This window comes from Shewanella oncorhynchi (genome assembly GCF_030848765.1).
Lineage (GTDB): Bacteria > Pseudomonadota > Gammaproteobacteria > Enterobacterales > Shewanellaceae > Shewanella > Shewanella oncorhynchi.
The window spans coordinates 1,614,798-1,672,468 of the sequence record NZ_CP132914.1 but is presented as its reverse complement, the minus strand read 5'-3'; the positions used below and the strand labels follow the sequence as shown (position 1 = coordinate 1,672,468).

General features: G+C 42.1%; 55 protein-coding genes and 3 pseudogenes (2 of these 58 cut by a window edge). 7 read left to right on the top strand and 51 right to left on the bottom strand.

Annotation, left to right across the window (positions count from 1 at the left end; translation table 11 throughout):
- From RA178_RS07625 to RA178_RS07605, 5 genes and pseudogenes are all read right to left on the bottom strand, one after another.
- Positions 1–511, bottom strand: the beginning of a protein-coding gene (locus RA178_RS07625) for an NADH:flavin oxidoreductase/NADH oxidase (protein ID WP_263139274.1). The gene continues 584 nt to the left of window position 1, outside the view; 511 of the gene's 1,095 nt are visible here — the first part of the coding sequence; it begins with the start codon at positions 509–511; its stop codon lies off the left edge, out of view.
- A gap of 33 nt (positions 512–544) precedes the next feature.
- Positions 545–1,084, bottom strand: a complete 540-nt coding sequence (gene rfbC, locus RA178_RS07620) for a dTDP-4-dehydrorhamnose 3,5-epimerase (protein WP_263222247.1) — start codon at positions 1,082–1,084, stop codon at positions 545–547.
- Positions 1,085–1,128: 44 nt separating this feature from the next.
- A pseudogene (locus RA178_RS07615) lies at positions 1,129–1,296 on the bottom strand (sugar phosphate nucleotidyltransferase); the annotation flags it as partial.
- Positions 1,297–1,513: 217 nt separating this feature from the next.
- Positions 1,514–2,884: a GAF domain-containing sensor histidine kinase gene (locus RA178_RS07610; protein WP_306685061.1), complete on the bottom strand. Its 1,371-nt coding sequence runs from the start codon at positions 2,882–2,884 to the stop codon at positions 1,514–1,516.
- Positions 2,881–4,422, bottom strand: coding sequence for a DUF3369 domain-containing protein (locus RA178_RS07605; protein WP_306685060.1), 1,542 nt, complete (start codon positions 4,420–4,422; stop codon positions 2,881–2,883). Before RA178_RS07605 ends, RA178_RS07610 begins: the two co-directional genes overlap by 4 nt.
- A 149-nt stretch (positions 4,423–4,571) precedes the next feature.
- Between RA178_RS07605 and RA178_RS07600 the strand changes: the two genes are divergently transcribed.
- The 3 genes from RA178_RS07600 to RA178_RS07590 all read left to right on the top strand — a co-directional run bounded on the left by RA178_RS07600 (position 4,572) and on the right by RA178_RS07590 (position 6,922).
- Entirely contained in the window at positions 4,572–5,330 is a 759-nt protein-coding gene (locus tag RA178_RS07600; protein ID WP_011071076.1) for an IS5-like element ISSod6 family transposase, read from the top strand.
- A gap of 233 nt (positions 5,331–5,563) precedes the next feature.
- Positions 5,564–6,016, top strand: coding sequence for a copper resistance protein NlpE (locus RA178_RS07595; RefSeq protein WP_306685059.1), 453 nt, complete (start codon positions 5,564–5,566; stop codon positions 6,014–6,016).
- 198 nt (positions 6,017–6,214) lie between these two features.
- On the top strand, positions 6,215–6,922 hold the full coding sequence (locus RA178_RS07590) for a HutD/Ves family protein (protein WP_306685058.1): 708 nt from the start codon (positions 6,215–6,217) through the stop codon (positions 6,920–6,922).
- 26 nt (positions 6,923–6,948) lie between these two features.
- Here RA178_RS07590 and RA178_RS07585 read toward each other — a convergent pair.
- From RA178_RS07585 to rfaH, 19 genes and pseudogenes are all read right to left on the bottom strand, one after another.
- A pseudogene (locus tag RA178_RS07585) lies at positions 6,949–7,104 on the bottom strand (GDP-mannose 4,6-dehydratase); the annotation flags it as partial.
- Between the two features lie 175 nt (positions 7,105–7,279).
- Entirely contained in the window at positions 7,280–8,233 is a 954-nt protein-coding gene (locus RA178_RS07580; RefSeq protein WP_306685057.1) for an NAD-dependent epimerase/dehydratase family protein, read from the bottom strand.
- Between the two features lie 91 nt (positions 8,234–8,324).
- The gene (locus RA178_RS07575) at positions 8,325–9,491 is read right to left on the bottom strand and encodes a nucleotide sugar dehydrogenase (protein ID WP_306685056.1); all 1,167 of its coding nucleotides are present in this window, start codon (positions 9,489–9,491) and stop codon (positions 8,325–8,327) included.
- 261 nt (positions 9,492–9,752) lie between these two features.
- Entirely contained in the window at positions 9,753–10,760 is a 1,008-nt protein-coding gene (locus tag RA178_RS07570) for an NAD-dependent epimerase (protein WP_306685055.1), read from the bottom strand.
- A 1-nt stretch (position 10,761) separates the two neighbouring features.
- Positions 10,762–11,883, bottom strand: coding sequence for a glycosyltransferase family 4 protein (locus RA178_RS07565; protein ID WP_306685054.1), 1,122 nt, complete (start codon positions 11,881–11,883; stop codon positions 10,762–10,764).
- Positions 11,884–11,923: 40 nt separating this feature from the next.
- Complete coding sequence (locus tag RA178_RS07560; RefSeq protein WP_306685053.1) at positions 11,924–13,012, bottom strand: glycosyltransferase; 1,089 nt, start codon at positions 13,010–13,012, stop codon at positions 11,924–11,926.
- A complete protein-coding gene (locus tag RA178_RS07555) occupies positions 13,009–13,782 on the bottom strand; it encodes a glycosyltransferase family 25 protein (RefSeq protein WP_306685052.1) in 774 nt (257 codons plus the stop codon). Before RA178_RS07555 ends, RA178_RS07560 begins: the two co-directional genes overlap by 4 nt.
- On the bottom strand, positions 13,782–14,741 hold the full coding sequence (locus RA178_RS07550; protein ID WP_306685051.1) for an EpsG family protein: 960 nt from the start codon (positions 14,739–14,741) through the stop codon (positions 13,782–13,784). The genes RA178_RS07555 and RA178_RS07550 overlap by 1 nt, the downstream gene beginning before the upstream one ends.
- Positions 14,742–14,812: 71 nt before the next feature.
- A complete protein-coding gene (locus tag RA178_RS07545) occupies positions 14,813–15,859 on the bottom strand; it encodes a hypothetical protein (RefSeq protein WP_306685050.1) in 1,047 nt (348 codons plus the stop codon).
- Between the two features lie 553 nt (positions 15,860–16,412).
- Complete coding sequence (locus RA178_RS07540) at positions 16,413–17,663, bottom strand: O-antigen translocase (RefSeq protein ID WP_306685049.1); 1,251 nt, start codon at positions 17,661–17,663, stop codon at positions 16,413–16,415.
- Complete coding sequence (locus RA178_RS07535; RefSeq protein WP_306685048.1) at positions 17,660–18,763, bottom strand: DegT/DnrJ/EryC1/StrS family aminotransferase; 1,104 nt, start codon at positions 18,761–18,763, stop codon at positions 17,660–17,662. The genes RA178_RS07540 and RA178_RS07535 overlap by 4 nt, the downstream gene beginning before the upstream one ends.
- Before the next feature lies 1 nt (position 18,764).
- Entirely contained in the window at positions 18,765–19,226 is a 462-nt protein-coding gene (locus RA178_RS07530; RefSeq protein WP_306685047.1) for an acyltransferase, read from the bottom strand.
- Complete coding sequence (locus tag RA178_RS07525; RefSeq protein ID WP_306685046.1) at positions 19,204–19,626, bottom strand: sugar 3,4-ketoisomerase; 423 nt, start codon at positions 19,624–19,626, stop codon at positions 19,204–19,206. Before RA178_RS07525 ends, RA178_RS07530 begins: the two co-directional genes overlap by 23 nt.
- Position 19,627: 1 nt before the next feature.
- Entirely contained in the window at positions 19,628–20,503 is an 876-nt protein-coding gene (rfbA, locus tag RA178_RS07520) for a glucose-1-phosphate thymidylyltransferase RfbA (RefSeq protein WP_306685045.1), read from the bottom strand.
- Between the two features lie 76 nt (positions 20,504–20,579).
- Positions 20,580–21,659, bottom strand: a complete 1,080-nt coding sequence (rfbB, locus tag RA178_RS07515; protein WP_306685044.1) for a dTDP-glucose 4,6-dehydratase — start codon at positions 21,657–21,659, stop codon at positions 20,580–20,582.
- A gap of 27 nt (positions 21,660–21,686) precedes the next feature.
- Positions 21,687–22,676, bottom strand: a complete 990-nt coding sequence (locus RA178_RS07510; protein WP_263184953.1) for an exopolysaccharide biosynthesis polyprenyl glycosylphosphotransferase — start codon at positions 22,674–22,676, stop codon at positions 21,687–21,689.
- Between the two features lie 97 nt (positions 22,677–22,773).
- Positions 22,774–23,748, bottom strand: a complete 975-nt coding sequence (locus RA178_RS07505; protein WP_306685043.1) for a Wzz/FepE/Etk N-terminal domain-containing protein — start codon at positions 23,746–23,748, stop codon at positions 22,774–22,776.
- A gap of 103 nt (positions 23,749–23,851) precedes the next feature.
- Entirely contained in the window at positions 23,852–26,338 is a 2,487-nt protein-coding gene (locus RA178_RS07500) for an SLBB domain-containing protein (RefSeq protein ID WP_306685042.1), read from the bottom strand.
- 1,011 nt (positions 26,339–27,349) lie between these two features.
- The gene (gene rfaH, locus RA178_RS07495; protein ID WP_306685041.1) at positions 27,350–27,856 is read right to left on the bottom strand and encodes a transcription/translation regulatory transformer protein RfaH; all 507 of its coding nucleotides are present in this window, start codon (positions 27,854–27,856) and stop codon (positions 27,350–27,352) included.
- Between the two features lie 472 nt (positions 27,857–28,328).
- Here rfaH and RA178_RS07490 point away from each other — a divergent pair, with 472 nt between their 5' ends.
- Positions 28,329–29,834: a peptide MFS transporter gene (locus tag RA178_RS07490; RefSeq protein ID WP_028761163.1), complete on the top strand. Its 1,506-nt coding sequence runs from the start codon at positions 28,329–28,331 to the stop codon at positions 29,832–29,834.
- Between the two features lie 117 nt (positions 29,835–29,951).
- Here RA178_RS07490 and RA178_RS07485 read toward each other — a convergent pair whose 3' ends face one another.
- Both RA178_RS07485 and RA178_RS07480 read right to left on the bottom strand, forming a co-directional pair.
- Positions 29,952–31,055, bottom strand: coding sequence for a response regulator (locus RA178_RS07485; protein WP_306685040.1), 1,104 nt, complete (start codon positions 31,053–31,055; stop codon positions 29,952–29,954).
- Between the two features lie 121 nt (positions 31,056–31,176).
- The gene (locus RA178_RS07480; RefSeq protein WP_306685039.1) at positions 31,177–31,962 is read right to left on the bottom strand and encodes an MlaA family lipoprotein; all 786 of its coding nucleotides are present in this window, start codon (positions 31,960–31,962) and stop codon (positions 31,177–31,179) included.
- Positions 31,963–32,181: 219 nt separating this feature from the next.
- Between RA178_RS07480 and RA178_RS07475 the strand changes: the two genes are divergently transcribed.
- Together RA178_RS07475 and RA178_RS07470 are read left to right on the top strand one after the other, a co-directional pair.
- Complete coding sequence (locus tag RA178_RS07475) at positions 32,182–34,089, top strand: hypothetical protein (RefSeq protein WP_306685038.1); 1,908 nt, start codon at positions 32,182–32,184, stop codon at positions 34,087–34,089.
- A 61-nt stretch (positions 34,090–34,150) separates the two neighbouring features.
- The gene (locus RA178_RS07470) at positions 34,151–34,459 is read left to right on the top strand and encodes an EscU/YscU/HrcU family type III secretion system export apparatus switch protein (RefSeq protein ID WP_105251949.1); all 309 of its coding nucleotides are present in this window, start codon (positions 34,151–34,153) and stop codon (positions 34,457–34,459) included.
- A 53-nt stretch (positions 34,460–34,512) separates the two neighbouring features.
- Here the strand turns inward: RA178_RS07470 and RA178_RS07465 are convergent, their stop codons facing one another.
- From RA178_RS07465 to RA178_RS22145, 22 genes and pseudogenes are all read right to left on the bottom strand, one after another.
- Positions 34,513–34,911 carry a DUF2802 domain-containing protein gene (locus RA178_RS07465; RefSeq protein ID WP_028761168.1) on the bottom strand — a complete coding sequence of 133 codons (399 nt, stop codon included), beginning with the start codon at positions 34,909–34,911 and terminating at the stop codon, positions 34,513–34,515.
- Positions 34,912–35,141: 230 nt separating this feature from the next.
- A complete protein-coding gene (locus RA178_RS07460) occupies positions 35,142–35,636 on the bottom strand; it encodes a chemotaxis protein CheW (RefSeq protein WP_006082380.1) in 495 nt (164 codons plus the stop codon).
- A 7-nt stretch (positions 35,637–35,643) separates the two neighbouring features.
- Positions 35,644–36,639 (bottom strand): chemotaxis protein CheW, encoded by a 996-nt coding sequence (locus RA178_RS07455; RefSeq protein WP_168824448.1) that lies wholly within the window; start codon positions 36,637–36,639, stop codon positions 35,644–35,646.
- Positions 36,623–37,414, bottom strand: a complete 792-nt coding sequence (locus tag RA178_RS07450; protein ID WP_028761170.1) for a ParA family protein — start codon at positions 37,412–37,414, stop codon at positions 36,623–36,625. The genes RA178_RS07455 and RA178_RS07450 overlap by 17 nt, the downstream gene beginning before the upstream one ends.
- Before the next feature lie 70 nt (positions 37,415–37,484).
- Positions 37,485–38,006, bottom strand: a complete 522-nt coding sequence (locus RA178_RS07445) for a membrane anchored protein in chemotaxis locus (protein WP_105253086.1) — start codon at positions 38,004–38,006, stop codon at positions 37,485–37,487.
- 13 nt (positions 38,007–38,019) lie between these two features.
- Positions 38,020–39,147: a protein-glutamate methylesterase/protein-glutamine glutaminase gene (locus RA178_RS07440; protein ID WP_212600925.1), complete on the bottom strand. Its 1,128-nt coding sequence runs from the start codon at positions 39,145–39,147 to the stop codon at positions 38,020–38,022.
- Positions 39,148–39,167: 20 nt separating this feature from the next.
- On the bottom strand, positions 39,168–41,417 hold the full coding sequence (locus RA178_RS07435; protein ID WP_306685037.1) for a chemotaxis protein CheA: 2,250 nt from the start codon (positions 41,415–41,417) through the stop codon (positions 39,168–39,170).
- A gap of 15 nt (positions 41,418–41,432) precedes the next feature.
- On the bottom strand, positions 41,433–42,170 hold the full coding sequence (locus tag RA178_RS07430) for a protein phosphatase CheZ (protein WP_028761174.1): 738 nt from the start codon (positions 42,168–42,170) through the stop codon (positions 41,433–41,435).
- A 13-nt stretch (positions 42,171–42,183) separates the two neighbouring features.
- On the bottom strand, positions 42,184–42,567 hold the full coding sequence (cheY, locus tag RA178_RS07425; protein WP_007649667.1) for a chemotaxis response regulator CheY: 384 nt from the start codon (positions 42,565–42,567) through the stop codon (positions 42,184–42,186).
- A 47-nt stretch (positions 42,568–42,614) separates the two neighbouring features.
- Complete coding sequence (locus RA178_RS07420; protein WP_028761175.1) at positions 42,615–43,328, bottom strand: RNA polymerase sigma factor FliA; 714 nt, start codon at positions 43,326–43,328, stop codon at positions 42,615–42,617.
- Entirely contained in the window at positions 43,321–44,202 is an 882-nt protein-coding gene (locus tag RA178_RS07415) for a MinD/ParA family protein (RefSeq protein WP_006082389.1), read from the bottom strand. The genes RA178_RS07420 and RA178_RS07415 overlap by 8 nt, the downstream gene beginning before the upstream one ends.
- A 4-nt stretch (positions 44,203–44,206) precedes the next feature.
- Positions 44,207–45,589: a flagellar biosynthesis GTPase FlhF gene (flhF, locus tag RA178_RS07410; protein ID WP_263139352.1), complete on the bottom strand. Its 1,383-nt coding sequence runs from the start codon at positions 45,587–45,589 to the stop codon at positions 44,207–44,209.
- A gap of 11 nt (positions 45,590–45,600) precedes the next feature.
- The gene (gene flhA / locus RA178_RS07405; RefSeq protein ID WP_263191064.1) at positions 45,601–47,700 is read right to left on the bottom strand and encodes a flagellar biosynthesis protein FlhA; all 2,100 of its coding nucleotides are present in this window, start codon (positions 47,698–47,700) and stop codon (positions 45,601–45,603) included.
- A gap of 182 nt (positions 47,701–47,882) precedes the next feature.
- Positions 47,883–49,013: a flagellar biosynthesis protein FlhB gene (gene flhB, locus RA178_RS07400; RefSeq protein ID WP_028761178.1), complete on the bottom strand. Its 1,131-nt coding sequence runs from the start codon at positions 49,011–49,013 to the stop codon at positions 47,883–47,885.
- A gap of 18 nt (positions 49,014–49,031) precedes the next feature.
- Entirely contained in the window at positions 49,032–49,829 is a 798-nt protein-coding gene (gene fliR, locus RA178_RS07395) for a flagellar biosynthetic protein FliR (protein WP_028761179.1), read from the bottom strand.
- Between the two features lie 4 nt (positions 49,830–49,833).
- Complete coding sequence (gene fliQ / locus RA178_RS07390) at positions 49,834–50,103, bottom strand: flagellar biosynthesis protein FliQ (protein ID WP_012587225.1); 270 nt, start codon at positions 50,101–50,103, stop codon at positions 49,834–49,836.
- A gap of 18 nt (positions 50,104–50,121) precedes the next feature.
- On the bottom strand, positions 50,122–50,868 hold the full coding sequence (gene fliP / locus RA178_RS07385) for a flagellar type III secretion system pore protein FliP (protein ID WP_028761180.1): 747 nt from the start codon (positions 50,866–50,868) through the stop codon (positions 50,122–50,124).
- Positions 50,865–51,293 (bottom strand): flagellar biosynthetic protein FliO, encoded by a 429-nt coding sequence (fliO, locus tag RA178_RS07380; RefSeq protein ID WP_105251944.1) that lies wholly within the window; start codon positions 51,291–51,293, stop codon positions 50,865–50,867. The genes fliP and fliO overlap by 4 nt, the downstream gene beginning before the upstream one ends.
- Before the next feature lie 30 nt (positions 51,294–51,323).
- Positions 51,324–51,704, bottom strand: coding sequence for a flagellar motor switch protein FliN (gene fliN / locus RA178_RS07375; RefSeq protein ID WP_028761182.1), 381 nt, complete (start codon positions 51,702–51,704; stop codon positions 51,324–51,326).
- Between the two features lie 11 nt (positions 51,705–51,715).
- Positions 51,716–52,744 carry a flagellar motor switch protein FliM gene (fliM, locus tag RA178_RS07370; protein ID WP_105251943.1) on the bottom strand — a complete coding sequence of 343 codons (1,029 nt, stop codon included), beginning with the start codon at positions 52,742–52,744 and terminating at the stop codon, positions 51,716–51,718.
- 39 nt (positions 52,745–52,783) lie between these two features.
- Complete coding sequence (fliL, locus tag RA178_RS07365; protein ID WP_263168842.1) at positions 52,784–53,311, bottom strand: flagellar basal body-associated protein FliL; 528 nt, start codon at positions 53,309–53,311, stop codon at positions 52,784–52,786.
- A gap of 84 nt (positions 53,312–53,395) precedes the next feature.
- A pseudogene (locus RA178_RS22145) lies at positions 53,396–53,881 on the bottom strand (flagellar hook-length control protein FliK); the annotation flags it as partial.
- Between the two features lie 535 nt (positions 53,882–54,416).
- Here RA178_RS22145 and RA178_RS07355 point away from each other — a divergent pair.
- Positions 54,417–55,325, top strand: coding sequence for a hypothetical protein (locus tag RA178_RS07355; protein WP_306685036.1), 909 nt, complete (start codon positions 54,417–54,419; stop codon positions 55,323–55,325).
- Positions 55,326–55,520: 195 nt separating this feature from the next.
- Here the strand turns inward: RA178_RS07355 and fliJ are convergent, their stop codons facing one another.
- The 3 genes in view from fliJ to fliH are tightly spaced (at most 29 nt apart) and all read right to left on the bottom strand, a layout consistent with a single transcriptional unit that may run on beyond the window.
- Entirely contained in the window at positions 55,521–55,967 is a 447-nt protein-coding gene (fliJ, locus tag RA178_RS07350; RefSeq protein ID WP_306685035.1) for a flagellar export protein FliJ, read from the bottom strand.
- Between the two features lie 29 nt (positions 55,968–55,996).
- Positions 55,997–57,334 carry a flagellar protein export ATPase FliI gene (gene fliI, locus RA178_RS07345; protein ID WP_306685034.1) on the bottom strand — a complete coding sequence of 446 codons (1,338 nt, stop codon included), beginning with the start codon at positions 57,332–57,334 and terminating at the stop codon, positions 55,997–55,999.
- Positions 57,303–57,671, bottom strand: partial view of a flagellar assembly protein FliH gene (gene fliH / locus RA178_RS07340; protein WP_198572625.1) — the 3' portion only. It continues 627 nt past the right edge of the window; 369 of the gene's 996 nt are visible here — the last part of the coding sequence; the start codon falls outside the window, past its right edge; its stop codon occupies positions 57,303–57,305. Before fliH ends, fliI begins: the two co-directional genes overlap by 32 nt.

The window sequence follows — 57,671 nt, the reverse complement described above, 5'->3', positions numbered from 1 at the left end:
CTAATCGTTCGGCACGTTGCGCCGAACTGACAAATGCCAATATAAGCTCATCAATTTCATCCAATGTCATCGCACTCGGTAATGCTGTGCCTTCGTTAAAAGCCTGCGCGGAAGGCGCTATCGTCTGCCAACCATTATGTTCATCGGGTGCAATAGTACCGCCACCTTCCCAAGGTTTTCGAGTTGATGCTTTACGCCCCGCATGGGCGAGTTGTATCGCCATTGGCATACTTGAATACTTGCGAATAGATTTGAGGGTTTTATCTAAAGCAGCCTCCGTTTTGTCATCCCATAGGCCTAAATCTGCATAGGAAATTCGGCCATTGGGCAGAACAGCGGTAGCCTCTAAAATGAGCATTCCCGCACCCGATAACGCCATGCTCCCTAAATGAATCGTATGCCAATCGGTTGCTTGGCCGTTTTCTGCCGAATACTGACACATAGGCGCGATGATAATGCGGTTAGCTAACTCGAGTTGACCTAAGGTTAAAGGCGAAAATAATAAACTCATTGTCATTCCTTTTAATACAAGCAGTGATTGGCTTTATGAGGGTGTACTGGCGATGCTATCTCTGGTGGATAAAATCGGTGCGGCAATTAATGGCCAATCAATGGCAAACTCAGCACAGTTCCAAGCTAAAACGCTTTCATCTTCAGGATCATAATATTGGGTACATTGATAAATAACATCAGCATAATCACTGAGAACATAAAAACCGTGAGCAAAGCCCGGCGGGATCCACATTTGCAGATGATTCTCTGCCGATAGCACTCGCCCAACCCATTTTCCATAGGTGGCCGAGTCAGCCCGAATATCGACGGCAACATCAAAAATGCTCCCTGCACAGACCCGCACCAATTTACCCTGCGGTTTTCGCCGTTGAAAATGCAAGCCTCGCAGAACATTGTGTTGCGAACGACTCTGGTTTTCCTGCACAAATACGGGAGGCTCAAGTCCTCTTGCAGTAAAACAAGCATCAAAATAGGATTGCCTGAACGTTTCCTTAAAAAAACCACGCTCATCACCAAATACTTGAGGTTCAAACACCAATACTTCGGCTAATTCTGTTTCGCTATATTTCATCCAATACCTGCTTATAGAGTCATTCGCGAAACAGCGAAATAGTAGGGTATAAAAAGGATCAATATATCCCGAATCTCAGCTTGCATAAGAGTGACCAAAGGGTAATAAATCATTGGTTTATCATAAATGGGCAGTAATTGCTTACAGACAACCTGCGTCATAGGATAAAGACGCGAGCCAGTACCGCCCGCCAGTAAAATGCCTTTTCTCATTGAAATATCTAGGATTGATAAGCCATGTTGAAGTGCCAAGATTGTAGCATACAAAATGTCGCGAGCAGGAAGAATGGATAACAGGGCTGTTGGCTGTTAATGCAAGAAAAACAACACTACAGAATATTAAACCGCAAAAGCTAAATACCATTTTGGCTCAGTAAGATTTAAATTCGTCTTTTACTTTATGTAACATATAAGAAGACACTAACCTATCTCAACCCTTACTACTTTCAGGGATCAGCATCTCAATACGTAACCCCTGATTAGGCGCTGAGAAGAGTGACACATTACCGTTCAGCTTTTGTGTGATCAGATTATAAATAATCGACATCCCCAAACCTGTTCCACCACTCTGCCTTGCGGTGGTAAAAAAGGGCTCGAATGCTTTGGCTTTCACTTCATCGGACATGCCTACGCCATTATCTTCATAAATCATCTTGATCTGCGAAGCCATTTTTTCAACTACTATCACAATTTGCTTATCACCGACAAAATCATCGGGAAAAGCATGGCGAAAACTGTTCGCGACTAAGTTAGTGAAAATTTGTGCGATCGCACCGGGGTAAGAATCAATAAAAATATTATCGTCAAGTTCGACTTTTAAAGTGATATTTTTCTTACGCATCAAGGGTTTTAATGAACTAAATATTTGAAAAATATAATTCTTCAGATTAAAGCGCTCGCGTTCCAGTATCGATTGGTCTGCTGCAGTGCGCTTAAAGTTATGCACCAGTTCTGCAGCGCGGGAAAGGTTACGCTCAATTAAGCATAAACCATCCTGCATTGTATTGATAAAGCTGACAAATTTATCCTCATCAAGCTCGTTTTTCTCAAAGAGTCCTTTCAATAGGGATAACTCATCCAAACAATGGGTCACGGATGTGACAGCTATGCCAAGGGGGGTGTTCACTTCATGGGCAACACCGGCGACTAAGCTGCCTAAGGCCGCCATTTTTTCATTTTCAATTAAGTGCTTTTGGGTTGATTTTAAAGTCGATAATGCCGTTTCAAGCTCTGCGGTACGCAGCTCAACTTTATGCTCAAGATCGGTATTAATGAGCTTAAGCTGTTGCTGATATTCAATGATCTCTTTAGCACTCATGGCTCGACCAAAAAGGTCGGCCAGTGCAGATGCAAAGGCCTTCTCATCCCGAGTCCATTCCCTCGCCTCGCCCTGATGTTCAGAACAAATAATCCCCACCATTTTTCCGTGGTGACGAATAGGACTATCCAACAAAGAGCTAATCTGATTCGGTTTCAGATAGGTTTCGACAAATTCTTTAGTGGCGGGATCCGTTTGCGCCTTATTGGCGACAATTGTGCGCTCATTGTCGAGCAGGCTAAAGTAATGGGGAAACTGCGCGCGACTGAGCACTAACGCTTCTTGTGGCTGCTGATTGTCGAGTGAATAATAACAAGTGATGCTCTGATTATCCGGACTCAACAACCAAATACCCGCCCGAGAGATCTGTAATCCCTTACAAATTGAGCTCACGATAAGTTGTGATGCTTGAATGAGATCACCCTCATCAATAACCTGAGACTTACTGACATCAAATAAAATTCGATCAAGCATTCGGGTCATAGCGGCTCGTCCGGAATATGAATATGTAGGGAGGCAAACACATCTAACAAATCAAGGCTGGCTTCACATAAGACGGGATCAAACTGTTTACCCGATTGCGCTAAGATGTACTCGCGCACCGCCTCAACTGACCAAGCCTCTTTGTAACTTCGTTTGGAAAGCAAAGCATCAATGACATCAACAATCGCCATGAGGCGGCCTTCAATAGGAATGTCTTCCTGCGATAGCCCACGGGGATAACCTTGCCCGTCCCAACGTTCATGGTGAGTATAAGCAATTCTAGCGCCCATTTTGGCAATGATACGATTTGAACCAACCAACAGGTTATAACCCTTCTCTGCGTGGGTTTGCATAATCGCCCATTCCTCGGCATCGAGTTTACCGGGCTTATGCAAAATACTCTCAGGGATACCGATTTTGCCTACATCATGAAGAGGCGCCGCATAACGAATAGTTTCGATAAAGTCTGCCTTCATACCAATGGCAATCGCGAGCATTTCTGTCATGCGCGCTACGCGGCGCACATGGGCTCCCGTCTCCTTACTGCGCTGCTCAATAGCATCTCCAATGATTAAAATTAGCTCCCTTTGCGTCTGCTGCACATTTTCGCGGCCCGATAAGTTCTCAAAGGTTAAGCTCACATTTGCCGCAAATAGCTCAAGAATGCTGACTTGAAAATCCGTTAACTTAGTGTTGTGTTGTAAATAGAGAATACTGGTAACATGACCACTAAGCTCATAAAATCCAACATAAATATTGTCACGGATCAGCGACGTTTTTAGCGCTATCGCTTCAATAATATGTTCACGCACATCCCCTGGCAGAGTCTCAACGCTGCCACCTTCAAAGTAACTGATCATATCTCCCGTGGCGGCCAGCAGATTCATTTGAGTATCGAGGTAAAGGTCTTGATGATAACTCGTGAGATAAAGAGCCGAGCTTTCAAGATTGAGCAGCTGCAAGGTCTGTTCGAGCACTGCACTACCAAAGTTATGCAATGTATGGCTCTTAAGTACAGAGGTGGAAGCTGCAATCACTTTCTCCATCCCCTTTTGGCTTTGCTCGATAATTTTTATATCGCGATAGGAACGCAATGAGGTGTACACACAAGACTTAAGCCGAGCCGCGGTGAGCTCTGTTTTAGCTTTATAATCGTTAATGTCAAAATCCCGAATGACTTGCTCTTCAGGTGCTTGCCCCGGCTGACCCGTACGCAAAATAATGCGGGTACTGTGGTTATTTAATTCAGTGCGAATTTTTTGTACTAGCTCTAAACCTGCATGATCGGTTTCCATGACGACATCAATAAAGGCCAAAGCGATATCTGTTTCGGTTTGAAGTAACACTAAGCCTTCCGCAGCGCTATAACAGGAATAGAACTGCAAGACTCGATTATCTAGGGTCAGATTTTTTAACGCAAATCGAGTGACATCATGGATCCCAGGTTCATCATCAATAATGGCCACCTTCCAAATGCCTTGTTTAGGCTTATGGGATGTATCTTCGATAACATCAGCACTTTTCTTAAATAACGCCACAAAACCACCGTTTACGATGAATAGTTACGTTTTAGTATAGATTCAATCTTGAAAGTGACTAGGGTCTGTTGATCTTTCGAGAGTAATTTTTAGACAGCATGGCAAGACGTTATAATTTGCTTCGCCAAAAGTAACCATAACCTCAAGCCATGCCAAGACTTATGCTAACCGATGCACGCTGGGAAAAGCTATTTCATTTAATGAAAAGCACAGGCCGTGTTTATGACAAACCTGAACATAGACAAACATTCGAAGGTATTCTTTACCGCCTTAGAACAGGTATCCCTTGGCGAGATTTACCTAAAGAGTTCGGTCATTGGAGCACGGTCTTTAGACGGTTTCATTTATGGTCTAAGAAAGGCGTTCTAGCACATTTATTCAAGGCCTTAGCCAACCTTGCTGATATAGAATGGGTCTTTATTGATGGCTCGATAGTGCGGGCTCACCAGCACAGTGCAGGTGCAGCGACGCTAAGTAATGAGAGTATTGGTAAAAGTCGAGGCGGTAATTCAACCAAAATTCACTTAGCCGTCGACAGCGGAGGATTACCGATTTATTTCGAATTATCAGAAGGCCAAAAACACGATATTACACACGCCCCCAGCTTAATTGAGCACCTGAAGCAGGTTGATACCGTCATTGCAGATAAAGGTTATGACAGCGATGCTTTTCGTGAACTTATCGCAAATAAAGGCGGGAAATCTGTTATTCCAAGGCGCCGCTATAAGAATACACCTCAAGAAAGAGTCGATTGGTGCTTATATCGGTATCGACATTTAGTGGAGAATGCTTTTGGAAGAATTAAGCACTATCGAGCAATATCAACAAGATATGACAAGCTAGCAAGAAATTACGCCAGTATGGTGTCACTGGCGTTTATGTTAATGTGGCTGCCGATGTATTGCTGAACAACATTTGTACAGCAAAGATCAACAGACCCTAGTTTCAAAGGATAAATTATCATCCCGTTGATTACCGCTTAGGACTAACAACTAACATACTGGCCACTTAAAATCCACACAAAAACAACTTAAGTTATTGTTATAAAAATAGAAATAGCAAAAGTTAGCCTAACCTAGTCTTGGCGGGTATGATGAGTGCACTTAATGCATAATTCCCAAAATTTCTTATTGGAGCTACTATGAAAAAATCACTATGTTACATCGCACTACTGGCTTTATTCACCACGGCTTGCTCAGAAGCCCCAAAAGAAGAAACGGCAGTCAATACAGCCCAAGCTCAAACAGAAGCGGCAAAATCCGTCCCAGTAGGTGATACCAGCCAGAACTCGCTCGATTGGGCAGGTAGTTATGAAGGCGTATTGCCTTGCGCCAGTTGTGAAGGAATGCAAACCCTAATCACTTTGCAAGCTGATAATAGCTTTGTTCAAGAAACGATTTATTTAGGTAAAGATGAAAAGATTTTAAAACTGATGGGTAAAGTGACATGGGACGAACTGGGCCAGAAAATCACTCTAGAAGATGGTACACAATATTTGGTCGGTGAAAATCAGTTGATCATGTTAGACACTGAAGGCAAACGGATCACCGGCGAACTTGCTGCAAATTATGTGTTGAAAAAGAAAGGTCTATAAAAGCAGAGCTGGCAGCTAGCACTCAGCTGCGGTATTAGATTATGAATAACGGCGGCTTTGTACTTAACGTAAGAGCAAAGCCTCCGTACCGTTATCCATAAGTCACACAGAAATGTTCTGCAATCGCAAAGCCATGCTTTAGAAGTTGTGAAGCTAAGAAAGGCGAATCAAACCTTCTTAACCAATAAAGAGGTGATTTTGAATAACAGCATACAACTGATCCGCTATCAAGATTGCCCATCAACGCCATGGAAAAATGGTGGTGGAAGCACAAAACAGCTACTCATTTCCCCCATCAATGCCGAACTTACTGAATTTGATTATCGGATCAGCATTGCAAGTATTAGCAGCAACGGACCTTTTTCATCATTTATTGGCATAGACAGGCAACTGGTCATTCTGGAAGGTGATGGTGTTGAACTCAGCATCAATAGTCATGAAGGGACAAAACAGATAAATGGCCTTGGAGCAGAAGAAAAGATATCAGGAAATACAGATACAACTGAATATAAGCGACTCACACCCACAGATAGCCCATTCTGCTTTGCTGGTGAAACCTCAATAACAAGCCAATTATTAGGCAGTGATGTTATTGATTTCAATGTCATGACCAAACGCGGCGCATTTAAAGCGCATACGCAAATGCTTAGCTTTGATGACACATTTATCGAAGAACAGATTGCAAACTCAAACAACTATCCAAATGAACTGCAAAAAACTGAAGCTTACGTCCCTATCATCCAAATACTTTGCTGCTTAGATACCATGACATGGGAGCACAATGGAAAGCTTATCAAGATCATGCCCTATGATATTCTCGTTTTCCAACATGGCGATGGTATAAGGTTAAAAACAACAAAACCAAGTCGACTACTTAAAGTATCTATTACTGCCAGTCCCCTATAACAGTATTTACAGGTTAATCTCCAATATTACTCAATTGGCGCGTTAGAATACCTAGCCACTATCCACTCGACAGTTTTTCTGAGCCCAGAATCGAAGGACTCTAATGGTTGCCAACCAAGTTCTCGCTGGATTTTACTCGCATCAATAGCATAACGCACATCATGCCCAGGTCTGTCTGTAACGTCGTTTGCCCAATCAGCATAAGGACCAAGGCAGAACCAATAAAGCTGGCTCCACCGATAATGAGTATTAGCTTATCGCTAACCCAAAAAAGTAAAAGGTTAGCAAAACAAAAAGCCGAATCTAAAAAATTCGGCTATCATAAAAACGTGTACATCTATATTAGCTCTAACAAAGTTAACTCACTTTGTAGTAAGTACGATACCAATCAACGACACTCTGAACGCCTTCTCGAACGCTAACTTTAGCTTTATAGCCAGTTGCAATGAACAGGTCCGCCGTATCAGCATAGGTTTTATAAACATCACCGGCCTGCATTTCCCTAAAATTTTTAATAGCTTCCCTACCTAATGCCCTTTCAATCTCTTGGATAAAATCTATCAAATTAATCGGGCTTCCATGGCCGATATTATACACTTTATAAGGGGCAGAGCTGCCAGCGGGCGTGCAAGTTTCAACCTTCCAATGTTCATTACGCCTAGGTATCACATCCGCGATACGCATAACCCCTTCAACAATATCATCAACATGGCTAAAATCACGCCACATATCACCGTTATTATTCATATCAATTGGTTGACCTTCTAGTATTTTCTTAGTGAAAATAAAGGGTGCCATATCAGGTCGCCCCCAAGGACCATACACAGTAAAAAATCGCAAGCCAGTGGTAGGCATATTGTATAAGTGCGAATAACTATGTGCCATCAACTCATTAGACTTTTTAGTCGCCGCATATAAGGATACAGGATGATCAACAGAATCAGAGGTTGAAAATGGCGTTTTTTCATTTAGGCCGTAAACAGAGCTGGATGAAGCATAAATCAAATGCTGTACTTTTGTATGTCGGCACCCTTCTAAAATATTAAGATGGCCCACTAAGTTACTATCAGCATAGGCCATTGGATTTTCAATTGAATAACGAACACCAGCCTGCGCCGCTAAATGTATAACCCGATCAAAACGCTCATTAATAAATAAACGCGAAACAAGGTCACGGTCCGCTATATCCAACTTAATAAATGTAAATGAAGTATCACTCACGATAAGTGCTAACCGAGCTAATTTCAAAGACACATCATAATAGTCATTTAAATTATCAACACCAGTAACAGTATGACCACAAGCCAACAACCTTTAACAAACCTTCGCTCCAATAAAGCCTGCCGCACCTGTTACTAAATATTTCATTTTGCATCCTAAATTCAGCACTTACCCAATAAAATCAATCGCTACCGAATAGATCCCGGGTATAAACCTTGTCAATAACATCGGAGAGCTCTGCTGCCATGCGATTCGACACAATCACATCAGCCTTGACTTTAAATTCAGCGAGATCTGTCACCACACGGGAGTGGTAAAATTCAGCCTCTTTTAATACAGGTTCATAAACAATAACCTCAATGCCCTTAGCCTTTAAGCGCTTCATAATCCCTTGAATACTCGAAGCACGGAAATTATCAGAACCCGACTTCATGATAAGACGGTAAATACCCACTACTTTAGGATCGCGACTTAAAATGGAGTCAGCGATAAAGTCTTTACGTGTCGTATTAGAATCAACAATCGCCCCGATAATACTATTAGGTACATCCGCATAATTAGCACGTAATTGTTTTGTATCTTTAGGTAGACAATAGCCACCATAACCAAAAGAAGGATTATTGTAATGGTCGCCGATACGCGGATCCAAACACACTCCCTCAATAATTTGCTTCGAATTTAAGCCATGAGTCTCTGAATAAGTATCAAGTTCATTAAAATAGGCAACTCGCATAGCAAGGTAGGTATTTGAGAATAATTTTACCGCTTCAGCTTCAGTCGAATATGTAAATAATACCTGAATATCTTTTTTTATCGCTCCTTGCACTAATAAATTAGCAAAGACTTCTGCACGTTCGCTACGCTCCCCCACAATAATCCGTGATGGATGCAAGTTGTCATAGAGTGCCTTGCCTTCGCGCAAAAATTCTGGTGAGAATAAAATATTATCACAATTATATTTTTCTTTAACCTTGGCAGTAAAACCCACCGGTACAGTTGATTTAATCACCATTACCGCACTAGGATTAATAGCCAATACATCTTGAATAACGGCTTCAACAGAAGATGTATTAAAATAATTGGTTTTAGGATCGTAATCGGTTGGCGTAGCAATAATGACAAATTCAGCGTTTTGATAAGCTAAGGTTTTATCTAAGGTAGCGATTAAATCGAGTTTATGATGAGCTAAAAAATATTCAATTTCAGTATCCAGAATTGGCGACTGTTTACTATTAATCAATTCAACTTTTTCAGGAATCACATCAACAGCAACAACTTGGTGGTTCTGGGCTAATAAAATGGCATTAGAAAGACCAACATAGCCAGTACCAGCAATAGCGATTTTCATTACTTATGTCCTAATATGTGTAAGCAATATCTAATCTGCTCACGAAAAATATCACTCAATATGTCGTCATTCCTGCGCAGGCTGAAATCTATGACAAATAGCTAAGAGTTATAATCATGCAGAGAAAATACAAACCATCTGGCGAATTACTACCATCACGAATGGAGGCAAAACAAGACATTCTACATACGCAAAGCGCGTTATAAGTTTCGTCTTGCAATTTAAATGGTTTAAATAATTAAAATGACATTTTTAACAAACTTAAATCCGGTGATAATTGCGATACCATGCAACAAACTCAGCCACGCCTTCTTTTACGCCAACTTTAGGTTGATATCCTGTAACAGCAAATAAGTCTTGGGTATCCGCATAAGTTTGATAAACATCACCAGGCTGCATCTCGCGAAAGTTCTTTTTCGCTACAATACCTAATTCATCTTCAATAGCTTTAACAAAGTCCATTAAATTAATTGGCGAACCATGGCCGATGTTATAAACCGCATAAGGTGCGGAGCTACTTGCTGGTGTTCCCGTTTCTACAGTCCAGACATCATTTCGTGTGGGAATAACATCAGCAATACGAATCACCCCTTCAACAATATCGTCTACATGGGTAAAATCGCGCCACATATCACCATTGTTATTAATATCAATGGTTTCACCCTCTAAAATCTTTTTAGTAAAGATAAATGGCGCCATATCGGGGCGGCCCCAACTACCATATACAGTAAAAAAACGCAGGCCGGTGGTTGGCATATCGTAAAGGTGCGAATAGCTATGTGCCATCAACTCATTGGCTTTTTTGGTCGCAGCGTAAAGTGATACAGGATGGTCAACTGTGTCACTGGTAGCAAATGGCGTTTTACTATTCAAACCATAGACAGAACTAGAAGATGCGTAGATTAAATGTTTGACTTTGGTCTGACGACATCCCTCAAGAATATTGAGATGTCCTACTAAATTAGAATCTGCATATGCGTGAGGGTTTTCAATTGAATAACGTACGCCAGCTTGGGCGGCTAAGTGAATCACCCGATCGAACTGCTCCGCTTTAAATAATTCAGTAATGGCATCGCGGTCGGACAAATCGAGTTGTTTAAAGCTAAATAGCTTTTGAGCGGCCAATTGGGCGAGACGCGCGTGTTTAAGGCTTACATCATAATAGTCATTAAGGTTATCAAGGCCGACTACTTGGTGGCCTTGGTTACATAAACGTTTAGCAACGGCGCTGCCAATAAAACCGGCGGCGCCGGTGACCAAATATTTCATATTACTGCTCCGATAAGACTTGCTGATATTGTTGTAACACCAAACTTTCGCTGAAGTTGTTGACCATATAATCGCGGCTGGCCAATCCCATGGAATTACGTTGTTCAATGCTTAACTCAACCATACTCTTCATTGCGATAAAGAGTGCATGGCTGTCGCGCGGTGCAATTAAATAGCCGTTTTGACCATGAATCACAGTTTCGCGGCAACCCACCGAATCAGTGGTGATCAAAGGCAAACCGCAGCTACCTGCCTCTAATAATGAGCGCGGCACGCCTTCGCGATAATAGCTTGGCAAAACAAAAAAATCGGCGTTATGCAGTACTGCTACCACGTTATCAGTGGTACCTAAATACTTGATAGTGCCATTTTGGTAAGCTTCGTCAAGTTCGGCTTTAGGCAATTCGGCCGCAGAGCCACTATGTTTGCCAAGCACTTGAAAGGTACAGTGTGGATAAATAGTTTTTAATTGACTAGCTGCGCTAATGTATTCACGAATGCCCTTTTCGAGCAGCAAGCGAGCGGAGAATAAAAACACAAATTGGGTTGAGTCCGCGCTACTGTGATCCACTAACTTGTCAACTTTGCAAGTGAAGCGCTTGGTGTTAACTCCAGAGCCCGGTAAAACACTGTGAGTTGCTTTTTTAAGCAAACCATTTTCCACAAATAATATTTGATCATCTCTGTTTTGAAAAAACACATGTTTACTATGGCGTAAACCGACACGATACAGCAGTTGCATTAAGCTTTGCAGTAAACCTGAACTGGAAAAGGTGCGACCAAGACCAGCAATATTGTTAATGACTTTACAACCAAGTAGACCTGCAATAAAACCACCATAGATATTCGGTTTGGCAGTAAAACCTAAATAGTAATCGGGTTTGATTTTTTTCAGCAGTTTACAATACGCCAACAGAGTAGCGATATCTTGCAATGGCGCAATGGAGCTAGGAGCCATATTGATATCGTGCACAACAAAACCTAACTCTCGCAGCTTATCACTGTATTGGTCTTTGGGCGCAATGATTTCCACCTGATAGCTTTTAGCTAAGAAACGAACTAACTCAAGACGGAAATTAAATATACTCCAACTAGTGTTAGAGGAAATAACAATTTTTTTCAAAGTAAACTCTTAAAATCTGACGTTATAAATATTATACATGTTACGCATTATATAATTGCAGCCATTTGTCCGTGGCCACCTCTAATGAATACTTCTGTACAACCCGTTCTCGTGCTAATTGACCTTGTATTTTTGCAGCCTCAGGGGTTACCGTAAGACCTTGTACCAAACCTCTCGACAGAGCGGTACTATCTTTAGTCGGTACCAAGATACCGCAATCACCCAGTACCTCCTTTACACCACCACAATCAGTAGCCACCACAAGCCGCTCGCAGGCCATGGCCTCAGCAACCACTAAACCGAAACCTTCCCAAGCAGATGACAACACAAACAGGTCCGCGGCGCTCATCCACTCATTGACATTGCGTTGCAGCCCTAAAAAATGTACCCGTTCAGTTAAGCCTAATTGCGCGACTAGTTCTAAAATGCTGGTTTGCGCCTCACCGGTGCCAATGATCGCCAATTTCGTGTGGCTTAACTCACTGGGCAGTTGGCTAAAAGCAGTTAATAAGTTGGGATAGTCCTTGGCCTCTGTAAAGCGCCCTACTGCCAAGATGAGAGGGGTGTTATCAGCCAGTTGTAATTGCGCCCGCAAGAAAGTACGGCTGGCTGAATTAAAGGTAAAGCGCACGATATCAATGCCGTTGTGCATTGCAATAATACGACTCGCAGGCGCGGCGCCACGCTTTACCGAAATATCCACAGCCTCGTGGCTGACGTTAGTGCTGAGATCACACAATGCATCAGTTATGCGGTACGCCAGCATACGGCCACCACTACCCTCGTTAGAACTGTGAGCAGTACAAATTAGTTTTGGTATATTGGTGCTTAAACGCAGCAAGCGGGCAAAAAGGTTAGCATGCACCATATGGCTGTGCACCACTTCGGGTTTAAATTGGTTAATTAACCGCCGAGCCTGCCAATAGGCTTTAATAAATCCCATGGGAGTTTTGGCCATATAGAGTTCGGCAATCTCAATATTGGCTGATTGCGGGCTATTAACCGCCTCGCCAGTCATGGACATTAATAATACCTGATGGCCTTTATCGGCAAATTGATCGGCCAAGTCACACACTTGCCGCTCCGCCCCACCCATGCCAAGGCCGGTGATGATTAAGGTTATGTTCATGGCATAAGTCTCATCAATAACATGCGAAGATAACCTCTTAATACTCTTACGGGATCTAAAAAATCAATTCTTCTTTTTGAAACCTGCGCTCGATCTGATTCTAAAGCACTTTGAAAGTTCAAAAAATCTTCAAACACAAGTAATGGCCGATAATGTGCGATATTAAGTCCAACTTTTTCTTCGAAAAAACGCCAATCATCTGCTACAGTAACGACTTTTCTATCCGCAAAGAAATCGAGCATTTTTTTTGCACCAGCTTGACTAATCAAATAAGAAACTGTCCCACAAGTCCAATTTTTCCATGGTTTACCTAAAGCAAAATTACTTCCATTAGCTATGTTCTTCAATGGCTCAAAAAGATAGAACAATGATTCGTCATCTTTTGCAAGTTTTGAATGCCCTAATATAATCACATCGACATTTATCTCCTCAACCAAAGATATTATATTTTCTATGCTATCAGGTTTTAATCTTCCTAGGTCAGCATCATCTTCAATGATCCAAGCCCAGTTAGCATCATCAGCTAATAATTTTTGATAGCATTTAAAATGACTTAAGGCGCAACCAACCTCACCCTTGGTGAGAACCCTTTTAATTGTTCCTTGTTGTGTTGATGACGTGAAATTTACCAAATCATCGGTATCAATATACCTAAAATCAACTGCATCTATATATTCAAACTCAAAACCACTGCTTTTCGCCTGATTATTAAAATTAGCCCTTCTTGCAATTTCATCAGCAAGAGATACTACATAGATAGTATTTTTCATTAAAATTTGACTCTATTTTTTTTAAAACAAAAAGAAAAAAGGATTAAAACTAATGGTATACAAAAATAAAATGCGAAAAATCCAAATCTATTTGCAGCGACGACATTATGACTTAGAGTAAGCAGCAATAGCGATTGAATTAAAGCAAGAAGAAACAATGAATTATCAGTCTTACTTTTAACCAGTAAAAAAATACTTAAAAAGGCAACGATAAATGACAACACTATAAATGGATATCTAACAGAGGCAGCGTCCATACTTTCATTGGATATATAAAATAATAACTTTCTTTCTACCTCTGTAACACCTAGCACATTAGAGAGTTCAACAAAGCTATTTACTAGCATTGATAAAACATCGACTTGCATTGCAAAAATAAGGAAAGAAATAAATGTAATTGAAAAAATAACTATTGGCTTAGTACAATACAACTTTACTTTTTTATTAAAGAAAATAAACCACATAACAGCTGAAATATGAGACCCAATTGAAAGAATAATAAATAAAAGTGAAATTAATTTAGAATTTTTTTTATTATAGTAATAGACAAAAATCAAAAAAAACAAAGCTGCATTGAATTGCCTGATAAGAAAAAGAACATTACCCATAAAAAGTGGCAAAAGAAAAAAAAGACAAGCAAAAAATAAAAAAACATTTTTTTTTGCAGAGAACGCTAAGTAAAAAACTACTGGACTCCACATTAATAGACAAATAAACAAAAAAAATCTGAAATCGCCTCCAATTGAATGAATTAACCACATAATGCAAGATGTGACAAACTCCCTCCCCCATGGGAAGGGATTTGATATTATTTTATTAAAAGCATAAAAATACTCTTGAGTATCACCTTTAAATTCAAAGTTGAGAGCATAATAATAACTAACAAGAATAAATAAAGAACAAAACATATATGCTAAAAGTATAAAAAACAAATCATTTTCGAAATTGTTTTTGCACACAAGACATGACCTATATTTTAAAAAAGCCTAAGAGCTAAACAATGCTTAATATTGTATAAATATTTAGCAGCTTATGGATTAATTTTTTTTATCAAATTTTTACAAACAATTTCAGGCTTATGATATCTAACAGCATAATCTACCGTTTCTTTTTTGAGTTTATCCAAATACTCAGCAGATAAAATTAATTTTTTCAATTTTTGATAAATATCTTCTTCATCATTACTGATAGAAACAACAGGCAATGTGGTAATGTTAATAGATGCACAATGCTTTTCATCCGCTGGAGCTAATACAACATGCCCGTGCAACATAGCATAAATTGCATTCATGCCATAGCTGTGACATTTGCACTGATCAATTGAAATATCAACCTCGGCAAATAATTTAAGGTATTCTGGTTGGCTTAATTTTTCTGGAGTAAAAATCTCCACGTTAGAAAATTCATTCTCAATACGTTTTAATGCAGCTAGGATAACATCGGTGCCTTTAACATCACGACGGTTAATACCGTGCATGATTTTAATTGCTGTTATATTTGTATGTTTAATTTTTGGTGTATTTTGCACATAACAAGCTAATGGGACTACTTCCGTTAGTTTATGATTAAAACGACTGGCACGCCAAGGTGCTTGATAATCATACATAGTCGGGATTATTTTATCTGCGGTCTTAGCACATAAATAATTTATAATTTTTTCTGGTATTGTTTTAAAATACTTAATTGTAGGATAATCAACCCCAGCAAAAACAAATTTACTGATAATACCAGACTCCCCCGCCTTAATGTACTCGACATCATCGCCACAACATAATAAGAATAACTTAATACCTTTAACTTTAAACAGCAGTAACATCAAAGGCCCTAATAGTTTGAAGCTTAAGAAACTAGGGTTCATGATATAAGCAGCGTCAAACTTTAAAAATACAGGGATAAGTTTAAAAAGCTCTCTTAATTTTCCTAACTTGGTTTTGGCTGAAAAACTATAATCTGAGCTAAGTTTTTTCCAACCATCACCATCCGGAGAGAATACCGCAGCCTCATGGCCTAGTTCGCGAAACCCCATCGCTAAGGATTTACCATAACCACTAAATTCGCCATAGATTAATATTTTCATATCGTTAACTTTAAATCTCATTTAAAATGAAAAATGCCAACACGTGCACTAATATCAAAATCACAGAAATATCATGACTAGTCACTGCGCCTGAGTCTATATCGCTACCCCCCCCTAATAGTACACCCTTGTAACATTATAAAATGCAATATTTATGCTAGTATATACATTGCTGCCAAATTTAACGAATTTGCAATAGTGCCCACTAGTTAATCGCCTTTAAAATTCAAGCAAGTGAGGGGGGTATCAAAGTAAATAGAATTAAACCAATCAAGGTATCATTCTCAATATAAATAGAGGTTTCGTCAGCGATTGTGATTGCATTTTTAATCAAGAATCGCTTGAAAAAATTATCTGTACACTACATTTTTAGCTTCTAGATATAACTCACCTAAATAAAATTGAAAAAAACTTACAACACTACTACCATTTAATACAAAATTTCCTTGCAGCAGATATTGAATGGATATAGATTCTGCATTTATTCATAGAAAAATACGTTTAGGAACATCGGAATTTTATATTAACTTAAAAAATCGATATTCTTCAGCAATTAACTGGTAAATCTTTTTACATTTGATGAGATAATTAAAAAATATACTGAATAATTGACCAAATAAGCAACAGTCGCACCTTGCAATCCCATATTTAATATAAATAGATAACTCAAGACTACAAATGAAAGCGAGAATAATATTTCAGTAACCATAAACCATTTAGTAGCACCACGAGATAACATAGGATAAGCGTACAACCAGCTAGCGATTTTAATCACATCTCCGGTTAATTGAACCGCAAATAATTCACGAGCACTACGAAATTCTTCAGTGAATAGCAGTGATATAGCAACATCACGCAGCAAATAAACACCCAAAGCCATAGTAGCTACAATAGGGATAATCACCCGTGCGGTTTTATGAATTTCACTAATGATGGCATCAACACAGGTTAATGATGCCAAGCGCGGCAGATAATAGGTGCCCAGTGCCATGGTAATCACCCCTAAATAGACTTCAGAGATTTTATATACCGCTTGCCATTGGCCGGTTGCATCCCAGCCAACTTGGTCAATTAAAATATTGCGCACCAGGATTAACGATATAGGCAAAGTTAACGCAGTGGTGATCGCCATCAACATATAACCACCAATTTGTTTGCGCACCTTAGGCTCCACCGCGCCCCACCAATAGCGCAGCTTAAACCAAGGCTGACGCAGGTTGGCAATTAACATCACCAGACCGATCAAGGCCGCTTGTACCGCAGCCGCTAATAGTGCGCCCTCAATATTGTACAGAACAATCATCGCCAGCATTACGCCACCAGAAATTAGCGCTGAGACCATGCCAAGGCCAACATAACGGCGATATAGCTGTTGACCGTTGATCACCGAATTACACAAGGTGCCTATCGCAGCAAAGGGCAGCACGCACACGGTAGCCGCCACCACCCAAGCTAAGCTCACATCTTTAAATAAGCTACTGGCAATCGGCTTGGCTAATAATACCCCAACAGGAATAGCAATAGCCGAGATTATCAGCACCCATTGCGTTGCTGCGCGCCACCAAGGTGCGCAAGCGTCAAACCCTTGTTCTCTATTTTCTGCTGTATAACGCACCACACCGCTTCCTGCTGGCGCATTAATAATACCGTTTAAACTGCCCACCAAGCTTTGCACTTGTCCAAGCATCGCCAAACCAGTTGGACCAGTATAAATAGCCACCACTTTTGCAATCACAAACCCCATCGCCATTTTTAACAAGGTTAGTAGCCCTGTCATGGCGGTGACTTTAAGTAAACGCTTCATCCAGCAAACTCATTCATCGCTTCAATAACTTTAGCAATGGCTTCATCGCTCATGGTTGGATCTAGCGGAATAGAAAGCACCTGCTGATGGATTAACTCAGTCAGCGGCAACTGTATATCAGCATAATGACTATAAGCCTGCTGCTTATGAGGGGGAATAGGATAATGAATTAAGGTTTGAATACCTTTGGCAACTAAATGCTGTTGCAAGGCTTCACGTAATTCACAGCGAACAACAAATAAGTGCCAAACATGTGTGAGCTCTTCATCCACTTGCGGCAGCGTAATTAGTGGGTTACTGATGTGAGCGCGATAAGTTTGGGCAATATCCTGACGACGAGCGGTTTCAGCCTCTAAATGGCGCAACTTCACCCGCAACATTGCTGCTTGAATTTCATCAAGGCGGCTATTTACGCCCTGATAGAGGTTCTCATACTTTTTATGTGAACCATAATTACGAATTGCCTTAAGAGTTTGTGCTAGATCATCGTCATTGGTAGTAATAGCACCGGCATCCCCCAGTGCCCCCAAATTTTTACCGGGGTAAAAGCTAAATCCTGCCGCATTCCCCCAGTTTCCGGCGCGTTTACCGTTAACTTCAGCACCGTGTGATTGGGCGCAATCTTCCAGTACTAATAGGTCATACTCTTCTGCAAGTGTCATAATTTCAGGCATAGGTGAAATTTGACCATATAAATGCACAGGTAAAATGGCTTTTGTTTTAGATGTAATCGCTGCTCGTACAGTAGAAAAGTCTAAATTAAACGTGGCTGAATTAGGTTCAACCAATACAGGAACCAAATCATTCTCAGTAATAGCAAGTACAGATGCGATATAAGTATTGGCTTGAACTATGACTTCATCACCAGCTTTGAGTTTGCCTAATTCTTTCCAAGCACGTAAAGTGATAATTAATGCATCTAAACCATTGGCAACACCTATTGCATGTTTAGTTCCGCAATACGCCGCAAATTCGGCTTCAAATTGGGTGAGCTCGTTGCCCATAATATACCAGCCAGAATCGATAACCCGAGCACAAGCTTCTTTCAGTTCTTGCTGGTATTGGTTGTTGATAGCTTTTAAATCAAGAAAGTTAATCATATTACTGCTCTATATATTTAATAATTTTGGCTGGATTACCAACTACCACAGCATAAGCAGGCACATCTTTAGTTACCACAGAACCCGCACCAACCATTGCATGTTTGCCAATCGTTATGCCGGGTAATAAGGTGGCATTTGCACCAATAGAGGCATGGTCTTCTATAGTTATTCTAGAAAATGTATCAGGGTAAACTTTAGAACGGGGCATTTTATCATTGGTAAAGGTCGCACAAGGGCCTATAAAGACATTATTTCCAATGTTCGTACCATCCCAAATATAGACGCCAGATTTGACTGTTACGTTATCCCCTAGCACGACATCGTTTTCAATCATTGTATGGGCACAAATATTACAATCTCGTCCAATTGTGGCCTCTTTTAGCACAACGGCAAACTGCCACACGCGAGTACCTTCGCCTATTTTGCTGCTCTGTACATCACTTAGCGGATGAATAAACATGAGTATTTACCGCCTCAATAAATATTGAATATTCGCGAATATAATCCGACTCATCATAAACCTGGTCTGCAAGCACCATCAACAGGCAATCTTCTGAAAAATCGTGCATTTCATGCCATTGCATCGCATCGATTAACAAGCCTTTATCTGGAGTTGCCAAGATCACGTCTTGCTTATTTTTCCCGTCATCCATTACAAAACGGCAGGACCCTTTCAAACATATAGCGACTTGCTTAAGCGCTTTATGAGCATGAAATCCACGGGCTACACCTTGTGCAGTACCATAAATGTAATAAACCCGCTTAATATCAAATGGAATGTGGCGATTTGCTTCTAGCGCGACTAAAGCGCCACGATCATCCCCTAGCACTGGAAAATCAAATAGATTAATCAAACTCATGCTATTCCTTTTTTTTATCTAATAAATCAAACAAGTATTGTCCATAGCTATTCTTGGCCATCTGATTTGCTGCTGCGATTATCTGTTCATTAGTCAGCCATTTATTACGCCATGCTATTTCTTCTAGACAGGCTATTTTATAACCTTGACGTTTTTCAATTGTTTCAACAAATGAAGCTGCTTCTAATAAACTTTCATACGTCCCCGTATCTAACCAAGCAAAACCACGACCGAGTAGTTCTACATTTAATTCACCCATTTCAAGATAGGCTTGATTAATACTGGTGATTTCTAACTCACCACGTTCTGAAGGTTTGACATTTTTGGCGATATTAACAACTCGGTTATCGTAAAAATAAAGGCCTGTAACAGCAAAATTAGATTTAGGTTCTAGGGGTTTTTCTTCGATTGAAATAGCTTTTTGATCTTGATCGAATTCAACCACACCAAAACGCTCGGGATCTTTAACTTGATAACCAAATACTGTTGCACCAGTTGGTCTTGCGGCGGCTTTTTTTAGTATTGGTGAAAAACCTTGGCCCCAAAAGATATTATCTCCAAGTGCTAAACACACATTATCAATGCCGATAAACTCTTCGCCAACTATAAATGCTTGTGCTAGCCCATCAGGTGTTGCTTGAACTGCATACTGCAAACTGATACCAAATTCGCTGCCGTCACCAAGAAGGCGTTGAAAAGAAGATTGATCCTCTGGCGTAGTAATAATTAAAATATCACGAATACCTGCCAGCATAAGCACTGAAATAGGATAGTAAATCATTGGCTTATCATAGACAGGCAATAATTGTTTTGATACGCCTTTAGTAATAGGATAAAGGCGCGTGCCAGAACCTCCAGCGAGAATAATTCCTTTCATAGTAAAATCAGTTCCTAGATAAAGAGATCCTAGGTTTAAAGAAAAACTAGGACATAAAACAAAATAATAAAAGAGATTAAATGCCTAAACGCTCTCGTTGATAAGTGCCATCTTGAACATGTTGACACCACTCTTGATTCGCTAAATACCACTTAACCGTTTTATGTAGGCCTGTTTCAAAAGTTTCTTGTGGTTTCCAATTTAGCTCACGGCTCATTTTAGAAGAATCAATAGCATAGCGGCGGTCATGACCTAGCCTGTCGGTCACATAGATGATTTGATCGGCGTAAGGAGTTTCTTTTGGAACCAGAGTATCTAAAATATTACAAATAGCTTGTACCACTTCAAGATTTTGTTTTTCGTTATGACCACCGATATTATAGGTTTCGCCAATCTTCCCCTCTGTGACTACTTTATATAGCGCACGGGCATGATCTTCTACGAAAAGCCAATCGCGGATCTGATCACCTTTACCGTAAATAGGCAATGGCTTGCCTTCGAGTGCATTAAGGATCACTAGCGGGATCAGCTTTTCAGGGAAGTGATAAGGACCATAATTGTTGGAGCAATTAGTCACTATGGTAGGTAAGCCATAGGTACGTAACCATGCACGCACTAGATGGTCACTAGAAGCTTTAGATGCAGAATAGGGGCTACTTGGCGCATAGGAAGTCGATTCAGTAAATAAAGGTAGCTCTTGATTTACTGCTTGTCCTTCTTGCTCATCGGGATGAGGTAAATCGCCATACACTTCATCAGTTGAAATATGGTGAAAGCGAAATGCTGATTTACGCTCAGCATCGAGTTGCATCCAATAATGGCGTGCAGCTTCTAATAAAGTGTAAGTTCCAAAAATATTGGTCTGAATAAAATCTGAAGGACCAGTAATTGAGCGGTCAACATGAGACTCTGCAGCTAGATGCATAACAGCATCTGGCTGATACAGTACAAAAGTCCTATCGAGTTCAGCTCTGTCACAAATATCGACTTTTTCAAATGTGTAGCGAGCATTGTCAGCAACGCTGGTCAGTGACTCTAAATTGCCTGCATAGGTCAGTTTGTCTACGTTAATAACACTATCATTGGTATTTTCGATGATGTTTCTTACCACTGCAGAACCAATAAAACCTGCACCACCAGTAACTAAAATCTTCATTTAATAAAACCTAAAATATAAAGAGGGTTACCTACCCATACCAAACAAAACGACTTTAACAGTCTTTAGCAGAATTTTAATATCTAACAAGGTACTGTGATGTTTAATATAGTAAATATCATATTTATGTTTCCAAATCGCATCCTCAACTGAGGCGCCATAGGGATAACTGACTTGTGCTAATCCTGTAACTCCCGGTTTAACCGCATGGCGAAAGCGATAATAAGGAATTTCTTTTTCTAACTCGGCGATAAAGACTTCACGCTCGGGTCTAGGGCCGACTATTGACATTTCGCCTTTTAGAATATTAATAATTTGCGGTAACTCATCGATTCGAGTCTTGCGGATAAAATTACCCACTTTAGTTACTCGAACATCATTTTGTGCTGCCCATTGTGCTCCGGCTTTTTCAGCATCACTGCGCATAGAACGGAATTTTATAACTTCAAATTCATCATTATATTGTCCAGTACGTCGTTGCTTATAAAACACGGGCCCTGGACTTTCTAATTTGATTGCTAAGGCAGTTATCAAGCCAATAGGTATAGCAATAGAGCAAAGCAAAAAGGCTGCAAATAAGTCTATAACACGTTTAGCTAATTGAGTACGTTTGGTTGATAAAATAGAGAATGCTTTTTGGTGTAAAAAGTAACCGCTATGAAGCAAACGAACCTCAGTATAACCTAGCCGTTCATCAAGATAACTCACTAACGGCTCAACCCAAGCGCCCAACTCAGTAGCTTTAACCAAAAATTGCCGTTGTTCTTTAGTTAAACGCGCACTTTCAAAGTGGCAAATTACTTTGCAACTTAGGTCTGTAATGCTGTAGTCATTAACGACCATATCGAATGAGTAATCATCGACAATCTCACCTATCTCTAACTCCCTATCTTTAGGGCAATAGACATAAATAACCTCCTGAGTTAGCACCTGTCGTTTTGACTTAAAACGTTTAATTACTGTTTTAATTGGTTGAAACTCTTCGGTATCTACTATTTCATTGACTCGTAAATTCATACAAAGACCTAATTTGTTAACCATTAGGATGGACTATGGTATGCAGAGCACAGCTATATGACTTTAAAATCAAATGCGGAAACCCTACGTTGATATTCTATACACTCTGTTTACGGGCAAAGTGCCTTATTAAAACAAACATCACACCTAACATACCGCCAAGCATAGTGCCTAATACGCAAATTAATGCGCGTTTGGGTTTTGCCTTTTCTTCAGGTACCAATGCTGGATCTATAGTTTTAAATACGTATTCATCTCGTACTTCAGCGAACATAATGGTTTTAGCTTGTTCTTCCACCAACTTATAAAGAATCGTTTTAATATCGGCGACATTAGTTAGGGCAATTTGTCTATTTAAAAACTCACTGCTGCGATTAGCTTCTGCTACATCGCGATCCTTCATCACTTTATTAATATCTTCGATTAACCAAGTAACCCATTGTTTTGCAAAGCTTGGGGATACATGCTCAACAGCTAGAGTAACCATTCCAGTTTCTTTATCCGTATTAATAGCTAATATTTTGCTGAAAACTTTATAGGCTTCCTGCATTGAAGGTTCTGGTTTGAGTGGAGGGTCAACTTCGCGTACCCAATGATTTGATTTATCATCATAAAGATCCGCATCGTATACGATTACATCTAAATCTCGATCCCACTTTTTTGCTGCCATTAAATCAGCAAGAATATTATGCTTTTGAATGAAATCACTGGTAAATTGACGGGATTTTAATACCTCAATGGCAAGCTGGGTTTTATCTGTACCACCCTTAGCACCTAAATTAACACCAGCAAGACTGGCTAAGCCGCCAAATTGAGAGGCTAAGGCACTTAACCCACCACCTTGCTCTTCTGCTGCAGGGGCCAGTAATGCCTCAGACTTATAGATATTGGGTTGCATTATCGCAAACACCACAGAACCAATCGCGAATACAGCCGTAATGGCAATGATTAACCATTTGCCTTGCCATATAACCGAAAAAAGTTCACGAAGATCAATTTCGTCATCTTGCACTTGAGGAAATCTTGCGTCGGATTGGTATGTATTTGGATTTTGAGTAATTTGTGTGTTCATTAGTTCTTCAGATTCTAGATTCTAGTACGCGGCGAGAGCGCTGCACTTCTATAAGGGCAAAGGCTAAAAGCAGAGCCGGCTACGCTCTGCTAGATTCTAGCGCCTAGAGCCCTGAGATTACAGACACTGCAACAGCAGTATTGTAGATAATGCCAGTGACTTGGCTCCAAAGCGTTAAGTTGTCTTTATATTCAGTATCTAATGGCACAACTATGGTATCGCCAGGTTCTATAGCACTGCCACCATTAAACCAGAAGGATGTGGTTGGCATTTCGACCGAGCCATCAGCCCTTAAAATATATGAGCGGGATTCATCGGCACGTTTACGTGCGCCACCAGATAATGCTAAATATTGGTCGAATGTTAAACCTTGTTTATATCTATGTGTGCTTGGGTGCTGTACTTGGCCCATGACTGACACAGTTTGATTAGTCGCAGGAATATACAACGCATCCTCATCTTCAAGCGTAAGGTTAGCACTATCGATACCCAGTTGGATTGCATTGATATCAACAACTAATCGACCGACAGTTTTAACATTTTCAAGCTGATTTAACATCAGCTGCGCATCGTTATAGCCAATGGTTGGTGTATCTTTTGTCAACGCTTTAGCGGCAATTTCACGGCGTAATTCATCAGCAAGTTTTGATAACTCAAGCTGCTCTTTATCTTTTACTGACTTACGTAAAAATACAGCACTGCGAGGAGCTGCATCGCTCGTCAAACCACCTGCGCGAGATATCACATCTTTCAAGCTTTCGCTACGCTGAATACTGTAAGTACCAGGAAACTTAACTTCACCCTTGATAGTCACCCAGCGAGTCTCCTGCCAATCAGGAAGCGTGCGAACAGTTAGGGTGTCACGGCTTTGAAGTATAACATTTGCAGTTGGTACATTTTGCATAACCTGATCTAAGCTTAACTGCATATGTTCAACCGATACACCGTTTTGCTCAGAAACATTTTGACGAGTCAATTCAGCCGAAAGTGTGTAGGCACCTTCTTCTAAACCACCAGCCGCAATGAGTAATTCTTTAACATCGCCATTAATAGTAATGGGGTATTGCCCAGGAAAACGCACATTTCCATTGATGCTGACTAACTTAGCGGCATCGCCGAAACGACTCTGCTCTCTCAGTTTTTTAACTATAGGTTTTAATAACTCTTCACGGTCTGCGTAATCAAAAACAATGATTGAATCACGCGGATTTAGCTTAGGATTATAATGTGATTTAGGTTCTGCTATCGCTCGCCCAAGCGCAATACGTTCCACTTGAATATCACCGCGTTGATTTATTTCACGGACAAGTAAGGAATAATCCAAATCAGCGGATATGGTTAGATCCCCCCAAACTGAAGGGAGTAAATCGGCAACAGTTAAACCTTTAGTCCATTGATATTTGCCTGGACGAACAACAGCACCAGCCAAAGTAATCGCATTATCAATACGGCTAGAGGCTGACCTGACGTTTAGTAGGTCGCCATTTTTAACTAAGGTGTTTAAACCACCATTTTCTGTTAAATCAACACTTACTACAGTTTTAACTGATTCGTTACTATAACGTTCGACTGTGCTGGCTTTTGGATAAGCGCCCGGATTTAAACCACTGGCCATGCGAATAACATCAGCCATGGTTTCATTATTTTTAAGTTCATATATAGCAGGACGACGAACTTCACCAATCACGCTAACTGAACCACCTGATGATGGAATAAAAACCACATCACCTGATTGCAAGCGAATATCACCTGATGCATCACCACGCAGAAGTAAATCATAGAGATCTAGGCGACCTACTGTTTTACCTGCTCGTTTAATTTGTATGTCACGCAAGCTACCAATTTGATTCACACCACCGGAAATAAATAATGCTTGAGTGATCGTCGATAAACTAGAAACAGTGTAGGAGCCTGGTTGAAAAGCATCACCAGCAACAAAGATACGAATTGACCGTAATTCGCCCATTGTTATATTTGACTCTATGCCAATCATACTTTGGCTAATTTTTTGCTGTAACAATTCGCGTACTTCAGAAAAACTCAAACCAACAAGCGATATTGGCCCTAAACCCGGAAATTGAATTGCTCCATCACGACCAACGGTTAGCGTGTATTGGTTATTCTCTTTACCAAACAACTGAACATTTAAGCTATCACCGGGACCAATCATGTACTCAGCAGGCACTGGCACATCGCTAACTGGTGCAAAAGTGCTTGGCGAACCCGCAAAGAGATCGTAACCAAAACGCTTTAATTGATTTTCTTTTTTGTCTTCAATAGCTTCAACCTTGTCCGCCGATTTAGTGGCCTGATTTAGCTGGTCATTATCAGACTGGTCAACTACATCATTATTGGCAGCACGTGGGGTCACCACAGTTGGATTTTCAACTACTGGTTGAGCAGCTGAACCACCAGTAATCATTGAAGGGTCAACGCCATATTGACGTGCTAGCCTTTCTTGTTCTGACTTAGGTAAAGCTTTGAACTGCTCGATCATCTGTGGAGATGGCGTAATGGCATTAGCCTGCGCGCCCATCAAAATCGCGGCACTTATGCCTAGTATGATGAATTTTTTGACTTGTCGTAGCACCAGATATCTCCGTTTATAAAAATGAGTCAAAGCTTATTATTGGATTTTTAGAGGTAAAACCTGAGTTTCACATTCAAACACTCGGCAATCAAACGCCATTTAGAGTGTACAAAAAACTAACGATTATTTGGGGTAAATGTTGGATTGTTTACATCATCAAGCAGCTACGGTTAATCATATCATGGCTGAATAAAGGTAAAATTGGGCATATTAATAGCTATTGAGGCTCCCTGCATTACCCATTTAATAAAGTAAATGAAGAAACTGTTTTTCGATAAATATCCCTATATACCTGCCCGTTCCGTATCCATACCTCTCGTTCGAGGGATCAACCTGCGGTTTCTCACCTTTCAGACACGCTACCGATCCGCGTGGCGGCCCGAGGCCTTCGGCGTCCGCTTAACGAATGAAACTTTTCATTCGATGCCTTTCAGACACGCTACCGCCCATAGATTGCGGCTTCTATATTGCCCTTCGCGACGCGAAAACTCATATTTTTCATGTAATAAAACCTCATCATTCTTTATAAAAAGAATTACAAGGCTCCAATCCATTTGAATTTCTAGCGAGTGATATCACCACTCTTGTGGGAAAAACACGCCAAATTATTAATTAGAACAAGACTATCGCAGCCTAAACCCAATAGTCACCTAAACGTTAATGCAGGCCTTAAGCAGCTAAGTTTGCGCATCAACTAAAGATTCATTTTTAACAACATACCAATGACGTTAAGAAGGATAAACGACAATCTTAAAGTCTGGTTACATAAGTTTACTTCAAACCCGAAAGCTTGACTGGTTAATTAACAAGCAATTGCAAGTCAATGTTTCAAATTTTAGAGATAAATTAAAATCTTAATGATTTGAATTTTGTAAAAATCCATAAAAACCTTATTATTTAATAACTTAACAAAACGTTATCCATCTCTGGCAAAAAGCCTTAATAATAAGAATAGTCAATTTCCTACAAATATTTCATCTTAATTCTTACAATGAAACTTGTGTCAATTAGTTAACTACAAACTCTTTCAACCGTTTGCTCAGGTACAGTAACCGTCTTTATCTGCCCCATAATGTTAAAAAGAACATGGCAACGTTTATTTGGGCATTTTTCTTGAAAAATGCCTTCGAGATCAACAAAGGGCCCATCTGTAAAACGAATTTTTTCCCCCGTTTTTAGCTCTAATTCTTCGTCTAATACTGTTTGGGAAGGCGTTAGTTCTTTCATGCGAATGGCATGGATAATTCTGTCGTCAATGGGCGTCATTTTCTCTTGACAATTAACGATTCGATTCACACCACGAGTAGAATGGACCTGCCTGACACTTGTCTGGCTTGGGTCAAAATTGATGAATAAATAATTTGGAAATAGTGGTACACGACAAACTTGTTTGCGCCCGCGCTGAGATTTCTCTTCAGAGACCATAGGCAAATACGTCTCTAAATTTTGAAGTGCTAAGTTTTGTTGTGCTCTCGCTTCACTACGAGGTTTACAATACAAAAGGTACCATGCCTTCATAAGCTAATCTCACTACCCTATAAATAAGTGATGTCCATTCACGGGTCGCAATCATAGCAAAGATGCTCAAGTCGGTGGAAGTAATTTTTCGACTATTCCAGTCTCTCGCTCGGTATGCATACAATGACGCTCACATTAACTAATTCATAATTAAAATCACAACACTATACTGCTGATAATGTCACCACTTAGCTTACCAAAATTGACTTTGGTTGCTTTTAAGGGGTATATAAGGTGGGATTTTAGCGAAAATACTCATTTTACTGCTAAACACATTACTTTTATTATAAGAACGTAACAATAACCCATACGTAACTAGCGGTTAATCAACAATTAATGAATGCTATAGCGGAAATTAATGGTTGATTAAACCTGCAGGCGATATTGGGACGAGCAACAACCATTTTTCTGTGGTGACATCATCCTGTTTCAGGGGCCCACAGGCAATCACGAGCTTAAGGTGGAAGACTTCATGAGCGTAGCAAAACCACAAGGAACGATGCTTGGGCATCCCAAGGGATTGTTCTTGCTGTTTACAACAGAACTTTGGGAACGATTTAGTTATTATGCAATGCGTGCCATTTTGGTGCTGTATTTAGTTGATCAGGTGGGTAAACAAGGCGGTGGCGGCTTAGGATTTAGCCAAGCTGACGCTTTATCCTTATATGGTACTTTTACTGCGTTAGTGTATTTAACGCCGCTGATTGGTGGTTGGTTAGCTGATAATTTTCTGGGTCAGCGCAAAGCCATTTATTTTGGTGGTGCGTTAATGGCGGCTGGCCAATTTATGCTAGCTGCGCCTCATGCTTGGTTTCCTGGTATTGAAACGACCATTTTTTATATCGGTCTAGGTACACTCATTCTGGGTAATGGTTTGTTTAAGCCGAACATTTCCACAATGGTGGGCGATCTCTACGAGGAAGGTGATCACCGTCGCGATGGTGCATTTACTATTTTCTATATGGGAATCAATTTAGGTGCGGCATTATCCGGCTTTATTGTTGCTTGGGCTTATACTAGCTTTGGCCACACTGAAATGGTTAATGGCCAAGAGGTTTTTGTTAATAACTGGCAGGCAGGTTTCTTCTGTGCTGGTATTGGTATGCTGCTGTCGCTGGTGATTCAATTTTTATTTGCTCAAAAACTGTTAGGTAACATTGGTACCGTGCCAGCGGCCAAGCTAGAACGTGAACGCCAGGCTAAGCTAGGCAATACCCGTAAAGAACCACTTACTAAAATTGAGCGTGATCGTCTCAAGGTAATTATGGTGCTGGGTTTGTTCACTATTATTTTCTGGGCGGGGTTTGAACAAGCGGGCGGGTTAATGAACTTATTTACCAATGAGTTTACTGACCGTTACATAGGAACTTGGGAAGTGCCCACGACTTATTTCCAATCGCTAAACGCTATTTTTATTGTGTTATTTGCCCCTGTAATTGCTTCAATATGGATCCGTTTAGGTAAAAATGAACCTAACTCGCCAGTGAAATTTGCCTTAGGTTTGTTCTTATTGGCGATTGGCTTCTTGTTCATGATTGGCGCTGTGGTTGAGATGGGTAGCGATCCTACTGCTAAATCAAGCATGTGGTGGTTAGTGGGTGCTTATTTCTTCCATACTATGGGTGAATTATGTTTGTCACCTATTGGCTTGTCTATGGTAACTAAGCTAGCACCACTGCGTATTGCCTCTTTGATGATGGGCGCTTGGTTCCTGTTTATTGCGATGGCGAACAAGGTTGCTGGGGTCGTAGGTTCTTTGATTGGTCACGGTGGTGGCAAAGAGGAGCAACTTGCTAATGCTATGTCAATTTTTGCCGGTATCGCGATTACAGCGGCTCTGTCTGGCGTGATCCTGTATTTTATGGCTGACAAATTAGTCGATTGGATGCATGGCGCAGAAACCAAGCATCATACTGAAGCCGAAGCCTTAGAAAGTGAAATTGCAGTGACGGCTGAACATGAAGCTATAAAACGTTAATTATCCTGTTCAACTGTTTTTGACTGTTAAAACAAAACGCCTTACTCGCAAGAGTAAGGCGTTTTTGTTAAGTCAGCTATTCGGTTATATACTCAATTTCGCCAAAGCGTCAAAAAACTAAAGGCTTAACTGTAGAAAACCACCTGCGGGTAGCGTTGCATCATAGACTAAGCCCTTAAACTTGTTATCAAGTAAAGCTTGTTTATGCTCAGGCTCACTTGTCGCAATACACAACTGTTCTTGCGGTAAAATACTGCGAAACTGAATGCTCGGTTTACCCCAATCTAGCACACCAAGCTGCAGACTCTCAGACAGTGCTAACGGGCTTAATCCCTCGTCATTACGCAGATAACAACGCAACCCCTTACCCGCCTGTGCAATAGCAGCACGGTGCTTAGTTAGCTCAATGGCAACATAAATCATATCGGCTTTAATATCGAGACCAGATTTCACTAAACGCTCGTTCAAATAGCTCATCATGTTAAAGGGTTCAATAATGCTTTGACTCTGACCATTCCTAAAATCTTTAAGCTTCTGATTAACAAAACTTCTAAGCAGAACGCAGGCAAACGCGGCTCGATTATCCTCAGGATACAAATGGGCCATGTACATAATCAGGTGATCACTGCCAACCATAGTTGAATCAATGAAATAACTGCTTATATCGCTATTTTTATAAAGGCTATAGTCAACCTTGGCTGCCGGATAACTAATATTTGAAGCGGGAAAGAGTTGTTGCTGAACTTGTTTTGCCGCAGCAACACTTTGCTCAAGCAATGCTAGATTATCACTTAATTCTTGGTGGGATAGCGCGTCAAAATCTGCGGCTTGAGTATCATCAATGTAGGAACTATGAAGGCTTTGTTTAATGGCTTGTTCAATAATAAATAAATCAGATACTGGCTTAACGAGATAATCACTTGCGCCAATGCGTAAGGCTTCTACGACGTCAGCCATGACATTATTACCCGAGATCACAATAGAAGGCACTAAAGGCGCTAACCTTGTCATTTCCTTAAGCATATCGAGCCCACCGAGCTTAGGCATACTCAAGTCTGCAAGAACAATATCGAAGCGCTGCGATTTAAAAACTGACAATCCTTGTTCACCATCACAGGCTTGTGTGACTTGCGCGCCTCTGCTATCGAGAAAGCTTGCAACAATCTGTCTAAACACGGGGTCATCTTCAACTAAAAGAACCGCAACACCATTTAACGCCATAAAGGTTCCCGAATAAAGTTCATCGCATAGCCATTACTCAAGTGAATATGCCAATAACAAAATTTAACAAGGCTAGCATTTGATGACTAAAGACAAATGCTGTCAAGTACGGCCAATTGGGTTACTCAAGCTCCTGCATATACTGATCGAGCAACTCATCATCATCTTGCTTTTGAGGGACATTACCATCATAGACTTTATAGTCCATGTGCTGTAAATATGCATCTTTGACAAAGGCATAGGGATCGAGTGCATTATCAACAAGTCGCTCTTGATCGATCGCTGATGCTCTAGAATGAAGGTTTTTAAGTCCCCATTTAACAATGGATTGCCACATTGTTAACTCAGACAATGGGAAGTATAGACCATCAACCCAATCAGACGCGAGTTCTCGCATAACATAAGGACCCGCAAATGGCGCCATGAAGTAAGGTCCATTAGGCACCCCATAATAACCCAGCACTTCATTAAACTCATCTTGCTTGCGGCTCATACCCATCATGTCAGCAACATCAATGACACCTAATAAGCCGACAGTAGAATTGATTGTAAAGCGTCCACCAGCATTAGCCGCCCAGCCCCACTTGCCCTGCAGCACATTGTTTACTAAGCTGCTAGGTTCCTCTAAATTCTGCACAAAGTTATTGATACCTGTTTTAGCAGGTGTAGGAATATAATCGTTATAACCATGGGCTACAGGACGATATAAATATCTATCTAGGTAGAGATAGTTGAAGTCCCACATAGCTCGGTTAAAGCCTTCGAACGGGTCGCGGGGATCATCATAGGTAATTTGTACCTTAGCAGGTGTTTCCTGCTGAATGGTATCTGATAGGGATACTTCAGCCGATTGCACTTTAGGCAACAGCATTAACCCCAAAGATAATCCCATCCATTTTAACTTCATATCGCTCTCTTAATATAAATGTACAGTTTAGACATCAAATTTTCGCTAAAGTGACAATACAAAAATGACGATATAAAGATAATTCGTCTTAGTGGCATACTATCCAGTATGACAGTTCCTTTGTCACAAGGCGCATAAGCATACTTGGCAAAAAAAATTGGTCAATTGTTAATTTTACTAAACGAATGTATCGCAGGATAAACTATATAAGGTCATTAAATGGAGTCTATTCCACTTGTCAGCAGTCAAAATTCGCAGTTACACACTGCGATGGCTAACACTGATGCCCTCAATGCTACTCCACGTCCCATTCTAGCTCAGGTACAAACATCACCTGAGGGAGATATTATTATTCTAAACGGTACAGAATATAATTTAAAGCTAGTTAATGCTCAACAGCGGCAAATATTGTTGACTGCTAATAGCTTTTTAGTCACGCCCAATGTGCAGAACAGCTCAACTCCAACTACGATAGTGCAAAACTCAACTAGCCAACTGCTTGCATTAGCTACACCTCTCGTACTGAAAATTCCTGAGGCAGTGATCAATCTTGCGCAACAAAATGGCATCTCTCAGACGCAGCTTTCAACGCTCGCGGCTCGCACACAGGGCTATCCATTACCCAACGTCACTATAGTTAACAAGGAGTTTCAATTTGCTAATGGTACCGTTGTAGCACAAGATCCTGGACCCCAGCTGAATCAAGGTGAATTCATCGCGAAAATAGCCTTTCAACAAGGGCGCCCTATTTTATTACTCACCCCAATACAGAGCAAACTCGAAATCATAATTGGGACGCCAGTAAATGAAACTCAGGTTCCCACAAATAAACCATCTTCTGATCTTGTGATCGCGAAAATTGAACCAGCCCAGATCATTGCGTCCTTTCTAAAAAAACTCGAAAATATCAACTTTCTACCTGAGCCCACAAAACAAATTGTCACGGCCAAAGTCGATATAATGCAGCTTCAAAGTAAAGTAGATGTTCCATCAGCGCCTACTGCGACTGGCTCACAGAATATCTCTAACGCGCAAGTCATAACGCCAACAACTAAAGATCTAGGTCAGATCAGCACCCAAAACTCAGCCCTTGAAAATCGGCTTGTGGGTCAATCGCCGGCATCACAAATGGGTGAAAACGTAAATAGCAAAAACGGGTTACCTCAAAGCTCAAAAACGTCACAAGAAATCCTAAGTGTGAGTCCTACAGACATAAACAAACTTAAGAATATTTTAGGATCCAGTAACCAAAAGAGTGAACAACAAGGCAATGATGCTAAGACTGACACTTCGATAAACGTAGCTGATGTCTTACAAAAAGCGTTCAATAAAGCGGGGGCACTTCCTATTGAGCTATCTCGTTCTAATAGCAACTCGAATTTAGCATCTGAGTTATTGAAACTCCTACCGCATTTAGGGCTACCACCACTGAGCCAATTAAATGATATTGATGAGCTCAAAGCCAATATTCTCGGTCTAGCGAGTCTAAATCTTGCTACGCCTCAATCAAATCAAGCCTCTATGCTCATGAATGGGAGTGCAATTACCTCACTTTTTCAGCTGCTACTTGGCTTTAAAACCAATAACAATTCGAATTCCGTTAGCAAAAAGCTTGCCGACTACCTTGAGCAGTTACAAGCTAAAGTGGGCTTCTCCACTAAACTACTTGGGCAACTGAGCAAAGCAGGAGGCCTTGATAGCATGGGACTATTAGCCTCTAACCTGCATTTATACCAACAGGCAAGTAATGAGAGCGCAGGCAATTTAGTGTGGTTCTTCGCCCTGCCCTATGGCATTAACCAACGACAGGAGCAACTGGAAGGGAAATTTGAGCAAGAAGCCGATCCTGATGACCCAGATAAAAAAATGGGATGGCGTTTACAACTGAAGTTTAATCTAGCACAAGGACCTCTGCTGATTTCAGCCCAAAACCACAATCAACAATTAGATATCCAGTTTAAAGGCAATAGTCAGATACTACTTAATAAGGTTAATAACTTTTTAACGCCCTTAAGCCAAAAACTATCACAACTGGGTTTTACGCCTGGAGAACTATCAACTCAAATAGCGCAAGTACCAGCAACCTTATTACCTGGTGATCATTTCCTCGTAAAGACAAAAGCTTAATGAGTGACAATGTTCCAACACTAATATTGAGTTCATTATACAAAACATTGGAAATAACGATATGAACGAAGAGAGTGAACCTAAACAAGCTGTCGCACTGAGCTACGATGGCCGTAACGCTCCTAAAATAGTCGCGACTGGTGAAGGGCTTATCGCAGAAGAAATTATTGCCTTAGCTAAGGCTAACGGCGTTTATATCCATCAAGATCCCCATCTGAGCCATTTTTTGCAATTGCTAGAGTTAGGAGAGGAAATTCCCAAGGAGCTTTACCTGCTTATCGCCGAACTGATTGCATTTGTGTATATGCTCGACGGTAAATTTCCTGAGCAATGGAATAATATGCATAAAAAAATTGTCGAGAAGGCATAAAATAAAAAAGCTAATTCAGAAAAATTAGCTTTTAGTGTTCAATTGGCTACTGATTACTTACGATGCAGACGGATCAACAGCTCGGCTTCAGCTTTAGGTAATTCGCATTCCTTAATCAATTCGTCGACGCCAGCACCAAGCGCGACCATCTTCATGGCTCGAGTATAAAGTTTTGCCTGTGGATCCTGTTGAGTCGTCTCTTCAATCCGTTCAGACTGTTGCAGTATGCGTTTTTCTAATTCAATAACACGACGGCCTACACCGATTGTGCCACTGCGTAATTCTTGCAATTCGCGTTTAAAAGACTCTCGCTGCCGATCGCCCTCTTTAACTAACACAGTCAATGCCTCAACTTTGCTTCTTAATTTACTCAATTGCTTTTGTAAAAAGAGTACTAACCCTAAGCATGCGATGACATAGACTAACGCTGCGATCAAAAATTCATCGCCCATCAAAAATCCTTATACTCACTCAAAGCCATAGATTAGGAGCTGGCTTACAATTGAGTTATCTATTCCAAAGTGCTCACTTAACGTCACCAATATAATTGGCCATTGTTCAAGCTATAATAAAAAGACTTCGTCTATCCATAAATCGTAAATACTCAACATCATCGATTTATTCGCAAATAAACAAAATGGCTGAATGAATTCTAATCATTCAGCCTTATCACACTCATTGATTAGATCTGAGTCAACTCAGCCCATTCTTCATCGGACAATAATTTGTCGAGATCAACTAAGATAAGTAATTCATTGTCGCGATTGCTCACGCCTTGAATAAACTTAGCACTCTCTTCCGTTCCAACATTAGGCGCATTGTCAATTTCAGAGCGGCGCAAATAAACCACTTCTGCAACACTATCAACTAAGATACCAATGACCTGCTTTTCAGCTTCGATGATAACGATTCGGGTTGAATCATCAACTTCAGCAGACTGCAATCCAAAACGTGAGCGGGTATCAATTACAGTGACAACATTACCACGTAAGTTAATGATGCCTAGAACATAATAGGGGGCACCAGGTACGGGGGCAATTTCAGTATAACGCAGCACTTCCTGCACTTGCATTACGTTGATACCGTAAGTTTCATGGTCCAACTTAAAGGTAACCCATTGTAATACTGCATCATCTTTACTTGCAGCGACTGCTGCTACATTTCTTGTATCTTTCATGTTTACCTCAACCAATTGAGTCCTGACAACCTAAACCCGCATTAAGCATTTCAACTAAGGCTTGTACGTGCAAAATGCCACACATCTGTTCTTTCACTACACCCGCTAACCAAGGGCGTTTACCCGCTTGACTACGCCAGTTGACTTGCGATTTATTAATTTTTACCGCATTGACCAAGGACTCACAAGTCAATCCCCAGTTACTGCCTTCTAATAATACAAGATATTGATAATTTACTGATTGCGCCAGTTTATCTGTGTATTTTTCTGGCATAACCCACGCACAAGTATCAACAATGTTCAATTGCTCCTCCCTATGCGTCTGTACACCAAGAAACCATGCGGGTCGACCAAAGATGTGGTTTATCCGCTCAACTTTTACTATTCCGCCTAAACTCACCAAAGGCACAGCCAATGTCAGCCCTGCTACTTTAAAGAATAGTACCTGAAACTCATCATCGAGCACTTCTTGCAAATCTTTTGTCACACTAGGAGGCGTAATGCCAACTTGTGTTTCTGGCACAACCACTGGCTCAACGATTTCATCAACAACGGTTTCATTAACAACAGGCTGAGCTTGTGGTACTTCTACCACAACAGGTTGAACATCAATAGGTGGCGCTATCTCTACTGAAGGTGGTATCGGTTCTAACCTTGCAGTCTTTAGTACTGGCGCTAGTAATTTCTCTAACGCTTGCTTATTCACTTGAGCTACAACCTGGCTTACCGGAGCAACAAACTCATGTTGTCTTGGCGCCGCTTTTGGCTGCAACTGCGCAGTAGGCGTTATGGCCTTCTCTACATTCTGCGGTGCGGCAGTGCGACCATTTTCAGCCAAAATTGCCGCATCGAGCAATGCTGCCTCCGTTTGATTAACGGCAACATTTTGATTTGAGTCTGCTTTTACAATGCTTTGAGGGGAAACAATCTGGTTTGGACTGTCGTCTTCCTGCAGCAATAATGCGAAAAAATCAAAAACAGTTTCATCAACCGATTTTGACATGGCCAAACTCCCCAACTAATAAGAAATCTAATAATCTTTCATAGGCTTTAACGCCGCGGCAACCACTCGCATAATGCGATGCTGGTAAATGTGCCAAACTGGCATCTCTAAACTTAGTGTCTACTGGAATAACGTCTTTCCACAAAGTATCACTGTATTCGGCACCAAGAACTTGCAAAGCCGCAGGTGATGCTTTGGTGCGTTTATCATACATGGTAGGCACAACAGTGTAACTGTAGCGCGTCTTCTTAGATCGCCCCATTAACTCCATTGTTTTAATCATCCGCTCTAGCCCTTTAATGGCAAGAAACTCCGTCTGCACAGGAATAATGATATGCTGACTTGCCGCAAGCGCATTGACCATTAATACCCCGAGTACGGGTGGGCAATCAACGATAGCAACATCATAATCATCAGCAACCAGTGCTAATAAATTACGTAGTACTAATCCCATTCCCTCTTGATGACCTAAGGCTCTGTCTAAGGTAGCCAATGCCATAGTTGCAGGTAATAAATCCAAACCATCGACTAAGGTTGGCACTACATGGGATAAAACGAGTTCCTTAGAAAGGTTTTTATGGGCAAGAAAAACATCAAACAACGAGCCTGGAACCTCTTCAGAATCAATACCTAAGTAATAACCTAACGAAGCATGTGGATCGGTATCTATCATAAGAACACGCTTGCCACGCTTAGCTAATGTTCCCGCTAAACTCGCTACCGTCGTGGTTTTACCTACGCCACCTTTTTGATTCGCTATGGTCCAGACTTTCAAGAAGTGACCCCTACCTATACTGGTTAATATGCTAATGAACTAGAAAATTGTGAGTTCACAAATTCTAAAATTACTGCTCTTTTCTGGTCGTGACTCGAATGCCGCCATTGGGCAAACTAATCACTTTGACACCATCGGCATTCTCAGATATCACCACTGGCAGCATCTCTGCATTTTGGGGGGCAATTGTCTGAGAAACAGCTTTAACCTCTTTTTCTGGCGCTTGAAGCTGTTTAGGAATAGAGGATTCCAGATTAGTTTTTTCCTTCGCCGTATCTATTTCAGTATCTGGTTTGCCCAGCAAAGGCGGAATGCTATTTTGTACCGGCTCAGGACCAATCGCTACAGCCTTCTGCTCACCAGGAGCCGCTAATTGCAACATTGCTTTAGTCTGATCGGGATGAGACGCTAACCAAGTTGCAATGGCCTCAGCCTGTTCGTCAGGTACCATTAACAGCACCTGAGTCGATTCCAAACGTTTTACATCCGCCTGCAGTAAACTATTCTTACGCTTGTAATCAAGGCTTAAGGCACCAAGAACCAAAATGGCTATGCCCATCAACAAGATGATGAGCACACTATTTGTGCTCATCGGATATTGATTTTTAGACACGAACAGACTCTTTTAAAATACATTCGGCCATGTTGTCTAAGGCTATCGACTGGGTGGCAATCCCTGCACTCGCAACGGCTTGTGGCATACCATAAACCACACAACTGGCTTCATCTTGCGCCCAAATGGTAGCGCCTACAGCTTTCAACATACGTGCGCCTTCTCTGCCATCCGCCCCCATGCCAGTTAATACAACAGCAAGCACATCACCACTAAAGGCTTTAGAAGCAGAAGCAAAGGTGATATCCACACAGGGCTTATAATTCATATCAGCACTGCCTGCGATAACTTTTAATCGGCCACTTGCTCCAGTACGTTCAACCATCATTTGCATACCACCCGGCGCTAAATATGCACAACCCGGTTTAAGAAGATCGCCATTAGCGGCCTCTTTTACTTCAATCTTACATAAGCCATTTAAACGACTCGCAAATGCAGGGGTAAAGGCAGCAGGCATATGCTGGATTAATAAAATGGGATGCGGATAGTTTGCCGGAAACTGCGTGAGTATTTTTTGCAGCGCAACCGGACCACCAGTAGATGTACCGATCAGCAATAATTTATACTGCTTACCACTTGCACGAATCGTCGTTGCCGTTGAGGTTCTAACAGGAGCTGCGACAGGCGTATGAGCCGATATACTCGTTGTACCTAAAACGCTACCAGTTGGACGCACGCTAGGTGTTGGCGCGACCACAGGACGTGCAATCGGACGAAACATTCTGCGTCGTCCCAATGCCTTAACTCTTTGTTGCAACAATAAAATGGCATCATCTTTGTTGGTCGCAATATCTTCAAAACGTTTAGGTAGAAAATCTAATGCACCAGCATCTAAAGCGTCTAACGTTGCTTTAGCGCCATCATGGGTTAAAGAAGAAAACATCAAGATCGGAGTCGGACACTTAGCCATGATTTCACGTACAGCAGTAATACCATCCATGACAGGCATCTCAATATCCATAGTGATAACTTGGGGATTAAGTTCAGCAGCCAACTTCACCGCTTCGGCCCCATTTGAGGCCGTCGCGATAACTTCCAGTTCAGGATCTTGATTGACTATTTCACTAACACGTCGTCTGAAAAAACTTGAGTCATCAACGACTAATACTTTAATGGCCATTCCATTCCTTAGCTTGGAAACTAATTCTTACTTTTCGCATAATGCTTTAGCAATCCAGGAACATCTAAGATCAGTGCAATACCACCATCCGATGTAATTGTCGCACCAGCCATCCCAGGAGTGCCATGTAACATAGCGCCAAGAGGTTTAATAACAACCTCTTCTTGTCCTATTAAGGCATCCACTACAAAACCAATTTGCATCATGCCTAATTGCACGATAACCACATGACCATGCTTTTTATCGCCATGTTTAAAGGTCGTTTTGTTTCTATGTAGCCAGTGTTCCAAATAGAACAAAGGTACGGCCTTATTACGCACTATGACAGTCAGTTGCCCATCAACAATATTGGTTTTTGTGAGATCGAGATGGAAAATCTCATTCACGCTAGATAGAGGTAATGCGAACACTTGTTTAGCGACATCGACCATTAAGGTTGGCATAATCGCCAGTGTTAGCGGTACTTTAATCTCAAGTATCGTTCCCTTACCTTTCATGGAATCAATATGTACAGTGCCATTCAGCTGAGTGATACGAGTTTTTACCACGTCCATCCCAACACCACGGCCTGAAATATCTGAAATCTCAACTTTAGTTGAAAAACCTGGTGCAAAAATCAAATTATAGGCTTCGCTATCTGTCATCCGCGAAGCAGAATCTTCATCGAGCACACCACGATTTATGGCGATTTTTTTGAGTTTTTCAGGATCCATGCCTGCGCCATCGTCTTCGATTTTCAGCAGTATATGGTCGCCTTCCTGACTTGCAGATAAGGTAATCGTTCCCGTTCTTGGCTTACCACTAGCTTCACGCTCGTTTGGCATCTCGATACCATGGTCCACAGAGTTACGCACTAAGTGGACGAGTGGATCGGCAAGCGCTTCAACGAGGTTTTTATCTAAGTCAGTTTCTTCACCGACCATGATCAAATCAATTTCTTTGTTTAGTGTACGAGCAAGATCACGTACCACCCGAGGGAAACGACCAAACACTTTCTTGATCGGTTGCATACGGGTTTTCATCACAGCGCCTTGCAAATCGGCAGTAACGAGATCTAAGTTCGCGAGAGCTTTCGACATCTCCTCATCATCACGACTGATGCCTAAGCTCACCAATCGATTACGCACTAACACTAACTCACCCACCATATTCATGATCTGGTCGAGTCGTGCAGTATCTACACGTACCGTTGTTTCACCCTGAGGCACATTCGCAGAGCTAGCCTTAGCAGGTGCTTTATCGACAACCGCAATTTCCACCTTAGGTTTTGCAGCAACGACTGGGGCAGGAGCTAGTACTGCGGCTTTTACTGGCGCAGGAGCATGTGGTGCAGCAGTAGGTGCTACAGTCGAAACAGGGGGCGTAGGCGCTTTTACTTCAGCTTTCGCAGGTGCTCCGCCTTTCCCATGGAGTTCATCGAGTAATCGCTCAAACTCATCATCGGTAATTTCATCAGCATCTACAATCGGTTGAGGTGCAGGTGTTGCCACAACCTTAGGCTTAACAGGCACTTCAGCCTCAGCTTTAAATTTACCTGAGCCATGAAGTTCATCCAGTAACGCCTCGAACTCATCATCAGTGATATCATCACCTGATGTTGAAGGCGTTTTAATTGGTGCAGCAGGCTTTGCAGCAACTGGCTCAGATACAAATGTGGTAGCAGCGACCGCAGGTCCCTTTCCTGAACCATGAAGCGCATCCAATAAAGCTTCAAATTCAGCATCATTGATATCATCGATACTTGAAGACGTATTTTCAATGGAAGATGAGTTATCACTTATGTCAGCAGGGATTTCTTGAAGGGTAGGAGTATCAATAATGACTTCAACAACATGTTCTGGCTCTACAACCTTGGCAGAAGCGACTTCAGATGGCAAAGGCACACCTGAACTGAGCATTTTAAGTCTCGCTAACAAACCTGAATCGGCGGGATCTTGTTGCTCGCCCTGCTGGGTTTGCGCAAACATGGTATTAATTGCATCAACAGCCTGCAAAATAATATCCATCAACTCTGCGTTAACGCTACGCTTGCCTGTCCGCAATAAATCGAAGGTATTCTCAGCCTCATGACAAACATCAACCATGGGAGTTAAGCTAAGAAAGCCAGCACCACCTTTAACGGTATGAAAACCTCGGAAAATGGCGTTCAGCAAGTTAGTATCATCAGGATTATTTTCAAGCGCAACGAGTTGCTCTTGCAGAAGCTCTAAAATTTCACCGGCTTCGATTAAAAAGTCCTGGAGTATCTCTTCATCTACATCAAAGGCCATCAAATTGACTCCCAGTTAGAAACCCAGACTCGATAGAAGATCATCCACTTCGTCTTGACCCGTTACCACATCTTGACGAAGCTCGGCATTCATTATCGGGCCTTCTGCTTCAATATTATTTTTCTGAGCAATCTGACTTTCAATCATAGGTTGCTCACCAAATACCGTCAGCATAGAAACCAGATTACTTTCTACTTCCATTACTAGATCAATAACACGACGTATTATTTGTCCTGTTAAGTCTTGAAAATCTTGCGCCATCAAAATTTGATTAAGCAATTCACGTAATCGAGTCGAGTCATTTGCACTACGAGACATAAGGTCTTGTACATCGTGACAAAGGCCCTTAAATTCAGTCAGCGCTATCTCGCGTCGCATTAATCTGTCCCAAGATGGCATGACATTTTGAATATTTACGGTCACGGCATTAGCCAAAGGTAAACATTCTTCAACCGCATCCATGGTTTTATTTGCAGCTTGTTCGGTCATGTCAATAACGTAATTTAAACGTTGCTTGGCATCGGGGATCTCTGTATTGGCTAATTCAGCAAGACGATTATCAACTTGAAAATCCATCAGCGCACTATGAAGTTGCCGAGTTAATTTACCTACTTCTTCGAATAATTCTCGTTGCAGTGGAGCAGCAAGCTCCCGAAATAAATCATCTGCCTGACTTTGCTCACCTGCACTTAATAATTCAACTAAATGCTGAGCTTGCTCGAGCGTGATGAGCCCTGATGTTTGTGACTTCATAGCTCATCCTTGCTCAAGCGAGTCGTTCGAATATTTTATCTAACTTCTCTTTCAGCGTTGCAGCGGTAAAAGGCTTAACCACATAACCATTCACTCCCGCTTGAGCGGCAGCAATAATCTGTTCACGTTTTGCTTCAGCAGTTACCATTAATACGGGTAAATGCTTTAGCGAATCATCAGCGCGAATTGCTTTTAACAGATCGATTCCTTGCATACCAGGCATATTCCAATCTGTAACAACAAAATCAAAATCCCCCTTTTGCAACATCGGCAGGGCTGTTGAGCCATCGTCTGCTTCTTGGGTGTTATTAAACCCCAAGTCTCGCAACAAGTTCTTGATGATACGCCTCATTGTCGAAAAATCGTCAACAATGAGAATCTTCATATTCTTGTCCAAGGTTTCCTCCGGTGAGCTGACATTCTGTGCTCGATTAATAATTATACTTATGTCCAGTGCTTGAGTTTAGCTTTCAATCGCAACATTGCCTGACTTAATATCTGGCTAACCCGCGATTCACTGACTTCAAGAATGGCGCCAATCTCTTTTAAATTCAATGCTTCATCGTAGTACAGGGATAACACTAATGCATCTCTTTCAGGCAATAATTTAATTGCCTCAACCAGAGCAGAATGAAATTGGTTCTCAGCTAATGCTTCAAATGAATCATCATCGGACCGATCACTCACTGTAAGTATATCCTGAGATACGCCTAAATCTTCTATCCCTATGATTTTTCCGACAGAAACATCGTTAAGAATATGATGGTACTCATCGAGCGTCATATCAAGTTTTTCTGCAATTTCTGTGTCGCGTGCATCACGGCCCAGTTCTTGCTCTAACTCATCAATAGCGTGTGCAACCTTACGATTGTTACGATGAACGGAACGAGGGACCCAGTCGCCACGACGAATTTCATCTAACATGGCTCCACGTATGCGTATGCCGGCGAAGGTTTCAAATTTCGCACCCTTGCCACCATCAAACTTGGATGATGCTTCTAGTAACCCCATCATCCCAGCTTGGAGTAAATCATCTAACTGCACAGATGCAGGTAGTCTGGCGAGTAAATGATGCGCAATTCTTTTAACCAACGGAGCATACTGTTCAACGATCGACGATTTATTGTCTAAACAAGTATACGCAGCGGCTTTATTCACTCGTTTTTTCCTCTTGAAAATCTGGTCGTTGTACTAAACGCTCAACGAAAAACTCCAAATGCCCACCAGGTTGCTGCGGCACAGGCCAGCTCAAAATTTTATTTGCCAATCCTTGATACGCAATCGCCGCTGGTGATTTAGGATAAGCTTCAACCACCAATTTTTGTTTACGAACTGATTTACGTAAGTTTTCGTCAAATGGAATCGTGGCGACTAATTCAAGTGCAACATCTAAAAATCTGTCGGTCACTTTACTGAGTTTAGCAAATAATTCCATACCTTCGCGTAAACTACGCACCATATTGGCAACTATTTTAAAACGGAACACGCCATGCTCACGGCTGAGAATTTTAATCAGGGCGTAGGCATCGGTAATCGAAGTGGGTTCATCACAAACAACGACTAGCACATCCTGCGAAGCACGTGAGAAACTGAGCACCATATCTGAGATCCCAGCAGCAGTATCTACGACTAGAATATCAAACTGAGTCCGCATCTCACTAAATGCACGGATTAATCCAGCATGTTGCGCAGGGCTTAATTCCACCATCCCCTGTGTTCCTGAGGTGGCTGGTACTATGCCTATCCCCTTAGGACCACGAACGATAATATCGTCAAGCTCTGCATCACCAGAGAGAACATGAGAGAGGTTACGCTCGGCACGAATACCCAGCATGACGTCGACGTTTGCTAAGCCAAGGTCAGCGTCAAGTACCAAGACACGCTTGCCTTTTTCGGCTAATGCCACAGCAGTATTAATAGAAACGCTGGTTTTACCCACGCCTCCTTTGCCACCAGTGACCGCGATTACTTTCACTTTTTCGTTATAGGGTTGATTCATCATACGTAAACCACTTGCTTGATCCAGGGTCATAAATCTACTCAAATGCACAGGCCATATTATCTGACCACGCTGTGTCTTGTAATGATTGTTGTTCTGTACTATCTAACGCTGCGAGTGCCTGCTGGGCTAAATCTAGGGTATCCGCAACTTTCATATCTTCAGGAACTCTTTGTCCATCAGTAATATAACTTAATGGTAATCCGTTTTGGATCAACACACTTAATGCCCCTGCTAACGACACAGATTCATCGAGTTTTGTGAGAACGACACCAGATAGGGGAATGCGTTTAAAATGATTGACTGCATCTTGCAGCACACGGCGCTGCCCTGTCGCAGACAGTACCAGATAACTGCGGATAGGTATCCTGCTATTTGCAGTTAAATTATCAAGTTGCTGGTAAAGGCGCATATCTCGCTGTCCCATGCCAGCCGTATCTATCAATACTAGCTTGCGATTCCTAAACTGATAGAGAATTTGCTCTAATTCATTTAGATCATGAGCTTGCTTTACTGGGCAGCCCATTATTTTGCCATAAGTTGCTAATTGCTCATAGGCTCCGATGCGATAATGATCTGTGGTAATTAAAGCAACATGTTCAGCACCATGATGTGCCGCAAAACGGGCAGCAAGTTTAGCTAATGACGTTGTTTTACCAACCCCAGTAGGACCAACTAATGCAACCACTCCGCCCTGCTTAACAATGTCATCGCCCTGATTATCAAGCATATTCGCAAGACTTTGTGGTAATGCTCTGACTAATTCAGCTGGCGTATAATGCTGGCTCAGCGCGGCTAATTTATTCGCAACCGCAGGGGAGAATTCAGCCTCAAGCAATTTGGCTTCGAGCATAGCACCGACGGGATCGATGCGTTTTTTATGTTCCGTCATCAAGGAGGATACTTGATGTGTCAGTAAATTACGCAGTGATGCTAATTCATCCCGCATAGCCTCAATATCAGCACTTTGTTTCTGTGATGTTTGTGGCTTTTTATCAAACGAGGAAGGTGCTTCACGACGTTCTGGTTTCACAGCAGTAGGGGCTTGTAAGCCCTTAGCCCATGCTGGTAACTCGGCATCAACTTGCTGATGTGACATTTGTTGATTCAAACGGCTTTGCTGCTTCTCAAGTAAGGCTTGTAATGAGTCTGCTGGTGCGGCTGGCTTAGCGCGAGTTTCTACACGGACTGGCTGCTTAGCACCTAGGGACACGAGATCGTCGCTCACGTCCATAAAGGTCGGTGCTGGCGCAGTGGCTGCAGTTTTCGATTTAGGTTCGTCATAGTCAACGGCAGCGACAATTTCGATGCCACCGTTCACTTTTTTATTTGACATAATGACGGCATCTGAGCCGAGTGTTTCTTTCACTTGGGCCAGTGCGGCGCGCATGTCTTTGGCAAAAAATCGTTTAATCTTCACTTATGCGTCCTCTACTGGCCGACTGCAGATACGATACGTATTTGCTTCTCATCAGGTATTTCTTGATATGAAATGACTCTGAGATTAGGAATAGTATGTTTAACAAAGCGTGACAGCGTCGCGCGTAACATACCTGACGTCAACAATATGGCGGGTTGTCCGACCATTTCTTGCTTTTGAGCCGCATCGGCAAGGGACTGCTGCATGCGTTCTGCAAGACCGGGTTCAATATTAGGACCATCGCCACCGGTTGCTTGCATTGACTGATGCAACATCTGTTCCAACTCTGGCGCCAAAGTAATGACGGGGATTTCGAGCTCTGGGCCTGAGATTTCCTGAACTATCATACGTTTCAAAGCGATACGTACAGCGGCAGTCAAGACTTCAGTGTCATTGCTCTTAGTGCCATATTCTAACAAAGTTTGCACTATAGTACGCAAGTCTCTAACTGAAACCCCTTCATTTAATAGGTTCTGCATCACTTTTACGACATGTCCTAGTGGCATGATATCTGGAATAAAGCCATCAACCAGCTTAGGTGAGTGTTTCGCAAGCATATCCATCAGTTGTTGCACTTCTTCGTAGCCTAACAACTTAGCGGCATTATTTGTGAGTAATTGACTAATATGAGTTGCAACAACAGTGGCGGCATCGACGACGGTATAACCTAATGTTTGTGCGTGCTCACGTAACTCAGGAGCGATCCATACCGCTTCCAGGCCAAAAGCGGGATCGCGCGTTTCGATACCATCGAGTTTGCCATAGACTTGACCAGGGTTGATCGCCAATTCGCAATCATGACGAATATCTGCCTCTCCGACGACGACGCCCATTAATGAAATGCGATACGCATTAGGCGATAAATCTAAGTTATCGCGAATATGCACCGCGGGCACTAAGAAGCCTAGTTCCTGAGACAACTTTTTACGCACGCCTTTAATGCGGCTTAGTAACTCGCCACCTTGGCCCTTGTCTACCAGAGGGATCAAACGATATCCAACCTCAAGACCAATAGTATCAACATGATGTACATCGTCCCAACCTAGCTCTTTAGGCTCTTTATCTTGTCTTTCTATTGGACCCGATTTCACTTGTTCTAGCGCTTTAAGACGTTTGTTTTCATTTCGTTTATAAACAAAATAAGCTGCACCAGCAGTCATAAAGGCAAAGCTTAAAAACGCCATGTGCGGCATACCAGGAACAATACCCATTACAAACAGGACTCCGGCGGCGATACCCAATGACTTATGACTGTCAAACATCTGACTCATCATCATTTGGCCCATATCACCCGACTCGTTTTGACGAGTCACCATCAAGGCCGCGGCAATTGACAATAATAGACCAGGGATCTGCGCCACTAAACCATCACCGATAGTCAGTAAGGTATAAATTTCAACCGCTTCAGAGAAACTTAAGCCATGCTGCACAATCCCTATGATGAAACCACCTACGATGTTGATCACTAAGATCATGATACCGGCAATCGCATCCCCTTTAACGAATTTGGACGCACCGTCCATCGCACCATAGAAATCGGCTTCACGGGTCACTTCAGCACGGCGTAATCTCGCTTGGTCTTGGTTTAAGGTTCCGGCATTTAAATCGGCATCGATTGCCATTTGCTTACCAGGCATAGCATCCAAGGTAAAACGGGCGCTAACTTCTGCGATACGACCTGCACCTTTAGTCACCACCGCAAAGTTGATGATAATCAAAATGATAAATACCACTAGACCAACGGCATAGTTACCACCGATCACCACAGAACCGAAGGCTTCAATCACCTTACCCGCGGCATCACCGCCATTATGACCCTCAAGTAAAACCACACGAGTAGAGGCAACGTTGAGCGCAAGACGTAATAACGTCGCCACCAGTAACACAGTTGGGAAGGCAGCAAAATCTAAGGGTCTATCAGTATAAATAGCCACCAGTAATACGATGAGAGCTAACGCAATGTTGAATGAAAAGAGTATGTCTAATAGAAATGGAGGGATAGGTAAAACAATCATGGCCAATGCAGCAAGCACAACCACCGGCGTGCCAATGCCTTTAAAAGTGCTGAGCCTAATTTGTTTTACTTGACCAAGAGTCGCTTTAACATCCATTCGCTATAACCTAAACTTTGACGTGTAATAGCATAAAGCAAAAAACGCGCCAACAAGATTAAAGCCATTAATGAAGGAAAAATATGCACTGTGACTGATTGATATACATAAAATTAACCATAAAAAACAAATGAACTCGACATCATCAGCTTTACCAATGACTACCATCTGAGACTAGTGGTTCAATATTTCAATTCATCTGGTATAGGTTGATTGAGTGGGACAGGAATAGGTTTACGACCGCGTCCTTTTTGATATTGGCGCAGCTGGAATACATAAGCCAAAATCTGTGCGACAGCAGTAAACAAACCTTCAGGGATCTGCTGGTCTAACTTAGTCGTATGATAAATAGCCCTTGCAAGTGGTGGGGCCGAGACAATCGCAATATTGTGCGCGCGGGCAATCTCACGTATTTTAAAAGCCACATCATCAACACCTTTCGCTATCACAAAGGGAGCCGCAGAGCGCTGCACATCGTATTTAATCGCAACAGCAAAATGCTCAGGGTTAACGACAATCACATCGGCATTTGGCACTTCAGCCATCATACGCCTTTGTGCTAGTTCACGTTGCATCTGCCGTATATGCCCTTTCACCTCAGGTTTACCCTCAGTATCTTTATATTCATCTTTTACTTCTTGTTTGGTCATCTTAAGTTGCTTGTTGTGATTCCAAATTTGGAACGGCACATCGATGACGACAATAAACAAAATCGAGGAACATAACAGGATAAACATCCAAACCAACAAATCTAATGCATGGTAAACATTACCTGGAAGATGGTCGCTAGACAGCAACATGATGTCATTGAAATAGAAGCTTAATAAAAAATAAGCAGAAAACGCTACTACCGAAAATTTTGCAATGCCTTTGGTGAGTTCAACCAGAGCCTGTACGCCAAACATGCGTTTAAAACCAGCAAGGGGACTCATTTTACTGGCTTTTGGCATCATAGCTTGGGTCGAAAAATTGATCCCTCCAAGAGAGACGTTACCGATAAACGCAACAACCACAATCAGTAGCATAATTTTAGCCATGGGCCAGGCTATTTCACTCGCAACAACGCCCCACACTTTGAACATTTCATTCGTATCAAAAATTTGCGCCCTATCCATGGTAAATACAATTTCAAACACCCGAGTTAGGCTAATGGCCAAACTTGGGCCTAGCATATAAAACCCACATGCTGCCGAAATTAATACCGCTGCAGTTCCAAGTTCTTTCGAACGTGCAATCTGTCCTTTTGTTCGCGCCTGTTCTAGACGCCTCCCCGTGGGTTCCTCTGTACGTTCATCACTTGATTCTTCAGCCATGGGCTTCTCCTAATCCCATCATATCAAGCCATCAGCGTTACATTGGAGCGCTAACATATCGCAAAGCAGCACTTGAGCCGTCGACCATACTTCATCGAAGTGTGCCATTACCGGTGTTAGGGTTAACCACAGAATAAACAGTCCACCAATCATAGTGATCGGAAAACCAATAGAGAAAATATTCAATTGTGGCGCGGCGCGGGTCATGACCCCGAAGGACAAGTTGACTAATAACAAGGCGATAATCGCAGATATCGACATAGTGAGTGCCGCACCAAACATATACGACCCCCAATCAGCCAGCGATCGATAACTTGTCAGTGTTAAGCCTTGATTAGAAATCGGCAAAGTTTCAAAGCTTGCCACTAGCATACGGATCATCAAAAGATGGCCATCCACAGCTAAGAAAATCAATGTCGCCAATAAAAGGAAAAAGTTACCAATAACGGGTGTTTGTTGGCCAGAACCGGGATCAACCATAGAGGCAAAGCCTAAACTGGTCTGCATACCAATGATCTGTCCAGTGAGCACAAAGACTTGCATCACCATTTGAGTCACAAACCCCATGGCAACACCGATAATAATTTGCTGCGCCGTGATGAATACTGCGCTTAACGAAAATAAATCCACATTTTGAGTTGGAGGAAGAACGGGTGCTATCGCAAAGGTAATTGCCATCGCCAATAATAAACGCACTCGAGTTGGTGTCGTTGCCGCCCCAAATACCACCATGACCATCAACATGCTCGCGACGCGGAACAATGGCCAAATATAAGCGGCAATGGTTTGCATTAAGGTATCGAGCAGCAGCTCCATCGCGTTAGCCTATCACTTGAGGAATGCGATTCACCATCTCGATGAAAAAGTCCATCAGGGTTTCAACTAACCAGTGCCCCATAAACATTAGGCCAAAAAGTGTCACTAACAAACGCGGAAGGAAACTTAAGGTCTGCTCGTTAATAGAAGTCGCCGCTTGAAACACAGCAACGATTAGCCCAATTCCCAGCCCTGGCAACACAATAGCAGACACCATCATGACGATAACAGCGAGAGCTTCACGAAAAATATCAATTAGCGCCTCAGGACTCATGTGTTTACTCTCCCTTGGCTATCCGAAACTATTCGCTAATGTCCCGAGGACTAAGCTCCAACCATCTACGAGCACAAACAACATGATCTTAAACGGCAGCGACACTATCATGGGAGATAACATCATCATACCCATAGCCATCAAGATACTCGCCACCACTAAATCGAGTACTAAAAAAGGCACAAATAGCATAAAGCCAATCTGAAATGCGGTTTTTAACTCACTGGTAATGAAAGCGGGCACTAACACACTCATAGGTGCTTCTTCGGGAGACTTAATATCCTTATAGCCAGAAATCTCAATAAAGGTCTTTAAATCCGTCGTTCTTACTTGGCCCAACATAAAGCCTCTCAGCGGCTCTTTCCCTTTATCAAACGCTTGCTGCAAGGTTAATTGCTCATCGATATAAGGCTTCACCCCTTCATCATAAATCCGGTCGAATACCGGTGCCATGATAAAAAAAGTCATGAACAAACTCATGCCAATTAAGACTTGATTAGATGGAGTCTGTTGTAATCCAATGGCTTGGCGTAATATCGACAGGACAATGATAATCCGCGTGAAAGAGGTCAACATGATGAGCATCGCAGGTAAAAAACTCAGCGATGTCATCAGCAGTAAAATCTGCATTGTGACCGAATATTCCGTTGAGCCGTCTGGCGCCGTTGTTACTGTTACAGCAGGTAAGACACCATCTGCGGCCCATGCTGACGGCATCAATAACAGCATAACTAACCCAACTAACGCGAGGATACGTGTTGTCATTGTTTTAATTTCGCCTGACGTAATCGACTCGCAAACGAATCAGCTTCTAGATGGATAGGTTCCGCTAACTTATCAATCAAACTCACCTGCTGCGAGCTAACCCCAAGCAAATATTGCTGTTCGCCCACCTGAACCAAGACTAAACGCTCTTTTTGACCGAGGGAAGTCACAGCAATGGTCTTTAGTACGCCATTGGTCGTGGGGACCAAATTAAACCTTCTCAGTAAATAAGCTAACGCGAAAATTAATAATAAAACCAGAATCAAGCCACCTAACATACTTGCTAAGGTCGCAACTTGAGAAGGTTCTGCCATTTTTGTAGCAGCAGGCGCTATTGAAGCAATATTCGCTGCGCCTTCCCCACCGAGGCTATCTGCGCTCGCTTGAACCGCTACCACTAAACTCTGTATTACCGATGTGCTCATTTAAAGTTCCAACGACTTTTACATCTCGTATTATTTAAGCTTTTTAATTCGCTCAGTTTGACTGATCACATCCGTTAAGCGAATACCGAATTTATCGTTTACCACCACCACTTCACCGTGAGCGATAAGCGTGCCATTGACCATCACATCTAACGGTTCACCTGCGACTCTATCTAACTCAACCACAGAACCTTGGTTAAGTTGTAATAAGTTTCGAATACTAATATAGCTACGGCCCACTTCCATCGAAATGGTGACAGGAATATCTAAAATTGTATCTAACTTAGCCGCTTCAGCCTTAGAAATAGGTCTTGAATCATCAACCAGCTCATCGAGTTCAATTGCGTTGGCTTCTTCTAACGCTTGTTCTGCCATTGCTGCAGCCCAATCATCCGTATCGTCTGTGCTCATCTTACTTCACCTTATAATTCTGATATATCACGAGATTTACCCTTACGCGTCACCAATTGCAGCTCAGATTTAACTGTCTCTGGCCGAGGGATTTTCTCACATATTTTAAGTGCTAGGTTATCTCTAGAACGGCCCATTTTACAACGATATGTCGGTAAATCCTCGATTTTCATCATGATAAACTCGGGTAACTCAATCGGAATAATATCGCCCGCTTTAAAATTCATGACCTCTTTGAGCGTTAATTCATGTTCAACAATATTGGCATCGAACCCAACCTTCACATCCATGATTTCATCGTGCAATGCCTGTGACCAACGCATATCAGTATCTTGCTTGTCACTTTGCACACCCGCATCGAGTAACTCTCGGATAGGTTCAATCATGGAGTAAGGCATAGTGATGTGAAAATCACCACCGCCTCCATCGACTTCAATATGGAAGGAATTAATCACCACAACTTCGGTAGGACTAACAATGTTCGCCATGGCGGGGTTGACTTCAGAGTCCAAATAATCAAACTCAACATCCATTACGGGCGCCCAAGCATCTTTATAATCTTCAAATATAATCTTAAGCAGTAACTGTACGATTCGTCTTTCTGTCGGCGTAAATTCTCGCCCTTCAATCTTGGCATGGAAACGCCCATCGCCACCAAAGAAGTTATCCACTAGGATAAATACCAGTCGCGCTTCCATGGTGATCAATGCAGTGCCTTTGAGTGGGCTAAAACGCACCATATTCAAGCTAGTAGGAACAAAAAGCGTATGTACGTACTCACCAAACTTGAGCATCTGTACACCGTTGATCGACACTTCGGCCGCTCGGCGCATCATATTAAACATGCTGATGCGTAAATGCCGCGCAAAACGCTCATTCACGATTTCCAGCGTCGGCATACGCCCACGAACTATTCGATCTTGGGAAGAGAAATCGTAGGAACGGGCATCTTCTCCAACAGCGTCAATTTCGTCATCATCGACGTCATCAACCCCGTGCAATAGCGCATCAATTTCGTCTTGGCTTAATAAATCACTCACTATATTGCCTTCGCCTCTTTTGGTGCTGAAGTTAAAGGGTTATTGCATTACAAAACCGGTAAATAGTACTTTCTCGACAACTTTACGCCCAGTTACTGACTGTAGAGTATTTTGCACACTCAGAAGTGCTAACTGCCGTAACTCATCCTTCCCCGCTTGCGTGCTGAGCTTTTGCACATCTGCACCACTAAAGGTCGTTAAAAGCGCATCTTCAATCAGCGGAATATGTTTTTGTGTTAGCACATCATCATCGGTACCACGCACCATAAGCTGCACTTTAATCTCAACTAAACGAGCCCTATCAGGCCCAGGTAAGTTGAATAAAAAAGGACGCGGCATAGGCACGTATGATGCGGTAGCCACTGCTCCTGATGCTGGAACTTCAGCCTGAACTGCACCATCGGCAGCTACGGCGGGAACCTCTTCGGTACCGCTTCCTATAAAGAACCAGACGCCGCCACCGATTAACAGCGCGACTAAAACGCCTAGACCAGCAAAAATAAATAGTTTCTTCTTACTCTTAGGCCCTTCAGTACTTTCAAGTTCTAACGATTCTTCCTTAGCCATCACTATTCTCTTTAATTTAGGCGGAAACTCATTACAGTTTTATTTGAAACGTAATTATGTCAGTCATTGCTATAGGTTACCTGCTTAAGCGTAATAATCTATACCTGAAGTTACACTAATCGCTTGATTTAAACCTAAATGTAACTCTTCTGCCGAGATTTCATCCATATCAGCCGCATTTGAACTGCCGCCATCACCGAAACTACCTTCCCGACGCTCACCTTGATCGCCTTGAGAAACATGGCTGTCAGCCAACTGCATCCCTTGCTCTTGCAATAACTCACGTAATCTTGGCATAGCTTGTTCAACCAGATCGCGCGTTTGCGGCTGAGTAACATGAAACTGTACTTGGGTTTGGTCGCCATGCACTTGGATCTTTACCAACATATGCCCAAGTTCAGGTGGATCGAGCCGGATTTCCGCATGTTGGATGCCTTGACTCACCATAGTAATCAATTGCTGCTTCATCACAGGTGAAAATCGTTGGATCATCTCCTGCATTTGGTTTTGCTGTTCTACTCCTTGACGCAATGACAGCTGAACTTGCATGGTTTCTTGGCGATTTAATTGTGACATCGAGAGTGTCTGTATGGATGATGTCGACTTAAGTTCTGAGAAAGTATTACTATCATCCATAAAACTTTCGTCTCTGGGAATATCCATCGCAACCGTTAATTTAGCATCTTTCAGTAATAGGTTAGCAGCCAAATCGGAATTGGGACTCCCATCAAGATCACTTTCTGTTACAGATGTTGTACCTAATGGTTCAGATGAAATTGAAGAGCCTAAGGTATTCAGGTCGAAAGTATTTCCCGAGGTAGCGATATTACCCGTATTGGGACTATTCACTGTCGAGCTGCTAGTCGTTGCTTTTGCCGCAGTGTTGGTTGCCGACTTTATCGTTGCACTGTTCGCTAAGCCCGCTTGATTAATCACAGCATTAAGTGTGACCTCATTCTCAACTAAAGACTCATCTATACTCACCCCGACTTCAGTGGCAGAGACAAGCTCAGTGTCTTCTAAAGGTAATTCTGAAGCGTCATCGGTCAAATTTGGATCAATCACAGCATCACTATCCGCTGACGCTTCAAGTATATTTGGGTCTATGGGAAGAATATGTACGAGTGACTTATCAGTCAAAGAAGATGGTTTCACGTCATCTGCGAATGAAATTGCTGCCATATCTGGGCTAGTAGAAACTAACTTTTGTAATTCAGCAGAAAAACCAGCTTCATCTATATCTGATGCCAGTTCAATCTCAGCAAAAACAGTAGAAACAGTAGAAACAGTAGAAACAGTAGAAACAGTAGAAACAGTAGAAACAGTAGATGCCAATGCTAAATCAGCAGAAATAGTAGGTGCCAATGTTGAATTATCAGAAACAGTAGGTGCCAATGCTGAATCAGCAGAAATAGTAGGTGCCAATGTTGAATTATCAGAAACAGTAGGTGCCAATGCTGAATCAGCAGAAATAGTAGAGGCCAATGCTGAATCGGCAGAAACAGTAGAGGCCAATGCTAAATCAGCAGAAATAGTAGATGCCAATGTTGAATTATCAGAAACAGTAGATGCCAATGCTGAGCCGGTTAATAACGCTGATGAAGTATCAATATTTTCTTCACCAGTTATATCTTCTTCAGCATTTAAAAATGCTAGCGGCAAACTATCTCCATCAGATGCCGTTTTCTTCATATCATTTGCCATGCTAATTTGGGCAAAAATGAGATTTACGTCGGCGTCATCAGTTGATATATCGTCATCTTTTACTTTATCAGCAGAGGTAACCTGCACAGTATCATCAGTGTTAGCAATGGTTTTTTTAGACGCAGAAATAGAAAATGAGCTAGCGGTGACTGACGCAAGTGTAGATGAAAAGTCTTCATTATTAGACTCTTGGGAAGATGTCTTAGCGGAATTGGCCGCAGAGTTGCCTGTTTTACTTAACAGGATATTGGTCATTTGTTGCATAAGTGCTCCCAAACATCACCCAGCAAAAAAAGAAATGGCTAGGTAGAAACGTCAATTAAACACTGCGGTTGCAGGGTCATGGACTAAATCAAAGCAAATAAGATGCCAAAACATCAGATTTTACGACAGCATATCGAAAAGAATTAACACTGAGAGGGGCCGAATTGATGCTTATGCCATCAATACAAAAAAACTAAAGAGCCTATCCGGCTCGCGAGCAGTAAAGATGCCTATCATTTCACTAACGTTGATGACGGCGATAAAATTGCTGGGAAGCAAATTCATCGGTCATTTTTTGCTCCCTTTTTTGTTCAACCACTTGACGCTTCTTCTCTTTACTGGCTAAGAGTAATTCTACTGCCTTACGTTTTTTTTGCTTTTCCAACCAATATTGTTGTCGATATTCTTTTTGCTTTTCACCGTCGGCTACGACACGATTTTGCTGGATAATAGCGTCATCGATCTGACGAATAAAACGGTGAAACTGGTGATAGTGGCTAGCACTGATGGCTTGACCTTGCTGGGATTGCATTTGCTTCATGTATTCTAAGCGATAGTTATTCAGAGCACTGAGTTGATTCAACCGTTTTTGACACTCTAATTGCGCAGATTTTAACAATAACGCCGCTTGTTCTTCGGCATCATTGGCAAGCTTTAACACTAACAACAAGGGATCGGCGTTAGCCATACTAGACCTCGATTAATTCGATGACGCCATTATTTGCACTGTGCAGCAAGTTGCCCAAGCATGACTTGGCTATCGGCAAAGCTAAATGCATCACGCATGGTTTGTCGCAAAAAAGCATTCATTGCTGGCTGCAGTCGTATCGCATTATCAATGCGAGGATCGCTTCCTTGGGCATAGGCCCCAATAGAAATCAAATCTCGATTTTGCTGATACAAAGAATAGGTTTGTTTCACGCGGCGCATCGCCTCCAAATGTTCATTGGAGATCACCATAGGCGCGACTCGGCTAATAGAAGCTTCAATATCAATTGCAGGATAGTGCCCCGAATCCGCAAGCGAACGTGACAAGACAATGTGACCATCAAGGATCGCCCGCGAAGCATCGGCAATGGGATCCTGTTGATCGTCTCCTTCCGTCAACACAGTATAAAATGCCGTAATTGAACCTTGCCCAGGGCCACCGTTTCCGGCGCGCTCAACTAAACGTGGCAATTTTGCAAACACAGAAGGCGGATAACCTTTAGTCGCAGGCGGTTCACCCACAGCCAAAGCAATTTCCCGCTGCGCTTGGGCGTAGCGCGTTAAACTGTCCATAAGCAATAAAACGTTATAGCCTAAATCGCGGAAGTATTCGGCAATACGAGTCGAGGTTTCACAGGCGCGAAGGCGCATCAGAGGCGATGTATCCGCAGGCGCAGCAACAACGACCGAACGCGCTCGACCTTTCTCACCAAGAATTTCCTCAATAAACTCTTTCACTTCTCGGCCACGCTCACCCACTAGCCCAACCACAATAATGTCGGCGGTAGTACCGCGAGTCATCATACCTAAGAGCACACTCTTACCGACACCTGAGCCCGCAAACAAGCCCATACGTTGGCCTTTGCCCACGGTCAGCATAGCGTTGATAGCGCGAACGCCAACGTCCAGCGGTTCAGTAATAGCACGGCGGGATAAGGGATTAATGACAGCGCTATGTCTTGGCGCTTGTTGGTCGGTTTGCAACGCGCCTAAACCATCTAAAGGCACGCCGTTACCATCGAGTACGCGTCCTAGCAAGGATAAACCAACATTAAGTCCAGTTTGTTCCCCCAAAGGAACAACCCGCGCACCGGGCAATACACCACGTAATTCTTCGATAGGCATTAAATAAAGGAGTTCGCCATCAAACCCGACCACCTCGGCGATTAACTCGCCCGCCATGGTTTCGATCGAACATAAACTGCCCACAGGCGCACGGCAACCGCTTGCTTCTAAGGTTAAGCCGACAACACGCACCAGTTGACCACTGGCCACTGCGCGAAATGGCGGCACCTTACCCTGATGATGATTAAGCCTATTCAGCAGTTGATGTTGGCGATTTTGCATCTGATTTTGCCTCTAATTGCTCACCTGTGTTTGAGGCAGATTGTATATCCTCAGCATGTTGAGAAACCGTATCGACAACCTGATCATCAAGCTCTGATCCCACAGCCTCAGAAGCCGCAACATGTTTTGCGGTATCTTCAACCTCTATCGCCTCTTGCAGTTGACGCTGCTTATCACTTAAGTGAGCATGTTGGTTCCGTAAGGACTCAAACACAGCATCGATGCGCGATGCGAGGGTCAAATCGACTAAAGAACGATGACTACTGAGAATACAGTCACCAGGGCTTAAGGAAGGGTCAACTTCAAGTTCCCACTTACTGCGGGTCAGTTGGGCGGT

What these genes read in the sequence shown, in the direction of transcription:
- fliN (WP_028761182.1), bottom strand. Translation starts at nt 51,704, where the DNA reads ATGAGCACAGACGATACGGATGATTGGGCTGCAGCAATGGCAGAACAA.
- RA178_RS07435 (WP_306685037.1), bottom strand. Translation starts at nt 41,417, where the DNA reads ATGGCCTTTGATGTAGATGAAGAGATACTCCAGGACTTTTTAATCGAA.
- RA178_RS07465 (WP_028761168.1), bottom strand. Translation starts at nt 34,911, where the DNA reads ATGGGCGATGAATTTTTGATCGCAGCGTTAGTCTATGTCATCGCATGC.
- RA178_RS07595 (WP_306685059.1), top strand. Translation starts at nt 5,564, where the DNA reads ATGAAAAAATCACTATGTTACATCGCACTACTGGCTTTATTCACCACG.
- rfbA (WP_306685045.1), bottom strand. Translation starts at nt 20,503, where the DNA reads ATGAAAGGAATTATTCTCGCTGGAGGTTCTGGCACGCGCCTTTATCCT.
- RA178_RS07470 (WP_105251949.1), top strand. Translation starts at nt 34,151, where the DNA reads ATGAACGAAGAGAGTGAACCTAAACAAGCTGTCGCACTGAGCTACGAT.
- RA178_RS07540 (WP_306685049.1), bottom strand. Translation starts at nt 17,663, where the DNA reads ATGAAGCGTTTACTTAAAGTCACCGCCATGACAGGGCTACTAACCTTG.
- fliI (WP_306685034.1), bottom strand. Translation starts at nt 57,334, where the DNA reads ATGCAAAATCGCCAACATCAACTGCTGAATAGGCTTAATCATCATCAG.
- RA178_RS07355 (WP_306685036.1), top strand. Translation starts at nt 54,417, where the DNA reads ATGGGAAGAATATGTACGAGTGACTTATCAGTCAAAGAAGATGGTTTC.
- RA178_RS07600 (WP_011071076.1), top strand. Translation starts at nt 4,572, where the DNA reads ATGCCAAGACTTATGCTAACCGATGCACGCTGGGAAAAGCTATTTCAT.
- RA178_RS07485 (WP_306685040.1), bottom strand. Translation starts at nt 31,055, where the DNA reads ATGGCGTTAAATGGTGTTGCGGTTCTTTTAGTTGAAGATGACCCCGTG.
- RA178_RS07415 (WP_006082389.1), bottom strand. Translation starts at nt 44,202, where the DNA reads ATGACCCTGGATCAAGCAAGTGGTTTACGTATGATGAATCAACCCTAT.
- rfbC (WP_263222247.1), bottom strand. Translation starts at nt 1,084, where the DNA reads ATGAAATATAGCGAAACAGAATTAGCCGAAGTATTGGTGTTTGAACCT.
- RA178_RS07455 (WP_168824448.1), bottom strand. Translation starts at nt 36,639, where the DNA reads ATGTCAAAATCGGTTGATGAAACTGTTTTTGATTTTTTCGCATTATTG.
- RA178_RS07575 (WP_306685056.1), bottom strand. Translation starts at nt 9,491, where the DNA reads ATGAAAATCGCTATTGCTGGTACTGGCTATGTTGGTCTTTCTAATGCC.
- fliL (WP_263168842.1), bottom strand. Translation starts at nt 53,311, where the DNA reads ATGGCTAAGGAAGAATCGTTAGAACTTGAAAGTACTGAAGGGCCTAAG.
- RA178_RS07530 (WP_306685047.1), bottom strand. Translation starts at nt 19,226, where the DNA reads ATGTTTATTCATCCGCTAAGTGATGTACAGAGCAGCAAAATAGGCGAA.
- RA178_RS07610 (WP_306685061.1), bottom strand. Translation starts at nt 2,884, where the DNA reads ATGACCCGAATGCTTGATCGAATTTTATTTGATGTCAGTAAGTCTCAG.
- fliQ (WP_012587225.1), bottom strand. Translation starts at nt 50,103, where the DNA reads ATGAGTCCTGAGGCGCTAATTGATATTTTTCGTGAAGCTCTCGCTGTT.
- fliJ (WP_306685035.1), bottom strand. Translation starts at nt 55,967, where the DNA reads ATGGCTAACGCCGATCCCTTGTTGTTAGTGTTAAAGCTTGCCAATGAT.
- rfaH (WP_306685041.1), bottom strand. Translation starts at nt 27,856, where the DNA reads ATGAAGGCATGGTACCTTTTGTATTGTAAACCTCGTAGTGAAGCGAGA.
- fliR (WP_028761179.1), bottom strand. Translation starts at nt 49,829, where the DNA reads ATGGAGCTGCTGCTCGATACCTTAATGCAAACCATTGCCGCTTATATT.
- RA178_RS07510 (WP_263184953.1), bottom strand. Translation starts at nt 22,676, where the DNA reads ATGAATTTACGAGTCAATGAAATAGTAGATACCGAAGAGTTTCAACCA.
- RA178_RS07490 (WP_028761163.1), top strand. Translation starts at nt 28,329, where the DNA reads ATGAGCGTAGCAAAACCACAAGGAACGATGCTTGGGCATCCCAAGGGA.
- RA178_RS07545 (WP_306685050.1), bottom strand. Translation starts at nt 15,859, where the DNA reads ATGAAAATATTAATCTATGGCGAATTTAGTGGTTATGGTAAATCCTTA.
- RA178_RS07525 (WP_306685046.1), bottom strand. Translation starts at nt 19,626, where the DNA reads ATGAGTTTGATTAATCTATTTGATTTTCCAGTGCTAGGGGATGATCGT.
- RA178_RS07475 (WP_306685038.1), top strand. Translation starts at nt 32,182, where the DNA reads ATGGAGTCTATTCCACTTGTCAGCAGTCAAAATTCGCAGTTACACACT.
- RA178_RS07570 (WP_306685055.1), bottom strand. Translation starts at nt 10,760, where the DNA reads ATGAAATATTTGGTCACCGGCGCCGCCGGTTTTATTGGCAGCGCCGTT.
- RA178_RS07480 (WP_306685039.1), bottom strand. Translation starts at nt 31,962, where the DNA reads ATGAAGTTAAAATGGATGGGATTATCTTTGGGGTTAATGCTGTTGCCT.
- flhB (WP_028761178.1), bottom strand. Translation starts at nt 49,013, where the DNA reads ATGGCTGAAGAATCAAGTGATGAACGTACAGAGGAACCCACGGGGAGG.
- fliO (WP_105251944.1), bottom strand. Translation starts at nt 51,293, where the DNA reads ATGAGCACATCGGTAATACAGAGTTTAGTGGTAGCGGTTCAAGCGAGC.
- RA178_RS07430 (WP_028761174.1), bottom strand. Translation starts at nt 42,170, where the DNA reads ATGAAGTCACAAACATCAGGGCTCATCACGCTCGAGCAAGCTCAGCAT.
- RA178_RS07460 (WP_006082380.1), bottom strand. Translation starts at nt 35,636, where the DNA reads ATGAAAGATACAAGAAATGTAGCAGCAGTCGCTGCAAGTAAAGATGAT.
- RA178_RS07445 (WP_105253086.1), bottom strand. Translation starts at nt 38,006, where the DNA reads ATGAGCACAAATAGTGTGCTCATCATCTTGTTGATGGGCATAGCCATT.
- fliP (WP_028761180.1), bottom strand. Translation starts at nt 50,868, where the DNA reads ATGACAACACGTATCCTCGCGTTAGTTGGGTTAGTTATGCTGTTATTG.
- RA178_RS07440 (WP_212600925.1), bottom strand. Translation starts at nt 39,147, where the DNA reads ATGGCCATTAAAGTATTAGTCGTTGATGACTCAAGTTTTTTCAGACGA.
- rfbB (WP_306685044.1), bottom strand. Translation starts at nt 21,659, where the DNA reads ATGAAGATTTTAGTTACTGGTGGTGCAGGTTTTATTGGTTCTGCAGTG.
- flhA (WP_263191064.1), bottom strand. Translation starts at nt 47,700, where the DNA reads ATGGATGTTAAAGCGACTCTTGGTCAAGTAAAACAAATTAGGCTCAGC.
- RA178_RS07560 (WP_306685053.1), bottom strand. Translation starts at nt 13,012, where the DNA reads ATGAACATAACCTTAATCATCACCGGCCTTGGCATGGGTGGGGCGGAG.
- RA178_RS07535 (WP_306685048.1), bottom strand. Translation starts at nt 18,763, where the DNA reads ATGATTAACTTTCTTGATTTAAAAGCTATCAACAACCAATACCAGCAA.
- RA178_RS07555 (WP_306685052.1), bottom strand. Translation starts at nt 13,782, where the DNA reads ATGAAAAATACTATCTATGTAGTATCTCTTGCTGATGAAATTGCAAGA.
- RA178_RS07505 (WP_306685043.1), bottom strand. Translation starts at nt 23,748, where the DNA reads ATGAACACACAAATTACTCAAAATCCAAATACATACCAATCCGACGCA.